The 57521-nt window shown below is 69.5% G+C and carries 51 protein-coding genes (1 of these 51 cut by a window edge); 42 read left to right on the plus strand and 9 right to left on the minus strand.

Annotation, left to right across the window (positions count from 1 at the left end; translation table 11 throughout):
• The 3 genes from ACFQ91_RS12765 to ACFQ91_RS12775 form a co-directional block, all read left to right on the plus strand.
• Positions 1-1445: the 3' portion of a penicillin-binding transpeptidase domain-containing protein gene (locus ACFQ91_RS12765; RefSeq protein ID WP_198499963.1), read on the plus strand. 454 nt of this gene lie to the left of the window's left edge; the window shows 1445 of its 1899 coding nt (coding positions 455-1899); the start codon falls outside the window, past its left edge; its stop codon occupies positions 1443-1445.
• Between the two features lie 270 nt (positions 1446-1715).
• Positions 1716-2657, plus strand: a complete 942-nt coding sequence (gene bla / locus ACFQ91_RS12770) for a class A beta-lactamase (RefSeq protein ID WP_198499962.1) — start codon at positions 1716-1718, stop codon at positions 2655-2657.
• Between the two features lie 262 nt (positions 2658-2919).
• Positions 2920-4287, plus strand: coding sequence for an MFS transporter (locus ACFQ91_RS12775; RefSeq protein WP_198499961.1), 1368 nt, complete (start codon positions 2920-2922; stop codon positions 4285-4287).
• Between the two features lie 86 nt (positions 4288-4373).
• On the opposite strand, the gene ACFQ91_RS12780 is transcribed toward ACFQ91_RS12775, so the two are convergent.
• Positions 4374-5657, minus strand: coding sequence for an aromatic acid/H+ symport family MFS transporter (locus ACFQ91_RS12780; RefSeq protein ID WP_198499960.1), 1284 nt, complete (start codon positions 5655-5657; stop codon positions 4374-4376).
• 82 nt (positions 5658-5739) lie between these two features.
• Here ACFQ91_RS12780 and ACFQ91_RS12785 point away from each other — a divergent pair, with 82 nt between their 5' ends.
• Entirely contained in the window at positions 5740-6558 is an 819-nt protein-coding gene (locus ACFQ91_RS12785; RefSeq protein WP_198499959.1) for an IclR family transcriptional regulator, read from the plus strand.
• Between the two features lie 177 nt (positions 6559-6735).
• On the opposite strand, the gene ACFQ91_RS12790 is transcribed toward ACFQ91_RS12785, so the two are convergent.
• Positions 6736-6975, minus strand: a complete 240-nt coding sequence (locus tag ACFQ91_RS12790; protein ID WP_198499958.1) for a hypothetical protein — start codon at positions 6973-6975, stop codon at positions 6736-6738.
• A gap of 467 nt (positions 6976-7442) precedes the next feature.
• On the opposite strand from ACFQ91_RS12790, the gene ACFQ91_RS12795 reads away from it, so the two are divergent.
• From ACFQ91_RS12795 to ACFQ91_RS12805, 3 genes are read left to right on the plus strand one after another with little or no spacing between them, the layout of a single operon-like run.
• Entirely contained in the window at positions 7443-8546 is a 1104-nt protein-coding gene (locus tag ACFQ91_RS12795; RefSeq protein WP_198499957.1) for a cupin domain-containing protein, read from the plus strand.
• Positions 8543-9460 carry a fumarylacetoacetate hydrolase family protein gene (locus ACFQ91_RS12800; RefSeq protein ID WP_198499956.1) on the plus strand — a complete coding sequence of 306 codons (918 nt, stop codon included), beginning with the start codon at positions 8543-8545 and terminating at the stop codon, positions 9458-9460. The genes ACFQ91_RS12795 and ACFQ91_RS12800 overlap by 4 nt, the downstream gene beginning before the upstream one ends.
• A 6-nt stretch (positions 9461-9466) precedes the next feature.
• Positions 9467-10204: a maleylpyruvate isomerase family mycothiol-dependent enzyme gene (locus ACFQ91_RS12805; protein WP_198499955.1), complete on the plus strand. Its 738-nt coding sequence runs from the start codon at positions 9467-9469 to the stop codon at positions 10202-10204.
• 144 nt (positions 10205-10348) lie between these two features.
• Here ACFQ91_RS12805 and purB read toward each other — a convergent pair whose 3' ends face one another.
• Positions 10349-11785: an adenylosuccinate lyase gene (gene purB / locus ACFQ91_RS12810; protein WP_198499954.1), complete on the minus strand. Its 1437-nt coding sequence runs from the start codon at positions 11783-11785 to the stop codon at positions 10349-10351.
• A gap of 323 nt (positions 11786-12108) precedes the next feature.
• On the opposite strand from purB, the gene ACFQ91_RS12815 reads away from it, so the two are divergent.
• The 6 genes from ACFQ91_RS12815 (at position 12109) to ACFQ91_RS12840 (ending at position 18644) form a co-directional block, all read left to right on the plus strand.
• Complete coding sequence (locus tag ACFQ91_RS12815) at positions 12109-12354, plus strand: hypothetical protein (RefSeq protein WP_137824949.1); 246 nt, start codon at positions 12109-12111, stop codon at positions 12352-12354.
• A 10-nt stretch (positions 12355-12364) separates the two neighbouring features.
• Positions 12365-13171, plus strand: a complete 807-nt coding sequence (locus tag ACFQ91_RS12820; RefSeq protein ID WP_198499953.1) for a hypothetical protein — start codon at positions 12365-12367, stop codon at positions 13169-13171.
• Complete coding sequence (locus ACFQ91_RS12825) at positions 13168-14685, plus strand: hypothetical protein (RefSeq protein ID WP_198499952.1); 1518 nt, start codon at positions 13168-13170, stop codon at positions 14683-14685. The genes ACFQ91_RS12820 and ACFQ91_RS12825 overlap by 4 nt, the downstream gene beginning before the upstream one ends.
• Positions 14686-15066: 381 nt before the next feature.
• The gene (pdhA, locus tag ACFQ91_RS12830) at positions 15067-16221 is read left to right on the plus strand and encodes a pyruvate dehydrogenase (acetyl-transferring) E1 component subunit alpha (protein WP_198499951.1); all 1155 of its coding nucleotides are present in this window, start codon (positions 15067-15069) and stop codon (positions 16219-16221) included.
• The gene (locus ACFQ91_RS12835) at positions 16221-17195 is read left to right on the plus strand and encodes an alpha-ketoacid dehydrogenase subunit beta (protein ID WP_198499950.1); all 975 of its coding nucleotides are present in this window, start codon (positions 16221-16223) and stop codon (positions 17193-17195) included. Before pdhA ends, ACFQ91_RS12835 begins: the two co-directional genes overlap by 1 nt.
• Positions 17196-17210: 15 nt before the next feature.
• Positions 17211-18644, plus strand: coding sequence for a dihydrolipoamide acetyltransferase family protein (locus ACFQ91_RS12840; protein ID WP_198499949.1), 1434 nt, complete (start codon positions 17211-17213; stop codon positions 18642-18644).
• 425 nt (positions 18645-19069) lie between these two features.
• Here the strand turns inward: ACFQ91_RS12840 and ACFQ91_RS12845 are convergent, their stop codons facing one another.
• Positions 19070-20200 carry a protein kinase gene (locus ACFQ91_RS12845; RefSeq protein WP_198499948.1) on the minus strand — a complete coding sequence of 377 codons (1131 nt, stop codon included), beginning with the start codon at positions 20198-20200 and terminating at the stop codon, positions 19070-19072.
• Positions 20201-20913: 713 nt separating this feature from the next.
• On the opposite strand from ACFQ91_RS12845, the gene rpmB reads away from it, so the two are divergent.
• The 7 genes from rpmB to ACFQ91_RS12880 all read left to right on the plus strand — a co-directional run bounded on the left by rpmB (position 20914) and on the right by ACFQ91_RS12880 (position 26957).
• The gene (rpmB, locus tag ACFQ91_RS12850; protein WP_137824956.1) at positions 20914-21150 is read left to right on the plus strand and encodes a 50S ribosomal protein L28; all 237 of its coding nucleotides are present in this window, start codon (positions 20914-20916) and stop codon (positions 21148-21150) included.
• Positions 21150-21317, plus strand: coding sequence for a 50S ribosomal protein L33 (rpmG, locus tag ACFQ91_RS12855; protein WP_035756283.1), 168 nt, complete (start codon positions 21150-21152; stop codon positions 21315-21317). Before rpmB ends, rpmG begins: the two co-directional genes overlap by 1 nt.
• Positions 21318-21323: 6 nt before the next feature.
• Positions 21324-21629, plus strand: a complete 306-nt coding sequence (gene rpsN, locus ACFQ91_RS12860; protein ID WP_009376593.1) for a 30S ribosomal protein S14 — start codon at positions 21324-21326, stop codon at positions 21627-21629.
• Positions 21630-21698: 69 nt separating this feature from the next.
• Positions 21699-21986 carry an HU family DNA-binding protein gene (locus tag ACFQ91_RS12865; protein WP_137824957.1) on the plus strand — a complete coding sequence of 96 codons (288 nt, stop codon included), beginning with the start codon at positions 21699-21701 and terminating at the stop codon, positions 21984-21986.
• Between the two features lie 280 nt (positions 21987-22266).
• Positions 22267-24282, plus strand: coding sequence for a cytochrome c oxidase assembly protein (locus ACFQ91_RS12870; protein ID WP_232623758.1), 2016 nt, complete (start codon positions 22267-22269; stop codon positions 24280-24282).
• Between the two features lie 432 nt (positions 24283-24714).
• Positions 24715-26070 (plus strand): MFS transporter, encoded by a 1356-nt coding sequence (locus ACFQ91_RS12875; protein ID WP_269780026.1) that lies wholly within the window; start codon positions 24715-24717, stop codon positions 26068-26070.
• Positions 26071-26207: 137 nt separating this feature from the next.
• The gene (locus ACFQ91_RS12880) at positions 26208-26957 is read left to right on the plus strand and encodes a 3-hydroxybutyrate dehydrogenase (RefSeq protein ID WP_198499946.1); all 750 of its coding nucleotides are present in this window, start codon (positions 26208-26210) and stop codon (positions 26955-26957) included.
• 13 nt (positions 26958-26970) lie between these two features.
• Here the strand turns inward: ACFQ91_RS12880 and ACFQ91_RS12885 are convergent, their stop codons facing one another.
• Positions 26971-27846 carry a LysR family transcriptional regulator gene (locus ACFQ91_RS12885; protein ID WP_140954877.1) on the minus strand — a complete coding sequence of 292 codons (876 nt, stop codon included), beginning with the start codon at positions 27844-27846 and terminating at the stop codon, positions 26971-26973.
• A 132-nt stretch (positions 27847-27978) separates the two neighbouring features.
• Between ACFQ91_RS12885 and mmsB the strand changes: the two genes are divergently transcribed.
• The 3 genes from mmsB (at position 27979) to ACFQ91_RS12900 (ending at position 31875) form a co-directional block, all read left to right on the plus strand.
• The gene (gene mmsB, locus ACFQ91_RS12890) at positions 27979-28890 is read left to right on the plus strand and encodes a 3-hydroxyisobutyrate dehydrogenase (RefSeq protein WP_198499945.1); all 912 of its coding nucleotides are present in this window, start codon (positions 27979-27981) and stop codon (positions 28888-28890) included.
• A 108-nt stretch (positions 28891-28998) separates the two neighbouring features.
• Positions 28999-29730, plus strand: a complete 732-nt coding sequence (locus tag ACFQ91_RS12895) for a YggS family pyridoxal phosphate-dependent enzyme (protein ID WP_198499944.1) — start codon at positions 28999-29001, stop codon at positions 29728-29730.
• 129 nt (positions 29731-29859) lie between these two features.
• Entirely contained in the window at positions 29860-31875 is a 2016-nt protein-coding gene (locus ACFQ91_RS12900; protein WP_198499943.1) for an NHL domain-containing thioredoxin family protein, read from the plus strand.
• A 106-nt stretch (positions 31876-31981) separates the two neighbouring features.
• Here ACFQ91_RS12900 and ACFQ91_RS12905 read toward each other — a convergent pair whose 3' ends face one another.
• The 3 genes from ACFQ91_RS12905 to ACFQ91_RS12915 form a co-directional block, all read right to left on the minus strand.
• Positions 31982-32941, minus strand: coding sequence for a hypothetical protein (locus ACFQ91_RS12905; protein ID WP_198499942.1), 960 nt, complete (start codon positions 32939-32941; stop codon positions 31982-31984).
• A 217-nt stretch (positions 32942-33158) separates the two neighbouring features.
• A complete protein-coding gene (locus tag ACFQ91_RS12910) occupies positions 33159-34274 on the minus strand; it encodes an ABC transporter (RefSeq protein WP_344258990.1) in 1116 nt (371 codons plus the stop codon).
• A gap of 6 nt (positions 34275-34280) precedes the next feature.
• Positions 34281-35651, minus strand: coding sequence for an LPXTG cell wall anchor domain-containing protein (locus ACFQ91_RS12915; RefSeq protein ID WP_344258989.1), 1371 nt, complete (start codon positions 35649-35651; stop codon positions 34281-34283).
• Positions 35652-36135: 484 nt separating this feature from the next.
• On the opposite strand from ACFQ91_RS12915, the gene dcd reads away from it, so the two are divergent.
• From dcd to ACFQ91_RS12970, 11 genes are all read left to right on the plus strand, one after another.
• Complete coding sequence (gene dcd / locus ACFQ91_RS12920; RefSeq protein WP_137824968.1) at positions 36136-36714, plus strand: dCTP deaminase; 579 nt, start codon at positions 36136-36138, stop codon at positions 36712-36714.
• Positions 36711-37709 (plus strand): hypothetical protein, encoded by a 999-nt coding sequence (locus tag ACFQ91_RS12925; protein WP_376870088.1) that lies wholly within the window; start codon positions 36711-36713, stop codon positions 37707-37709. Before dcd ends, ACFQ91_RS12925 begins: the two co-directional genes overlap by 4 nt.
• A gap of 125 nt (positions 37710-37834) precedes the next feature.
• Positions 37835-40885 carry a Na+/H+ antiporter subunit A gene (locus ACFQ91_RS12930; protein ID WP_344259336.1) on the plus strand — a complete coding sequence of 1017 codons (3051 nt, stop codon included), beginning with the start codon at positions 37835-37837 and terminating at the stop codon, positions 40883-40885.
• Entirely contained in the window at positions 40882-41529 is a 648-nt protein-coding gene (locus ACFQ91_RS12935) for a Na(+)/H(+) antiporter subunit C (protein ID WP_344258987.1), read from the plus strand. Before ACFQ91_RS12930 ends, ACFQ91_RS12935 begins: the two co-directional genes overlap by 4 nt.
• Entirely contained in the window at positions 41526-43106 is a 1581-nt protein-coding gene (locus tag ACFQ91_RS12940) for a Na+/H+ antiporter subunit D (protein WP_344258986.1), read from the plus strand. Before ACFQ91_RS12935 ends, ACFQ91_RS12940 begins: the two co-directional genes overlap by 4 nt.
• Positions 43106-43699: a Na+/H+ antiporter subunit E gene (locus tag ACFQ91_RS12945; RefSeq protein WP_198499938.1), complete on the plus strand. Its 594-nt coding sequence runs from the start codon at positions 43106-43108 to the stop codon at positions 43697-43699. The genes ACFQ91_RS12940 and ACFQ91_RS12945 overlap by 1 nt, the downstream gene beginning before the upstream one ends.
• Positions 43696-44388 (plus strand): monovalent cation/H+ antiporter complex subunit F, encoded by a 693-nt coding sequence (locus tag ACFQ91_RS12950; protein WP_198499937.1) that lies wholly within the window; start codon positions 43696-43698, stop codon positions 44386-44388. Before ACFQ91_RS12945 ends, ACFQ91_RS12950 begins: the two co-directional genes overlap by 4 nt.
• On the plus strand, positions 44378-44773 hold the full coding sequence (gene mnhG / locus ACFQ91_RS12955; protein ID WP_198499936.1) for a monovalent cation/H(+) antiporter subunit G: 396 nt from the start codon (positions 44378-44380) through the stop codon (positions 44771-44773). The genes ACFQ91_RS12950 and mnhG overlap by 11 nt, the downstream gene beginning before the upstream one ends.
• Positions 44763-45515 (plus strand): response regulator transcription factor, encoded by a 753-nt coding sequence (locus ACFQ91_RS12960; RefSeq protein ID WP_198499935.1) that lies wholly within the window; start codon positions 44763-44765, stop codon positions 45513-45515. The genes mnhG and ACFQ91_RS12960 overlap by 11 nt, the downstream gene beginning before the upstream one ends.
• Positions 45512-47566, plus strand: coding sequence for an ATP-binding protein (locus ACFQ91_RS12965; RefSeq protein ID WP_232623756.1), 2055 nt, complete (start codon positions 45512-45514; stop codon positions 47564-47566). The genes ACFQ91_RS12960 and ACFQ91_RS12965 overlap by 4 nt, the downstream gene beginning before the upstream one ends.
• Positions 47563-48249: a hypothetical protein gene (locus tag ACFQ91_RS12970; protein ID WP_344258983.1), complete on the plus strand. Its 687-nt coding sequence runs from the start codon at positions 47563-47565 to the stop codon at positions 48247-48249. The genes ACFQ91_RS12965 and ACFQ91_RS12970 overlap by 4 nt, the downstream gene beginning before the upstream one ends.
• An 81-nt stretch (positions 48250-48330) precedes the next feature.
• Here ACFQ91_RS12970 and ACFQ91_RS12975 read toward each other — a convergent pair whose 3' ends face one another.
• Positions 48331-49788, minus strand: a complete 1458-nt coding sequence (locus ACFQ91_RS12975) for a sugar porter family MFS transporter (protein WP_349251973.1) — start codon at positions 49786-49788, stop codon at positions 48331-48333.
• A gap of 62 nt (positions 49789-49850) precedes the next feature.
• Between ACFQ91_RS12975 and ACFQ91_RS12980 the strand changes: the two genes are divergently transcribed.
• The 8 genes from ACFQ91_RS12980 to ACFQ91_RS13015 all read left to right on the plus strand — a co-directional run bounded on the left by ACFQ91_RS12980 (position 49851) and on the right by ACFQ91_RS13015 (position 57213).
• Positions 49851-50780, plus strand: coding sequence for an SIS domain-containing protein (locus ACFQ91_RS12980; protein ID WP_198499933.1), 930 nt, complete (start codon positions 49851-49853; stop codon positions 50778-50780).
• On the plus strand, positions 50777-51724 hold the full coding sequence (locus ACFQ91_RS12985; protein ID WP_198499932.1) for an ROK family protein: 948 nt from the start codon (positions 50777-50779) through the stop codon (positions 51722-51724). Before ACFQ91_RS12980 ends, ACFQ91_RS12985 begins: the two co-directional genes overlap by 4 nt.
• Entirely contained in the window at positions 51721-52956 is a 1236-nt protein-coding gene (locus ACFQ91_RS12990; protein WP_376870085.1) for a 1-phosphofructokinase family hexose kinase, read from the plus strand. Before ACFQ91_RS12985 ends, ACFQ91_RS12990 begins: the two co-directional genes overlap by 4 nt.
• Entirely contained in the window at positions 52953-53900 is a 948-nt protein-coding gene (locus tag ACFQ91_RS12995) for a class II fructose-bisphosphate aldolase (protein WP_344258978.1), read from the plus strand. Before ACFQ91_RS12990 ends, ACFQ91_RS12995 begins: the two co-directional genes overlap by 4 nt.
• 10 nt (positions 53901-53910) lie before the next feature.
• Positions 53911-54714 carry a DeoR/GlpR family DNA-binding transcription regulator gene (locus ACFQ91_RS13000; RefSeq protein ID WP_198499930.1) on the plus strand — a complete coding sequence of 268 codons (804 nt, stop codon included), beginning with the start codon at positions 53911-53913 and terminating at the stop codon, positions 54712-54714.
• A complete protein-coding gene (locus tag ACFQ91_RS13005; protein ID WP_249120982.1) occupies positions 54711-55901 on the plus strand; it encodes an N-acetylglucosamine-6-phosphate deacetylase in 1191 nt (396 codons plus the stop codon). Before ACFQ91_RS13000 ends, ACFQ91_RS13005 begins: the two co-directional genes overlap by 4 nt.
• A gap of 46 nt (positions 55902-55947) precedes the next feature.
• The gene (locus ACFQ91_RS13010) at positions 55948-56418 is read left to right on the plus strand and encodes an isochorismatase family protein (RefSeq protein ID WP_211978609.1); all 471 of its coding nucleotides are present in this window, start codon (positions 55948-55950) and stop codon (positions 56416-56418) included.
• Between the two features lie 129 nt (positions 56419-56547).
• Positions 56548-57213 carry a hypothetical protein gene (locus ACFQ91_RS13015; protein ID WP_344258974.1) on the plus strand — a complete coding sequence of 222 codons (666 nt, stop codon included), beginning with the start codon at positions 56548-56550 and terminating at the stop codon, positions 57211-57213.
• The last annotated feature ends 308 nt before the right edge of the window (positions 57214-57521 follow it).

Here is a 57521-nt window from a genome sequence, read left to right on the forward strand (position 1 = left end):
GGGGTCGCATCCTCGGGCAGGGCGACGAGGTCCTCGTCTCCGACGGGGAGGTCGTCGATGTCGGACTCCAGCCGAGCAGACTCGACGATGAGACAGCGACGCTCGACCAGCTCAAGAGGTCCCTCGACGTCGATCCCGACGAGCTCGCCGACCGCGTGAAGGCGGCCGACCCTGACGCCTTCGTCCCCGTCATCACTCTGCGTCGGGATGACTACGAACTCGTCAAGGGCGCGATCTTCGACCTGCCGGGCACGGTGTTCCGGACCCGCATGCAGCCGCTGTCGCGGACGAAGGACTTCGCCGCAGCGACCCTCGGCAGCACCACCCTGGCCGGCCCCGATGAGGTCGCCGCCGAACCCGAAGTGCTGACGCCCGAGTCCTACGTCGGCACGAGCGGCATCCAGCTCCTCTACGACCGGACGCTGCGGCCCACCCCCGGGCTCACGGTGCTGACACGCCCCGCCCCGGGCCAGGCATCCGACGCCGGTGCGGGGACCACCTCGGCGCCGGTGCATGAGGTCGCCGGCACCGACGGTGCGGATGTCGAGACGACGATCGACGTCGCCGTGCAGACGGCCGCTGACGAGGCCGCGAAGACGGGGACGAAGCCCACCGCGATCGTCGCGATGCGCCCGAGCGACGGCTCCGTGCTCGCGGTCGCCAACGCCGATCCGAAGGGTGCGGCCTGGGATCGGGCGCTGACCGGACAGTACCCGCCGGGGTCGGTCTTCAAGGTCGTCTCCGCCTCGGCGATGGTCGGCACCGGCATCGCCCCGGACGCGACGCTCAGCTGCCCGAAGACGACGACGGTCGAGGGCAAGCGCTTCAAGAACGCCGAAGACCACGTCCTCGGCGACGTCGACTTCACCGAGAGCTTCGCCCAGTCGTGCAACACCGCCTTCGTCGACTCCGCGCCCGACGTCACCCCGGCGGCGCTGAGCGAGACAGCGCTGGCGCTGGGCATGGGCGAGGTCGACATCGGCACGGACTCGTACATGGCCTCGGTTCCCGAGGTCGACGACACCGTCGAGCACGCGGCGGCGATGATCGGGCAGGGCAAGGTGCTCGCCACCCCGCTGGCGGTGGCGACGATGGCCGCGAGCGTGGCCGCCGGCGGCACCGTCCAACCCCTCCTCGTCCTGCCCGACCGCAGGGACGGCGATGTCCCCGCCCCTGACCTGAAGGCACTCGCCGAGGTGAAGGCGATGATGCGTCAGACCGTGACCGGCGGCACCGCCTCGGCGCTCGCTGACGTCCCCGGCGGGCCCGTGTACGGCAAGACCGGCACCGCGGAGTACGGCACCGACGTGCCGCCGCGCACCCATTCGTGGTTCGCCGGATTCCAGGGCGACGTGGCGGTCGCCGTGCTCGTCGAGGACGGCGGATTCGGCGCCGAGGCGGCTGTGCCCGTCGCCGACCGCTTCTTCACGGAGCTCAACTCATGAGGACGTGACCCGGGGCAGCCCATCGCTCTGGATCGCCGCAGGCGCACCAGAACTGCCTCCAGGACACCCGACGCGCTCACGGCGCACCACAGAAGACCGCACCACAGAAGACGGCGCACCACAGAGGACGGCGCACCACAGAGGACAAGGAGAGAGATGTCTCACGCACACACGCCGCTGCCGACCGCGGCAGACGGCCGCAGGGAGCAGCGACCATGGAGCCCACGCGAACTCCGCGAGCGCCCCCGGCCTCCGGTCCGGCGTCGCTCGATGGCTGCGGTTGCCTGCGCGGCAGGACTCGCGCTGCTCACCGGGTGCACCGGATCCGGGACCACCTCGGCGTCCGACGAGGCGTCGGCCGGCTCCACGACGGCGGCAGCGGCACCGACCGCAGGGGGCGAATCGACTGCGACCACGTCTCCGGGAGACGACGCTGCGGACTCCGCCTTCACGCAGCTCGAAGACGACTTCGATGCCCGGGTCGGCGTCTACGCCGTCGATCTCGACACGGGCCGGGAGGTCGCCTGGCGCGGCGATGAGAGGTTCGCGTACGCGTCGACGATCAAGGCGATGGCCTCGGCGGCGCTGCTCGACGAGGTGGGGACGGACGGCCTGTCGAAGGACGTGGCGATCTCACGCGACGACATCGTCAGCCATTCGCCGGTGACCGAGACGAAAGTCGGGGGCACGATGACGCTCGCCGAGCTCTGCGAGGCCGCGATGACGCAGAGCGACAACGGCGCGGCGAACCTCATCTTCGCCGAGCTCGGGGGACCGGCATCCTTGGATTCCCGCCTCGACGACCTCGGCGACACCGGGACCACGGTCTCCCGCACCGAACCCGGGCTCAACGAAGCGAAGCCCGGGGATCCGCGCGACACGACGACCCCACGCGCCTCGGCGGACAATCTCCGCGAATACGTCTTCGGGGGAGTGCTCAGCGACGACGAGGCGACGACCCTGACCGACTGGATGAAGGCGACCCAGACCGGGGACACCCTCATCCGCGCCGACCTGCCCGAGGACTGGACCGTCGGAGACAAATCCGGCACCGGGTCCTACGGGTCCCGGAATGACCTCGGCATCGTCTGGCCGGGCGACGGCGGGCCGATCGTCATCTCCGTCCTGTCGTCGAAGGATGAGAAGGACGCCGAGGCGGACGACCGTCTCATCGCCCGCGCCGCAGCCGCCGCCGTCGACGCGATCCGGTGAGTCGGCGGGCACCGCGACGACCGCGCGCTCGCTCGGCAGGGGCACCGCCGGACTGTCCGGCGACTGTGCTGCAGGCGCTCTCGGACAAGGAGAACCGCCTCGGTGCTGGGCCGCTGACCATGGACGACAGTGAAAAAATGCGCGGAAGCCTCCCCTGTGTCCGGGTCAGCTGATAGTCTCAAGCGCGGATCACCTGTAAGGGAAACTTGCCGGCGAGCAACCACCCTGAGTGCACCTTTCCCATGAGCGAACGGAATCAGCGATGTCCGAGTTCGAATCTGAGTCACGCCCCGGCACCGGACAGGAGTCCGGCACTCCCGAGAAGGAGCGCGGACGCCGACGGTCGATGCTCGTCGCCGCCTTCGGCACCGTCGTCGAATGGTACGACTTCTCGATCTTCTTCTACGTCGCGACGACGCTGACGACGGAGTTCTTCGGCGGGCAGGCCGATTCGCTGCTGCTCACCCTCGGCGTCGGCGCCGCCGGCTTCCTCTTCCGACCCCTCGGCGCGATGGTCTTCGGCCACCTCGGCGACCGCGTCGGGCGGAAGCAGGCACTCGTCGTCTCCGCCGTCCTCATGGCCGTCTCGATGCTCGGCATCGCCGTCATGCCCGACTACAACACGATCGGCATCTGGGCGGGCGTGGGCCTCGTCTTCTTCCGCTGCCTCTCCGGCTTCTCCGTCGGCGCCGAGTACACCGGCATCATGGTCTTCCTCATGGAATCGGCCAAGCCCGGCAAGCGCGGCGTCGCCGCGTCCTGGGCGGCGGCGAACAGCGAGGTCGGTGCGCTGCTGGCCGTCGGATCCGGGGCGCTGCTGGCCAACACCCTGTCCACCGAGGCGATGGAGACGTGGGGCTGGCGCGTGCTCTTCGTCCTCGGCGCGGTGCTCGCCGCACTCATGGTGCCGCTGCGCCGGATGATGGTCGAGACGGACACCTTCAAGCGCCTCCAGCAGGCGGAGAAGAAGGACGTCGCCCTCCAGCGGTCACCGCTCATCACCGCGCTCGTCGAACAGCCGCGCGCGATCCTCGTCGCGTTCCTCATCTCCTCGATCGGCTCGGTGAGCTACTTCCTCAACATCACCTACGTCCCCACCTACATCGAAGAGGTGGCGCAGGTGCCGAACTCGGGATCGCTGGCGCTCGGCACCGTCGCCGCGGTCGTCGCGATCGTCGTCACCCCGTTCTTCGGCGTCGCCTCCGACAGGTTCGGACGCAAGATCGCGCTGGCCGGGCTCATGGTCGTCTTCGTCTTCACGACGATTCCCGCCTATGTGCTGCTGAGCAACGACTCGGCGGCCATCGCGATCGGCGGCGCGGCGTTCCTCGCGATTCCCGCCGCCGGCTGGAGCGCGGTGGCCGCGGCGATGATCCCCGAGCAGTTCACCGGGACCAGCCGCTTCTCCGGCATGGCGATCGGCTACAACGTCGCCACCGTGCTCTTCGGCGGGCTCTCCCCGCTCATAGCGACCGCGCTGATGAGCTCGACCGGCATCACGCTGGCCCCGGCGATCTACGCGACGGTCGTCGTCATCGTCGCCGGTGTCCCGGCGCTGCTGCTGGCCCGCAGCATGGGGAACAAGACGCTCGCCGAGGTCGACGCCGACCGCCACCTCGTCCCGGCATAGGACCGGTCGAGGTGGCGTCAGGGGCCTCGCCGCCGAGGTGAGGCGCCCCGGTAATCGGGCCTGGGCCTCGACCTGCGGCCGGCGAGTCACTGCGCGGCGGCCGTGGCCGGCGCACCCTCCTCGGGAGCGCGGTTCCGCTGCCGGCGGCTGAGCACCGTGAGCAGGCCGAGGACGAGTGCCGAGGCCAGGGCCGACCCGCCGAAGAGGAGGAAGTTCATCGACGGTGCGACCCCCTGCATCCCGAGGAGGATGCCCGAGACCTGCGGGGCGAGCACCGCTCCGATGCGACCGACGCCGAGCGCCCAGCCCAGGGCCGTGCCGCGCAGATTCTCCGGGTAGTGTGACGCGATCGCCCCGATGATGAGCGACTGCGTGCCGTGGGTGCCGATGCCGGCGAGGACGAGCGCGATGTAGATCGCCGCCGTCGCCGTCGTTCCGCTCATCAGGGAGACGAGCGCGACCCCGGCGACACCCGCGGCGACGGTCGCCGTCGGCAGGATGCCGAACCGGTCCCCGGCCCATGCGGTGAGCACGGATCCGACGACGGCACCGAGGTTGAGGGCGAGGGTGAAGGCGAGGGCCGGACCGAGGTCGGCCCCGGAATCGCGCATGATCTTCGGCAGCTGCGTGCCGAGGCCGTACCACGCGAAGAGCGTGAAGAGGGTGGTGAGGGCGAAGAGGATGGAGAAGGTCAGCCAATGCGGACCGAGCAGGGTGCTGAACCCGGCCTTCTCCCGGCCGGCAGATCCCCGGTCCGCCACCGGCGTGCGCACGGTCGAGGTCTCCGGCAGCACCTTCCATGCGACGGCGAGCAGGACGAAGGACACGATGGTGATCCAGAACATCGACCGCCATCCGAAGGCCGGGATGAGAGCGAGTCCGGTCAGTGCCGCGATCGCACCGCCGATCGGCACTCCCGACATCATGAGGGTCGCCATCGAGCCGCGCCAGCGCGGCGGGACGAGCTCAGCGGTGAGCGCATTGGCCGACGGCACGAGTCCGCCGAGCCCGAGCCCGGCGATGAGGCGCAGCGCCCCGAAGACGCCGGGGTTCGGGGCGACGGCGCACAGCACGGTCGCGACGGCGAAGACGATGACGCACACGAGGATCGTCTGTCGCCTGCCCAGGGCATCGGCGAGACGACCGGCGACGACGGCGCCGATCATCATGCCGAGGAACGCCAGCGATCCGAGGGTGCCGGCCGACCCCGGCGTCAGCCCCCAATCGGTGGTTTCGATGAGTGAGTTCTGCACGGCGCCGTAGACGATGAGGTCGTACCCGTCCATGACGATGAGAAGCCAGCAGATGATGACAGCTGCCCAGCGGTGCGCTTCACTGCGCACCGGGGCCTTGAGCGTGGTCTCGGTCATGGGTGACACCGTAAGGAGCGTGTGAATCCGATCACGAGACAATTCTGCTCTGCGGAATCTGTGAGTCGGTTACGGTTGGGCTATGCCGCAGCACTTCAGCATCGTCAAACGCCCTGACCATGCCATCGAATCCGTCGACAACGCTCTGCTGCTCATCGATCTGCTGCGCCGTCATCCGCAGGAGGGCGTGCGGGTCGCCGATGTCGCCGACTACCTCGGGGTCGCGCCCTCGAGTGCGCACCGGCTGCTCTCGACCCTGCTCTACCGCGGGTTCGTCACTCGAGGCGCCGCCCGCCAGTACCGGGCGGGACCGGCGCTCGGCGTCGCCGATTCGCAGGGCACCCAATCCGTGCCCGGTCCCGTCCTCGACGTCCTCGCGCAGCTGAGTGCTGACACCGGGGAGACCGTCTCTCTGCTGCGTCGCCGCGGGGTGAGCGTCGAGTTCCTCACGACGGTCGAATCCCGGCAGCGTCTGCGCGTGGGGGAGCGGACCGGGACCGTGCTGCCGGCACGGCTGACCTCGGGTGGCAAGGCTCTGCTCGCCGCCCTCGACGATGCATCGATCCGCTCGCTCTACGCCGGGGGACGGACCCCGGCCGAACGGCTCGCCGCCCATGATCTCGTCAAGCTGCTCGCGGAGATGACGGACGTGCGCCGCGTCGGCTATGCCCTCAACCTCCGCCAGACCGAGGCCGACATCAGCGCCCTCGGGATCGCCGTGCCCCGTGCCGGAGGTCTGCCGCCGCAGAGCGCGGTGGCGCTCAGCGCGCCCGCGGTGCGGACGAAGCAGCTGATCTCGGAGTCCTCGATCGACCTCGTGCGCCGCGCCTGCGCCGATCTTGCCCGCATCGCGGCGGAGATCGACACCCCGGAGTCGGGGGGCACAGCAGAGAACGACTGACCCGCGCGCTCGGTCTCGCCGCGGTGATCGAGGCGAGACCGGACTCCCTTCGGGGTCGCGGGCGCGTTCCGGTCGGGCCCTCTCCGGTTTCGCCGGCTTCTCTCGCGCGCGGTTGCGCGTGGCGATCATCGGTCGCGAGCGCATTCCGCGCCGGACAGAGCGAGGGTCGGCCCCAGACTAAGCGGCAGGGCGGGATGTGCCGTCGCCGCTCCGAGCGGCTCGCCGGCGACCAGCGAACTCGCGTCGCATCTGTGCGAACCCGGCTGCCATCGCGACGATTCCGAAGACGATGAAGACCGTGCGAACCCATCCGTCGGAATCGGTGAACAGCTGGTTCGGCAGCACGAACAGGAAGGTCGCGCCGACGAAATACCAGACGGCTGTCGACCTCTGATCAGTGTGACCCTTCTTGCTCATCGGGAAATCCTTCCACTCGTTCCTCGAGAGCCGCAGCTCCGCCGAGCCCGTGGCGCTCTGCCCGGCAGTTCCTTCGGCCCTGGTGTCTCTTCGAGTCTAGGAAGGACGCCGATGGGTCCACATCCCCCTCGCGGGGGAAATCGGCGTCCGTCGCGCGACCGAAATCCGCGATCGCACCTGCATCCTCGCGCTCGCGCCGTGATCGCCCTGCCGTCTCTCCGTCGCCGCATGAGTTCCAGAGTTCCAGGAAAGGCCCATCAACTCCAGGACGAAATGGTCAGATTTGAGCGCCGAAAACCGGACCAGATCGACCTGAAGTCCTGCCGCCGTGACGTCGGCACGCCCGCGTCACGTCGCCACCGCCTCGGCGCTCCCGGCAGATTCCGTCCAGCGGAATTTGCTCCCGTCCGGCCCCTGACGATCGATAGCCTCGGCGCAGAATCAGCACTGTGGCCGAGGAGGTCCCGATGACGCGCCCTGCACCGACGATGACGAACCCCGATCCCACCGCGGAGGAAGCCGCGGAACTCGACGCGATGTACCAGACGATGGCCGCGGAGAACATGATCCCGCTGTGGACGCAGCTCGACGAGCTCATGCCGCCGACCCCCGCCTCGGCGGCGGTGCCGCACCTCTGGCAGTGGAAGACGCTGCTGCCGCTGGCCGAACGCGCCGGCGACCTCGTGCCCGTCGGCCGCGGAGGGGAGCGCCGCGCGATCGCGCTGGCCAACCCCGGCCTCGGCGGGGCACCGTTCGCGACGCCGACGCTGTGGGCGGCGATCCAGTACCTCGGCGGGCATGAGGTCGCCCCTGAGCACCGGCACTCGCAGAACGCGTTCCGCTTCGTCGTCGAAGGGGAGGGCGTGTGGACGGTCGTCAACGGCGATCCCGTGCGGATGTCGCGCGGTGACTTCCTGCTCACCCCGGGCTGGAACTTCCACGGCCACCACAACGAGACCGATCAGCCGATGGCGTGGATCGACGGCCTCGACATTCCCTTCGTCCACTACGCCGACACGTCGTTCTTCGAGTTCGGCATCGACCGGGTCACCGACGAATCGACCCCGGACATCTCCCGATCCGAGCGGCTGTGGGGCCATCCGGGACTGCGGCCGCTCTCGGGACTGGCGAACACCGTGAGCTCGCCGATCGGCGCCTACCGCTGGGAGCACACGGATCGCGCGCTCACCGAACAGCTGCGACTCGAGGACGAGGGCTTCCCCGCGACCGTCGGCCAGGGCCATGCGGCGATCCGCTACGTCAACCCGACGACCGGCGGGGACGTCATGCCGACGATCCGCGCCGAATTCCACCGCCTCCGCGAAGGCACGAAGACCCCGGTGACCAGGCGCGTCGGCTCCGAAGTCGTCCAGGTCTTCGAAGGACGGGGACGCATCCTCGTCGACGATCGGACGTTCGCGGTGGAGAAGGGCGACCTCGTCGTCCTTCCCTCGTGGTCGGCCGTGAGCGTGGAGGCCGACACCGGCCTCGACCTCTTCGCGTTCAACGACCGCCCCATCATCGAAACCCTGAATTTCGCTCGCACCCACGTCGAAGGAGAACACCAGTGAGACTTGCCACCATCGCCACCGGATCCACCGCCCGCGGAACCGACCCCGCCTCTGCCGCCGCCGTGCTCAGCGGCGATGACTACCTCGTCATCGACGGCTTCACCGACGTCGGCGATCTGCTCGCCACCGAGAACTGGGAGGCCACCGTCGCCGAGGCGCTCGCGAACCCCGCCGCGACCGTGCCCGAAGCCGAGGCCGAGGTGCTCCAGCTCATCACGCGCCCGGGCAAGATCATCTGCGTGGGGCTCAACTACCGCAGCCACATCCTTGAGATGGGGCGCGACCTGCCCGCGTACCCGACGCTGTTCGCGAAGTTCGCCGAGACGCTGACCGGGCCCTACGCCGATGTGCCGTTCGCCCCGGAGGACCCCGAACTCGACTGGGAGGGCGAGCTCGTCGTCGTCATCGGCAAGCAGGTCCGCCGCGTCGACGAGACCGCGGCGGCCGCGGCGATCGCCGGCTACACGATCGCCAACGACATCTCGATGCGCGGCTGGCAGTTCCGGACGAAGGAATGGCTGCAGGGCAAGATGTGGGAGGACTCGACCCCGCTCGGTCCGGTGCTGACCACCGCTGACGACTTCGACCCCGCCGAGGCGGTGCTCACGACCACCGTCAACGGCGAGGTCATGCAGGAGCACGCGATCGGCGACCTCGTGTTCTCCCCGGCTCACCTCGTCTCCTACATCTCGACGATGATCACGCTCGAACCCGGCGACATCATCCTCACCGGCACTCCCGGCGGGGTCGGGCGGGCCCGTGACCCGCAGGTCTACCTGTCCGTCGGCGACGAGGTGGCCGTGTCGATCGACGGGATCGGCCAGATCGCCAACCGGATCGTCGACGCGGATGCCCCGGGCGTCGCCGGCGAATCCCGTCTCGCCACCGCAGGCAGCACGGCCGACGCAGGCTGAAGAGCCATGGTCGCCAGACACGATCTCACGACTGATCCCGAACTCCGGGACGAGCTGCTCACCGTCCGCCGCGGCACGGCGTTCTTCGCCCGGAAGGTCACCGAGCTCTCCGACGCCGACTTCGACGAGCCGAGCCTCCTGCCCGGCTGGTCGCGGCGCCACCTCCTCGCCCACGTCGGGTACAACGCCCGTGCCCTGACCCGCCTCGTCCAGTGGGCGAACACGGGCGTCGAGACCCCGATGTACGACTCGCCCGCCGCCCGCGATGCCGAGATCGACTTCGGCGCGACCCTGCCCGTGCGCGCACTGCGCCACCTCAACGACCACGCCGCCATCAGCCTCGACGTCGAATGGCGCGACAGCCCGGATGCGGCGTGGGAGGCGACGGTGCGCACCGCGCAGGGACGGGAGGTCCCGGCCCGGGAGACCGTGTGGATGCGCACCCGGGAGGTCTGGCTCCATGCCATCGACCTCGCCAACGGCGCCCGCTTCTCCGACGTCCCCGAACCCGTGCTCGCCCGCCTGCTGCGCGACATCACGGGCACCTGGCGGGCCCGCGGCACCGATGTGGGCCTCGTCGTCGCGGTCGACGGGTGGGACGACCGCCTCGGCGACATCGAGTCCGAGGACCCGGCGATCGTCAGCGGGGAACTGCCGGACCTCGTCCGCTGGGCATCGGGCCGCGGTGACACCGGAGTGACGGCATCGACGGGAGAGATCACGCCGGCGCCGAGGTGGCTGTAGCCGCCGTCGACGACAGTGCAGTCATCATCGCCCGCCACGACCGGTTCCGTCGTGGCGGGCGATGTGCGTTCGTGCCGGTTCCGTTATGGCCGGTGATGTGCGCTTCTGCCGGTTCCTCAGTGAGGGGCGACGTGCGCTGAACCCTCAGACGGCGGGCGACGTCGCCTTCCACGCGGCCACCTCGTCGCGGGCGAGCTGAGCAGCCTGCCCGACATAGGTCGCCGGGGTGAGCGCGGTGAGACGGGCCGTCTCCTCTGCGGGCAGACCGAGACCGGCGACGAACTCCTGGAGATCGGCCTGGTGGATGCGCTTGCCGCGGGTGAGCTCCTTGAGCTTCTCGTACGGGTTCTCCATGCCGGGCACGCCCTGGAGGCCGGCGGCGCGCATCACCGACTGGATCGCCTCGCCGAGCACCTCCCAGTTCGCATCGAGGTCTGCGGCCAGGGCGTCTTCGTTGATCGCGAGCTGACCGAGGCCCTTGACGAGGTTGTTCAGTGCGAGCACCGAATGGCCGTACGCGACGCCGATGTTGCGCTGCGAGGTCGAATCCGTGAGGTCACGCTGCATCCGCGAGGTGACGAGGGTCGCGGCGAGCGAATCGAGCAGTGCCGAGGAGAGCTCGAGATTCGCCTCGGCGTTCTCGAAGCGGATCGGGTTGACCTTGTGCGGCATCGTCGACGAGCCGGTGGCGCCGGCGACGGGGATCTGCTTGAAGTAGTTCATCGAGATGTACGTCCACATGTCGGTCGCGAGGTTGTGCGCGATCCGGTTGAACCGGGAGACGTCGGCGAAGAGCTCGGCGTCCCAGTCGTGCGACTCGATCTGCGTGGTCAGCGGGTTGAACGTGAGGTCGAGGCTGCCCTCGACGAAGGTGCGGGCGATCTGCGGCCAGTCCGCACCGGGCACCGCGGCCAGGTGGGCGGAGTACGTGCCGGTGGCGCCGTTGATCTTGCCGAGGAAGTCCGTCGCGGCGATCCGCTCGTACTGGCGGCGCAGGCGGTGGACGAAGACGGCGAGCTCCTTGCCCATCGTCGTCGGGGTGGCCGGCTGGCCGTGCGTATGGGCGAGCATCGGGACCTCGGCGAGGCTCTCGGCGGTCTCGGCGAGGGTGTCGATGAGGGCACGGGCGCGGGGGAGCCAGACCTCCTCGGTGGCGCCCTTGATGCCGAGCGCCCACGAGAGGTTGTTGATGTCCTCCGAGGTGCAGCAGAAGTGGACGAGTTCGCTCAGGTCCTCGGCGCCGATCTCCACTAGCGCGTCCTTGATTGTGTATTCGACGGCCTTGACGTCGTGCACGGTGACCGCCTCATGGGCGGCCAGTGTGGCGATCGTGTCCGCATCGAACCCCTCGGCCCACTTCCGCAGGGCCGTGACCTCCGCCTCGGTGAGGGTGCGCACGCCGGGAATCACGGAGTTCTGCGTGAGGTGGATGAACCATTCGACCTCGACCCGGATGCGGTTGCGGTTGAGGGCGGCCTCGGAGAGGTGATCGACGAGGTCAGCGGTGTCTTTGCGGTAACGGCCGTCGAGCGGTCCGAGGGCGATGGCGGGCGAGACTTCAGCGAGTGAAACGGTCGGCATGACCTCATTTTCTCACGGGCCCGGAGCCGTCCGCTCACGGGCACGGAACCGCTCACTCACGGGTCGGCGCCTGTGGACGGCGCGGGGACTCGCGTGCGTGGGGCCTGTGGACGCTCAGTCGCTGTCCACAGGGGCGGCGCGGGGTCTTCAGCACGAGCGCTCCGGTCTCCTAGGGTGCCGGCACAGGTTCGGGCGCTGGGCTCGTGCAGGTCTTCTCGTGCAGGGGACGGGCATGGTGATCGCGCCGCTGACAGGAGCGCGGCTCGCACTGGCCTCGCGCGACCAACGGGGACACGGCTCGTACAGGGGAAGGGGAAGGAGCGATGATCACCGACGAACTCGCGGCCAGCCGCGACGGGTGGCGGCAGCGGGCCAACGAGCTGCGCTCGCTCGCGACCGCGGCCCGGCAGATCGACGGGTGGGATTCGCCCGCCGGCCGGATGCTCGTCGACCGGCTCGGTTCGTGCGCCGAGGCGATCGCGGGTCTCGCCGACCGGGCCGACGATCTCGCCGAAGCCTACGACCTCCATCTGCAGGTCGTCTCCGTCGGCGGACGGATCCAATTGTGAGAGGGAGGGGATGATCGTGACGGAAGCAGGCCACGGGCACGCCGCAGACGGGGATGCCGAGGAACACCGCGCCGCCAAGCGGCTGCTCGCATCCCGGCACGTGCTCAACCACGACCGGGCGGCGGCCAAGGACAGCGTGCTCGGCACCCGGTGGATCACCGTCGATCTCGAGCGGATCCGCCGGCTGCCCCACCGCCTGCGCTGTCTGTGGCCGAAGCAGCTGCTGCCCACCGGTGACCGTGCCGGCACCACCGGATCCCGGGCGACCGCCTCGGCGGGAATGGTCGTCACCCCGACCGCGGCCGGCCTGCGCGAACATCCTACCGACGTCGTCCGACCCCGCGACCTCGACGTCCTCTCCGCCTGGCTCGCCGGCTTCGCGAGCGAACTCAACCTCACGCGGTTCCGGCTCGGCATCGTCGTCGGCGGCGCTGACGCCGCCCTCACCCTCGAGATCGCCGTCTGCGCCGACACCGCCCTGGCGATGCTCGCCCTGCGCGGCACGGACTTCTCCGACTTCGCCGGGTTCGAGTTCCTCCGCCGCCTCGACATCACCGATCTCGCCGTCGTCGGTGAGGAGCTCACCGACCTCATCACCGGTGACTGCGTCCTCACCCTCACGTATGCCGGGGTGCGGAACCGGTCCGGGATGGAGTTCCTCCACCGGCAGGGCGACTCGTGGCACCGTCCGCTCCTCGAGCGCGGCACGGCCGGGGTGACCGTGGCGGAGATGGAGGACGTCGGCGCCGAGGCGGTGCGGATGCTCATCGCGGCCACCCTCGCCGAGCTCTGCCGCACCGAGGAGGCGGCCCGATGATCGCGACGCGCACCCGCGGCGGCGGGCGGATGACGATCGATGACCGGGCCGAGCTCAGCGGCACCGACCTCGAACGGATCGTCCGGCGCATCGGCGATCTCAATGCCGCCGGTGCTGTCGCCGACTTCGACCTCGCCACCCTGCTCACCCAGGTGCCCTCGCCGCTGACCGCCCTCAACCTCGACCGCGCACGGATCGTCTACCACCAGCAGCTCACCGTCGTCCTCCTCGAACTCGAGGCCACGACGCTCGCGATCCGGACGGCCGCGCTCGCCTACCGGGAGGCGGAGAAGGGGGTGAGCGAGGTCTTCGGCGGCCTCCTCGACGGACTCGGCTACGTCACCGGCCGCGTCATCGCCATCAGCCTGCCCGTCGTCATCCCTGCGGCGCTCGTCGTCGGGATCCCCGTCTACGCCGCGGCCACGGTCCTCGACGCGGTCGGTGCCGACGACCTCGTCGAGCAGCAGTTCGGGATCGACCTCGCGCAGACGACGGATCGGCTCAAGGAGGATCTCACCCGCCTCGTGTTCGAGAACTCGGACGCCACGGGCGCCGTCATCGAACACGTCCTGCCCGGCATGGTCGTCGGCTTCCTCGGTCTGCCGCCGCAGCTGCTCGCCGTCGACAGCGACACCACCCTGTGGCCCCACGACTCCGGATCGATGACCGCTTGGGTGCTCGCCGCGGCGAACCTCGTCGGCCTCCTCACCCCCTCCGAGGTCGAGGTGTGGAAGGCGGAGGGTCTCACCCCCGCCCATGCGCAGCCGCCGGCCGATGTCGCCGAGCTCTACAGCAGGGAGGCCGCGCAGCACCGCGGCGTCGACTCGGGACAGGTGCGCATCGAGGAGGTGAGGTCACCCGACGGCACGACCCGCTACATCGTCTACGTGCCGGCCACCACCGACTGGTCGCCGGAGCCGGGGGAGAACACGACCGATCTGACGACGAACGTCGAGGGCATGGCCGGCAACGACACCGTGATGCGCGAAATGGTCCGGCAGGCGATCGCCGACGCCGGGATCGGCAGCGACGCCGAGGTCATGCTCGTCGGCTACTCCCAGGGCGGCATCACCGCCGGCTCCCTCGCCGCGGATCCGGCATTCCTCGCCGATGTCAACGTCACGGCACTCGTCACCGTCGGCGCCCCGATCTCCGACTTCGCCATCGATGAGAGCGTCGACGTGCTCGCCATCGAACACGAACAGGACCTCGTGCCCGACCTCGACGGGAACGAAGACCCCGCCCGGGACCGCTGGACGACGATCACCGTCGACTACGACCCCGACGAGCTGCGGAAGGCCCCGAACCTCGCCGACAAGTCCGACGCCGAACTCGACGAGATGTTCTCCTCGGCCGGCGCCGCGCATTCCTCCGCGGCGTACTCGGCCTCCCTGGCCCTCATGGTCGGCGCCGGACACCCGGCTCTGCGGCGCTTCACCACCCGCAACGCCGGGTTCTTCTCCGGAGACATCACGGAGACGAGGGACTACCAGGGCAAGCGGAAGCGGAGGTGAGTGGCACGGGATTGCCGACACCGTCTGACAGGCAACCCTTCGACATGCGACTCTTTCACGTGCGGTGGTCGGACTCCCAACCACCTCGGCGAGGATCGACAATTCCGCCTCCGGCCTTTGGCGACGCCCGCCAGGCCATCGGTGCCATCCGTAGGCTGACCACGACCGATGCATTTCGACGTCGATGCGGACCACCGGTTCGCAGCGGTGCCGACAGCACCCTGGCGGTGGCACGGGCACCCCGGATTCTGTATCGTAGGGGTACCTGTGAATCAGATCACGCGAGGGCGATTCCTTCCACCAGAGGCGTTGCCCGCAGCACACTGTCCGCCACCGGTCACCTCCGGTGCTGTATGGACCTTGAGAATAAGGAGAGCTGAAATGACCTCGAACATTTCAGTGGGATCCGGGACTGCCCACAGTCAGTCAGCGGAGCCTCGCATGATTCAGATGCTCACCGAGGACGGCAACCGCGTTGCCTCGGGCGAGTACGACGCCTTCGCCGCAGAGCTCACCGATGAGGATCTGCGCGGGTTCTACCGGGACATGGTCCTCGTCCGCCGCGTCGACGCGGAGGGCGCAGCCCTGCAGCGCCAGGGTCAGCTGGGACTGTGGGCCCCGATGTTCGGCCAGGAGGCCGCCCAGATCGGCATGGGCCGCGCCGCCCGCCCCCAGGACTTCGTCTTCCCCACCTACCGTGAGCACGGCCTCGCGTACACCCGCGGCGTCGAACCCGAAACGCTGCTCGGCATCTTCCGCGGCCAGAACCACGGTGGCTGGGACCCGCAGGAGCACCGCTTCCACACGTACACGATCGTCATCGGCTCGCAGACCCTCCACGCCGCCGGCTACGCCATGGGCGTGTCGATGGACGGCGACGTCGGCACCGGTGACCTCGAAGGCGACACGGTCGCCATCGCCTGCTTCGGCGACGGTGCGACCTCGCAGGGCGACGTCTCGGAGGCGCTGACCTTCGCCGGCGCCTTCCACGCCCCCGTGCTCTTCTTCTGCCAGAACAACCAGTGGGCGATCTCCGAGCCGACGAACGTTCAGACCCCGGCCCCGCTCTACAAGCGCGGCGAGGGATTCGGCGTGCCCGGCATCCGCGTCGACGGCAACGACATCATCGCGATGTACGCCGTGGCCCGCGCGAGCCTCGACTCGGTGCGCTCCGGCAACGGCCCGATGCTCATCGAGGCCTACACGTACCGTCGCGGTGCGCACACCACCGCCGACGACCCGACGAAGTACCGCGACCGCGCCGAAGAGGAGATCTGGGCCGACCGCGACCCGATCACCCGTCTGCGCGCCTACCTCGAGAAGCACTCGGACACCGATGAGTCGTTCTTCGCCGAGGTCGACGCCGAGGCGGACACGCTCGCTGCGCGCATCCGCCACAACTGCATGACCATGGAAGACCCCGACGGTGTCGAGATGTTCGCTCACGTCACCTCCGAACCTCACCCCCTCGTCGATGAGGAACGTGCGGAGTACCTCGCGTACCAGTCCTCATTCGCCGATGCAGGTGAGGCCTGATGGAGAAACTTCCGCTTTCCAAGGCGATCACAGCCGGTCTGCGCAAGGCCATGGAGGACGACCCGAAGGTCGTCCTCATTGGTGAGGACATCGGCAAGCTCGGCGGTGTCTTCCGCGTCACCGAGGGCCTGCAGAAGGACTTCGGGCCGCAGCGCGTCATCGATGCGCCGCTCGCCGAATCCGGCATCGTCGGCACCTCGATCGGCATGGCGATCCGCGGCTACCGGCCCGTCGTCGAGATCCAGTTCGACGCGTTCATCTTCCCCGCCTACGACCAGATCGTCACCCAGGTCGCCAAGCTCTACAACCGCACCCTGGGCAGCGAGCGCATCCCGATGGTCATCCGCGTGCCCTACGGCGGCGGCATCGGCTCTCCCGAGCACCACTCGGAGAGCCCCGAGACCGTCTTCGCCCACCATGCGGGACTCAAGCTCATCAGCCCGTCGAACGCCAACGACGCGTACTGGATGATCCAGGAGGCGATCCGCAGCGACGACCCGGTGATGTTCTTCGAACCCAAGCGCCGGTACTGGCAGCGCGGGGACGTCGACACCTCGGCGAAGGACCTCGGCATGCACGACGCCCGCGTCGTGTCCGAGGGCACCGACGTCACCCTCGTGGCCTACGGGCCGCTCGTGCCCACCGCGGCCGATGTCGTCGCGGCCGCCGCCGAGGAGGGCAAGAGCGTCGAGCTCATCGACCTCCGCAGCCTCAACCCGATCGACTTCACGACGATCGAGAAGTCCGTCCAGAAGACAGGCCGACTCGTCGTCGCCCACGAGGCGCCGACGTTCCTCGGCCTCGGGTCGGAGATCGCCGCCCGCATCTCCGAGCGCTGCTTCTTCAACCTCGAAGCCCCGGTCATCCGCGTCGGCGGCTACCACACGCCGTACCCCGGCTCGCGGATGGAAGAGCACTACCTGCCCGATCTCGATCGCATCTTCGACGGTGTCGACCGGGCCCTGTCCTACTGACGAAAGGAAGCAAGAATGGCGTTCGAATTCCCTCTTCCCGACGTCGGCGAAGGCCTCACCGAGGCGGACATCGTGTCCTGGAAGGTGGCACCCGGCGACGAGGTGACGGTCAACCAGATCCTCGTCGAGATCGAGACCGCGAAGTCCCTCGTCGAACTCCCGAGCCCGCAGGCCGGGACCGTCGGCGCCCTCCTCGTCGAGGAGGGGCAGACCGTCGAGGTCGGGACCCCGATCATCCGCTTCGGAGGTGCCGAAGACGCCGGCGCGGGCGCGGAGACGATGAGCGCACCGCACGCCGAGGCGACCGCCCCGGACTCTGACGGTGCTGTAACCAGCGACGACGAAGGCGGTGCCACCCTCGTCGGGTACGGCGCCAAGGCCGCCTCATCGAAGCGCCGTCCGCGCAAGGGCGGGTCGGTCGCCCCGTCGCAGTCGAGTGCCGCGGAGACCTCGGGCACGGCACAGTCTTCCGCTCCCGCCGCGCCTGCGCCCGCGCAGCCTGAAGCCGGGCCGGCCGCGTCCGATGGTGCGGCTGCGTCGGCCGAGACCGCCTCGGCGGGCAAGCCGCTGGCCAAGCCGCCGGTGCGCAAGCTCGCGAAGGACCTCGGCATCGACCTCGCATCGGTGACGCCGACCGGATCCCGCGGTGAGGTCACGCGCGCCGATGTGCAGGCTGCGGCCGACGGCACCGCGGCACCTGCTGCGACTGGGGCGACCGCGGCTGGGCCGACCGCCTCGGCGAGTGTCGACGCGGACGCCCTCGAGGAGCGGATCCCGTTCAAGGGCGTTGTGAAGATGATGGCCAAGGCGATGGTCGACTCGGCGTTCACGATGCCGCACGTCACCGAGTTCCTCGACGTCGACGTCACCGAGACGATGGCGTTCGTCCGTCGTCTCAAGGCGTCGAAGGTCCTCGGGGAGGATGTGCGGGTGTCTCCGCTGCTCATCGTCGCGAAGGCGGTGGCCTGGGCGGTTGCGCGGAACCCGCGGATCAACTCGACACTCGACGGCGATGACATCGTCGTCAAGAAGTACGTCAACCTCGGGATCGCTGCCGCCACGCCGCGCGGACTCATCGTGCCGAACATCAAGAACGCGCACACGATGGGCCTCACGCAGCTGGCGCAGGAGATGCAGGAGCTCACGGCCCTGGCTCGTTCGGGCAAGACTCCTCCCGCTGACCAGGCCGGAGGCACGATCACCATCACGAATGTCGGCGTGTTCGGCGTCGATGCCGGAACGCCGATCATCAACCCCGGTGAAGCCGCGATCCTCGCCTTCGGGCAGATCCGGAAGAAGCCGTGGGTCGTCGACGACGAGATCGTGCCGCGTGAGATCACGACTCTGTCCGTGAGCGCCGACCACCGCGTCGTCGACGGCGAGATCATCTCGAAGTTCCTCGCCGATGTCGGTCGCGGCCTTGAGGATCCGAGCGTCCTCCTGGCCTGAGGCCGACGCTGAAGCCGCCCATCACCTCGCGCGCGAGGTGATGGGCGGCTTCGCTCGTCTGGGGGAGGCAAACTCAGCCGACCACTACCCTGAGCTCCACAGACCCCTCGTGGACGCGACGGTTGTGGAGCTCAGCGTAGTGCGCGCGAAGCCACGGGTTGTGTATGCCGCTCAGCGGAGGGCGAGCCGTTGCGGGTTGCCGGCTTCGCGACAGGTGCGTCGCTGAATGCCGGGGCTGATGCTTCTGGCACCTGGGGGAGGCGGACTCAGCCGACAACTACCCTGAACTCCACAGACCCCTCGTGGACGCGACGGTTGTGGAGCTCGGCGGAGGGCATGCGAAGCCACGGGTTGTGTTTGCCGCTCAGTGGAGGGCGTAGCGCGGCGGGTCGTCTGCGCCGCTGCACACGAGCGGTGCCCTGGTGTCAGCTGTCGAGGTAGGCGCTGTTGTCCTCGGAGTACTCGCCGTCCTTGACGAGTCGCTTGGCGAGGCAGTGGTCGCGGTCGAGACCCCACGAACGGCACTTGTCGAGCGCCGGCTTCGCATCGCTGTAGCCGGTGTCGACGACCGTCACCCAGTAGTCGCCGGACTTGTAGGCACTCCAGTCGCCGCTGTAGATGAGGATCGACCCGGGATACTTCACCTGGTTCGCTTTGAACTCGTCGAGGATGTCCTGCGCCGACCACGTCTTGCCGTCGGCCTCGAGCCCGACCTTCTTCGCGCTCACCTGGGTGACCCACTGGCCTTCGAGGCCCGCGGCCGCCTCGGTGCCCGACTTCACGAAGCCGTCGAGCTCCTCCTCCGGCGTCCCGGTGGGCTGGACGAGTTCGTCCGAGGGCGTCGGCGCTGCCGAGGCCGATTCCTCTCCGCCGACGTCGACGGGCACTGTGCCGGATTCGGGGGCGAGCCAGCGCGCTCCGAAATAGCCGAGGAGCGCGAGAACCGCGAGGATCGCGGCGATGACGATGACGACCTTCGTAACCGATCCCTTGCGCGGGCCGGAGTCGGAGACGGCCTGGCCGATGCCCGAATTCGGACCCCCCGGGCCGTAACCCCCGGAACTATAACCCCCGGGACCGTAGCCTCCAGGACCATAACCACCAGGCCCGTATCCGGCCGCACCCGAACCGGACGCCCCAGAACCGGCAGCACTCGAACCGCCCGCCCCGGAAACGCCAGGCCCGAATGTCCCTGCCCCGCCCGAGTCAGAGCCGACACCGGCCCCCTGAGAGGGCGCACCCGAGTGCCGGGCATAGCCGGCGGCATGGCCGGCTGAACGAGCACGGGTACCGCTGCCGGCGGCATTGACATGGTCCTGGAACGGCGAGCTGCCCGCGGGGGCGAAGACGTTGGCCCGACGAGTTCGCGATAGGGGAAGGTCGCCGGTGTGACGTTCGATGTATTCGTAGTAGGTCGAACCGTCGAACTCGGCATCGGCTGAGTGGGCATCCGCTCCCTGCGACCCGGGCTGCGGGCTCCGGCCGGATCGATCGGACGAATCCCAGTCATCACTGGTCGCGGGACGGATGCGCGGCCTCGGTGGAACGTCGCTCATCTGTCCTCCAGAGTGCCAGATGTGGTGGCAATCATCTTCTTACCTTGGCACGAGTTCGGTGGACCTTCAACACGGTCGCGGCGCTCTGGCATGCCCTTCCTCGCCGAGGCGGTCGGACCCTGAGAACGGCGCCGAGACGCCCGTCGGCGGCCCCCTGACGACGGCGAACACCCATGCGACCACGGCAGGGAGCGCGGGATCCGCGCGAACTCGGGCGACGTGGGTGCGCAGCGGTCGCCACCATGCGGCAACGGTCGTTGATCCGATCTGCCCGCCGCCTCGGCGCGAGCCCCGCGAATCCGGGGAGCGTGTGAATTTGCTCTGAAGGCCGGATCGTCTCTAAACTAGATGTCTGTTGTGTCGTAACGGGCCCGTCCTCGACGGATCTGCTATGACCGACATGGTGCTCACCCACCGCTGCACTCCAGCTTCGGCCATCTCTCACAGGCTACGGCTTCAGCGCTGGTGAGACATCTCGCCCGAACGGGCAAGCCTGTTTCGGCGTACACAATTTCCATTGCGAACGCCGCGTGCTTGCGACTCGGACCCACCGGAACGTCCCTCGACGTCCCTGCCCGGGCCCGCGTGAGCACAGCAGCATCGCGAGAATTTGTTGATGTCTTCCGACATCGGCGCAAGCGAGTTAAGGACCGTCGACCGGTTCAGCTCGGGCTTGTTTCGAGAGTCGGTAACTTGTGAACTGGAGGAGAGTCATGGCAGCAACCTGCCAAGTCACCGGGGCCGTTCCCGGTTTCGGACACAATGTGTCCCACTCGAAGCGCCGCACCAAGCGCCGCTTCAACCCGAACATTCAGACGAAGCGCTACTACGTTCCGTCGCTGCGTCGCAACGTCACCCTCAACGTGTCCGCCAAGGGCATCAAGGTCATCGACGTGCGCGGCATCGACTCCGTGGTCGCCGAACTCATTGCCAAGGGAGTGAAGCTCTGATGGCGAAGGCACAAGACGTTCGTCCGATCATCAAGCTCAAGTCGACCGCCGGCACCGGGTACACCTACGTGACCCGCAAGAACCGCCGCAACAACCCGGACCGCATCGTGCTCAAGAAGTACGATCCCGTCGTCCGCAAGCACGTCGATTTCCGAGAGGAGCGCTGAGCGCACATGGCCAAGAAGTCCAAGATCGCCCGCGACAAGCAGCGTCGCGTCATCGTCGAACGCTACGCAGAGCGCCGCGCGGCCCTCAAGCGTCAGCTCACCCACCCCGACAGCACCGACGAGCAGCGTGAAGAAGCACGCCTCGGCCTGCAGAAGCTTCCTCGCGATGCCTCGCCAGTGCGCGTGCGCAATCGTGACCAGGTTGACGGCCGCCCCCGCGGCTACCTGCGCAAGTTCGGACTCTCCCGTGTCCGCTTCCGCGAAATGGCACACGACGGCGAGTTGCCGGGCATCACGAAGTCCAGCTGGTAATCTCGAGGAAGTTCGTTATCGGAAAAACGGACCGGTAACCGACCGACTTGTCCTAAGGAGGACACTTTTATGGCTAAGAACCGCAGTGAGCTCGTTGCAGAAGTTGCCGAGAAGTCCGGCCTGACCCAGAAGCAGGTCTCGGATGTTCTCGACGGAGTCTTCGATGTCTTCTCCGACGTCGTCGACAAGGGCGAGAAGCTCACCATCCCGGGCTGGCTCTCCGTCGAGCGCACCGAGCGTGCCGCTCGCAAGGGCCGCAACCCGCAGACCGGTGAAGAGATCCAGATCAAGGCCGGCTACTCCGTCAAGCTGTCCGCTGGTTCGAAGCTCAAGGCTGCCGCCGGCGCCCCGAAGTGACCTTCGCGCTTCACGCGCACGAAGACCCGGATCGATCATCGGTCCGGGTCTTCTGCTGTCCGGGCTGAGGCATCCCTCGCCGAGGCGGGGCACCGTGTCCGTGCACGCCGGGTGCCGCTGAGCGCGGATTCCCAGGGAGATCTGCGCCACCTCGGCGGGTGCGAATTGGCAGGGGCGAACCCCGGGACGATATCCTTGAGGCTATGGATTCAGCGGCGGGCAGGCACCAGTGACCTCCAAGATCATTGCACCGCTCGTCGGTTTCACAACGCGGGCTGCCGTGCCCATCGTCGTGGTCGTCGGCCTCATCGTCGCATTCCTCGCGATGCTCTACACCGGCGCCGCCGAGGCGACGCTGCTCAACGACCCCGGCCGTGTCGTCCGCTTCGGACTCCCCGCGGCCAAGTCCCTCTTCAACGTCGCGATGTCGGTGACCATCGGGTCCCTCCTCTTCGCCCTCCTCATCCTCCCGCGCACGCAGGGTCGCACACGGCACAAGGGCGGGAAGAAGGCCGGTGAGGCCGACCAGCCGCCGCTCGACGCGCTCTGGGAGAAGTCCCTGAAGATCGCCGAGGTCGCCTCGGTGGCGTGGACCGTCTCCGCGGTCGCCGTCCTCATCTTCACCTTCATGGACACCGTCGGCGCCCAGGCCTACATCGACTTCTCCAACCAGCTCGGCGTCTTCGTCACGCAGATCGCCTTCGGTCAGCTGTGGACGCTCATCGTCGTCCTCATCGCCATCGCCTCGACGCTGTGCTTCGGCTCCCGGTCCTACCTGGGCATCGCGTTCGCCGGGCTCATCTCCATCGGCGTGATGATCCCCATGGCGCTCATGGGCCACTCCGCGCAGGCCTCGGGCCACACCCAGGCCGTCAACAGCATCGGCCTCCACCTCCTCGGCGTCACGATCTGGCTCGGCGGCCTCCTCGTCGTCGCCCTCCTCGGCGGTCGCCTCGCGACGTCACCGCACCTGAGCACGATCATCAGCCGGTACTCGTCGTTCGCGCTCTTCGCGTTCGTCCTCGTCGCGTTCTCCGGCGTCGTCAACTCGCTCCTGCGCGTCCAGTCCGTCGGGGACCTCATGACCCCCTACGGGCAGGTCATCATCGGCAAGGTCATCGGCACGGTCCTCCTCGGCCTCATCGGCTTCTGGCACCGCCGCTACGTCATCGCCCGCCTCGGCACCGTCGCCTCGGTGACGGTGGAGTTCTGGCGCCTCATCATCGCCGAGTTCGTCATCTTCGGCGCGACCATGGGCCTGGCCGCCGCGCTGGCCCGGTCGCAGCCGCCCGTGCCCCAGGAGCCGGTCGGCAACCCCACACCCTCGGAGATCCTCTCCGGAGAGCCGCTGCCGCCGCAGCCGACGTTCTCCCGCTACTTCACCGAATGGTCGGTCGACCCGCTGTGGCTCGTCATCGCCGTGGGCCTGGGCATCGCGTACGTCGCCGGGTTCATCCATCTCAAGCGCCGAGGTGATTCCTGGTCGATCGCGCGCCTCGTCTGCTGGCTCGTCGGCATGGTGCTCCTCATCTACGTCACCTCCGGCGGCCCCGTCGTCTACGGCGAGGTCCAGTTCTCCGCGCACATGATCCAGCACATGCTGCTCGTCATGGTCGTGCCGATCCCCATGGTCCTCGGTGCGCCGATCACCATGCTCATGCGGGCGACGACCCCGCGCACCGACGGCTCCCGCGGCATCCGCGAATGGGTGCTCTGGCTCGTCCACACGCCGTTCCTGCGGTTCCTCGCGAACCCCGTCGTCGCGAGCGTCAACTTCGCCGGCTCCCTCGTCGTCTTCTACTACGCGGGTCTCATGCGCTACGCGCTCGAGTACCACCTCGGGCACGAGCTGATGATCTTCCACTTCCTCGGCGCCGGCTATCTCTTCGCGCAGTCGCTCATCGGCGTCGACCCCGGGGTCAAGCGGTTCCCGTACCCGCTGCGGCTGCTCACGCTGCTCATCACGATGGCCTTCCACGCGTTCTTCGGCATCTCCCTGCTCAGCTCCGAAGTCCTCATCGAGGGCAATTGGTTCGGCAACATGGGCACCGACTGGGGATACACCGCGATCGAGGATCAACAGCGCGGCGGTGCGATCGCGTGGGGCATCGGCGAGCTGCCGACCCTGTTCCTCGCGATCATGGTCGCCTTCCAGTGGTCGAAGTCCTCGGATCGCGAAGCCAAACGGGTCGACCGGCGCGAGGCCCGGACGAACGACGCCGAGCTGCGCGCGTACAACGACATGCTCGCGACGATCGCCGAAAGCGACTCCCGCGCCGAACAGCGCCGCAGCTGACCCCGCCGGGGCACTGGTCCTCGTGACCGGATGACCTCGCCGGCAGTGCGCCTGCGCTGACGGGCGGGACGTCAGAGCGCGTCGGCACTCCGGCGCCGCAGCCGTCCCGGCGCCACCCTGACTCCGCTGACGCACGGGACGTCCGACCGCCTCGGCGAGGGCGCGTTCATCTGCACACGACGCACACCCGCTGTGCACGAATATGCACAGGAAATTCTCGTTTTCGCGCCTCTGCGCATCCCAATCGCCTGTGAAGTGGCGCACACTGAGAGGGAACCGCCATCACCGGCTCACGGTGAGGACGGTGCGCGCAGGCCCGTGAGAGCTCTCATCGCCGAGACCCTCGCCACGGCCGCGGCACCGGACACGGTGACAGGTCAGCACGATCAGCCCGCAGAGTCGCGGCGCGGATCGGAGAAATCGAGGAGAGTCATGAGTGCACAGAGCCCCACGGAGAGGAAGTCGGTGCGCGCGCAGCTGCGCAAGGTCGTCGCCGCGTCGATGGCCGGCACGGTCGTCGAATGGTACGAGTTCTTCCTCTACGGGTCAGCGGCGACGCTGGTGTTCAACCACATCCTGTTCCCGCCGTCGGACAATCCGCTCACGCCGATCCTGCTCGGCTTCGCGACCTACGCCGTCGGCTTCATCGCCCGTCCCATCGGCGGCATCGTCTTCGGCCACTACGGTGACAAGTTCGGGCGCAAGAAGCTCCTGCAGCTCTCGATCATCCTCGTCGGCGCCGCGACGTTCCTCATGGGCTGCCTGCCGACGTTCGGGCAGATCGGCTACCTCGCGCCGATCCTCCTCGTCCTGCTGCGCATCGTCCAGGGCTTCGCGGTCGGCGGCGAATGGGGCGGTGCGGTGCTCCTCGTCGCCGAGCACTCCCCGGACAAGGAGCGCGGCTTCTGGTCGTCGTGGCCGCAGTCGGGCGTGCCGCTGGGCAACCTGCTCGCCACCGGCGTCCTCTTCGTCCTCACCGCGACGCTGAGCGAAGAGGCCTTCCTCTCGTGGGGCTGGCGCATCGCGTTCTGGCTCTCGGCGGTCATCGTCCTCATCGGCTACTACATCCGCACCCGGGTCTCCGACGCCCCGATCTTCGAGAAGATCCAGGCCGAGGAGATCGAGGAGGGCGTCGACTACGGCGTCAAGGCCGTCTTCAAGCGCTACCCGCGTGAGGTCTTCACCGCGATGGGTCTGCGGCTGGTGGAGAACATCCACTACTACCTCGTCGTCACCTTCTCGATCACCTACCTCGCGGTCGTCGCTCAGATCGAGGCGAGCGAGATCCTCGGCCTCCTCCTCGGCGCGCATGCGATCCACGCGCTGCTCGTGCCGATGATCGGGGCCCTCGGCGACCGGATCGGCCGCAAACCGCCGTACGCGATCGGCATCATCCTCACCGCGTCGTGGGGCTTCTTCGCCTTCCCGATGTACGACACCGGCAACCCCGGGCTCATCTTCCTCGCCCTGCTGCTGGGCCTCATCTTCCACGGGTTCATGTACGCCGGCCAGCCGGCGATCATGGCCGAGATGTTCCCGACCCGGATGCGCAACTCCGGCGTCTCGACCGGGTACCAGGTCACGGCGATCGTCGCGGGCTCCTTCGCGCCGATCATCGCGACCGCGCTCCTCGACGAGTTCCACTCCTCGGTCCCGATCGCGATCTACCTCGCGGTGGCGGCGCTCATCTCGCTCGTCGCGCTGATCTTCACGCGCGAGACGAAGGGCATCGACCTCCACTCGCTCGACCACGCCGACAAGGTCCGCCGCGGAGTCGTCGCCGGCTGAGCGGGCAGGACGTCGCCAGCGGCTGTGGTCGTCCTCCCCTCGCCGAGGCGGGGCGACGACCACGGCCGGGCACGGCTCCGTGCGGGGCCGGGAGGCGCAGCGGCGAGCAACCCCCGATTGAGGAAAGAGGATGAGGAATGACTGTTGATCTCACCGGCAAGCGCGCGCTCGTCACGGGCGGGGCCTCCGGTCTCGGCAAGGCGATGTGCGAGGCGTTCGCCGCCGCCGGAGCGGCGGTCACCGTCGCCGACGTCGATGCCGATGCAGCCGGCGCCGTCGCCGAGTCCATCGGCGGGCAGGCCTGGGTGGTCAACCTCGCCGACACCTCGGCGCTCGAGGGGATCGACATCGACGTCGACATCCTCGTCAACAACGCCGGCATCCAGCGCATCCACCCGATCACCGAGTTCCCGCTCGAGGAGTGGCGGCTCATCATGACCCTCATGCTCGAGGCGCCGTTCGTGCTGACGAAGGCGGCACTGCCGGCGATGTACGCACGCGGGTGGGGACGGGTCATCAACCTCTCGTCCGTCCACGGGCTGCGCGCCTCGGCGAACAAGTCCGCATACGTCGCCGCCAAGCACGGGCTCATGGGGCTGACGAAGACGACGGCGCTCGAAGCCGGTCCGCACGGCGTGACGTGCAATGCGATCAACCCCGGCTACGTCCTCACGCCGCTGGTCAAGGGGCAGATCGCCGAGCAGGCGCGGACGAACGGGATCAGCGAGGACGAGGTGCTCGAGAAGGTGTTCCTCGGCCACGCGGCGGTCCCGAGGCTCGCCGAGCCCGAGGACATCGCCGCTCTCGCCCTCTTCCTCGCCAGTGATGCGGCCGGCGTCGTCACCGGAGCCGCCCACAGCGTCGACGGCGGATGGACCGCCGCCTGAGGAGCACTGCGGTTCAGAGCACTTCGAGGACCGCGCGCACGCCAGCGCTGCGCAGCGCCTCATGGCGCACCGACGCCCAATAGGACACGCGTTTGGAGAAGAGCTCGGGGAGCACCTGGACGAGTCGGCTGTTCCCGCGCGCCGTGAAGTCCGGGAGGATCCCGATGCCGACTCCGCCGGCGGTGGCGAGCACATGCGCCTGCACCGAGGTGGAGCGGAAGAACCCCTTGCCCGCGGGCAGCTCCGCGGCCGCCTCGTCGAGGTCGTCGACCTGCAGGGAGTTCTCGATGTAGTAGACGATGCGGTGGTCGGCGAGGTCGTCGAGCGTGCGCGGCTGCGGATGCGTGCGCAGATACTCCTGCGAGGCGTAGAGCTGGAGACGGTAGTCGCGGATTCGCTTGGCGGCGCTGCGCGGGGCGTCCGGCCGGCCGACGACGACTTCGATGTCGACGCCCGACCGGTACTGCCGGGCGCGCTGTGTGGCGGTGATGAGCTCGATCTGCAGACCGGGGTGGCGCAGCTGCAGGGACGTCAGCGCCGGGACCGCGAACTCGAGGGCGAACGCCTGCGGGCAGGCGAGGCGGATGGTCCCCGACAGCGCGGCGGTCTCGTGGGCGTCGATGCGGCCGAGCGCTGCCTCGATGTCCTCGGCGATCGGCAGCAGCTGCCGGCCCGCGGTGCTCAGCTCCCAGCCGTCGGGCGAGGCGACGAGGACGCGCTGGCCGTACGCCTTCTCGAGCGCGGCGATCCGCCGGGACACGGTCGTGTGGTTGAGCCCGAGACTGTGCGCCGCCGCCGTGAACTTCCCCAACCGCGCGACGGCGAGCAGGGTGAGCAGATCCTCCGGTGAGATCTGCCTGCCGGAACCGGTGGGTGCGTGAGCGGCCATAGTCTCTTCATTCTATCTGCGTGCGCGCACATTGCGGGTGCGGAAGAGGTGCCTTCCCGGGCTGATCCCCGCACCGTCTGCTGGCGTAATGTGAAGGGGAACACATGAACAGTTGATGCGAGGAGGCATGCGATGTCGACGATTGGATGGATCGGCCTGGGGAACATGGGTCGACCGATGACGGCGAACCTGGTCAAGGCCGGACACACGGTGAATGGCTTCGATGTGGTGCCGGACGCCGTGACCGCGGCAGCGGCCGACGGGGTCACCCCGGTGGGTTCCATCGCCGAGGCGGTCGCCGGTGCCGACATCGTCTTCACGATGCTGCCGAAGGGCGAGCATGCGCGCGCCGTCTACCTCGGCGACGACGGAGTGCTCGCGAATGCGGACACGAGCACCCTCCTCGTCGACTCCTCGACGATCGACTTCGATTCCGCGCGTGAGCTGCACAAGGACGCCGCCGAGGCGGGCTTCCGCTTCATCGACGGTCCCGTCTCCGGCGGGGTCACCGGCGCCCAGGCCGGAACCCTGACGTTCATGCTCGGCGGCGACGACGCCGATGTCGAGACGGCGCGGCCCTTCATCGAGCCGATGGCCGGCAACATCTTCCACGCCGGCGGTGAAGCCGCAGGTCAGGCGGCGAAGATCGTCAACAACATGATGCTCGCCATCAGCCTCGAGGGCGTCGTCGAAGGCGCCGTCCTCGCGCAGCGCTTCGGCCTCGACCCGAAGGCGTTCTACGACATCGCGAAGGTCTCCTCGGGCGATTCGTGGCCGCTGCGCACGTGGTATCCGGTGCCGGGCGTCACGGAGACCGCGGCGTCGAACAACGACTTCAAGCCCGGCTTTGCGACCGCGCTCATGCACAAGGACGTCGGTCTCGCGCTCGCCGGCGCCGAGTCCCAGGGCGTCGACCTCCCGGCGGCCTCCCTCGTCTACGCCCAGCTGCAGAAGCTCGTCGACGAGGGCCTCGAGGGACTCGACACGACGGCGATCATCAAGAACATCGACCCCGCGGCCCCCGGCCTGCCGACGAAGCCCTGAGCGACCAGCGCGCTGCCTGAGGTGGTCCACACGCACCAGCCCACGTGTGCACTGCCGCCGACAGACTGGCCGGCCGCGGCTCGGCTGCGCTCGTGCGAGACTGGGAGCATGAGTTCGACCGACACCCTGACCGCAGACGAATCCGCCGACATCCGCGCCCGCCTCGACGAGGTGGCCGAGCGCACCGCAGCCGCCGCGCAGGCCTCGGGGCGCGACGCCGACGCCGTGCAGATCCTGCTCGCGACCAAGACCCAACCGGCGGAGAAGATCCGGGTCGCGCTCGAACACGGCTTCGGTCTCATCGGGGAGAACAAGGTTCAGGAGCTCGTCGCGAAGGCCGACGACCTCGCCGACCTGCCCCATGAGTCCCACCTCATCGGTCCGCTGCAGAAGAACAAGGTCAACCACACCCTCCGGCATGCGCAGTGCATCCAGTCGATCGACTCCCTCGATCTTGCGACGAAGATCGACAACCGCCTCGGCGTCATCGATGGGACGGTCGACGTCTTCGTCCAGGTCAACACCTCCCGTGAGGATTCGAAGTCGGGTGTCGCGCCGGAGGACGCCGAGGCGCTGGTGACTGCCGTGCGCGCGCTGCAGCGCCTCCGCCTGCGGGGTCTCATGACGATCGGACTGCCGGGTCAGACGCCGGAGGAGATCCGCCCGAGCTACTCAGACCTCCGCGAACTCAGCGCTCGCCTCATCGACTCCGGTGCCCTGCCGGAGACTGCGACCGAACTGTCGATGGGCATGAGCAACGACTTCGACCTCGCGATCGCCGAGGGCGCGACGATGGTCCGCATCGGCTCGAGCGTCTTCGGCGCCCGCCCGACCGCGTAGGCTGGCCCACCTCCTGAACTGCCCGCCCGCGCCGGCAGTCGACCACGCGCCGGCCCGTCCCGGCGGTCACTGTGTCCCACGATGACAGCCGCCCTGCCGCCTCGGCGAGGGATCTGAGACCATGGACGCATGAACTCCAGCCCGCAGAGCTCCGCGGCCACCGCCGCGGACGACGCCACCGCCGAGGCCACCGCCCCGTCCCGCCCGCGCGAACCCAAGGTGCGCGCTCCCGAACTCCTCGGCCGCCGCTGGATGAACTCCGGTGACAAGGACCTCAGCCTCGCCGACCTGCGCGGCAAGGTCGTCCTCCTCGACTTCTGGACGTTCTGCTGCATCAACTGCCTCCACGTCCTCGACGAGCTGCGCCCGCTCGAGGAGAAGTACAAGGGCGAACTCGTCATCATCGGCGTCCACTCGCCGAAGTTCGAGTTCGAGCGCACCGTCGAGGCCGTCGACCAGGCCGTCGAGCGCTACCAGGTCGAACACCTCGTCCTCGACGACCCCGACCTCATCACCTGGCAGGCCTACACGGCCCGCGCGTGGCCGACGCTCGCCGTCATCGACCCCGAGGGCTACCTCGTCGCCACCCTCTCCGGGGAAGGGCACGCCGCCGGCCTCGGCGAGATCATCGAGGGCCTCATCGCCGAACACTCCGCGAAGGGCACCCTCCACTCCGGCGACGGCCCGTACGTGCCCCCGCCGGCACCGGAGACCGAGCTCTTCTACCCGGGCAAGGTCACGGTCCTGCCGTCGGGCAACCTCCTCGTCGCCGACTCCGGCCACCACAGCCTCGTCGAATACGCCCCCGACGGCCACACGATCGTCCGCCGCATCGGCACGGGCGACCGTGGTCTCACCGACGGCGACCTCGCGACCGCCGAGTTCAGCGAGCCCGGCGGCATCACCGTCCTCCCCGACGACATCGCCGCCCAGGTCGGCTACCAGCTCGTCGTCGCCGACACCGTCAACCACGTCCTGCGCGGCATCGACCTCGAGGCCGGCACCGTGACGACGATCGCCGGCACCGGCGAGCAGCACATGGTCGGCGCGATCGACAACGTCCGCGGCACGCACGGGGCGCTCGGGCGCTACGACGGATCCGCGCTCGACGTCAAGCTGTCCTCGCCGTGGGACGTCCTCTTCGTCCCCTCCACCGCCGAGGTGGTCGTGGCGATGGCCGGCAACCACACGATCTGGGCGTTCGACCCGGTCAGCGGCCGCATCCGCCTGCTCTCGGGCACGATGAACGAGGGTCTCGTCGACGGCGACGCCGAGACCGCCTGGTTCGCGCAGTCCTCGGGCCTCGACCTCCACCCCGACGGCGACGTCATCGTCGCCGACTCGGAGACCTCGGCGATCCGCCGCCTCGACCCGGCCACCGGCGAGGCGAGCACGATCGTCGGCGTCGGTCTCTTCGACTTCGGGTTCCGCGACGGTCCCGCCCCCGAGGCGCGGCTGCAGCATCCGCTGGGCGTGCGCACCCTGCCCGACGGGTCGCTCGCGATCGCCGATACGTACAACGGCGCGATCCGCCGCTACGACTTCGCGACGAACGAGGTGACGACGCTCGCCCGCGGGCTGCGGGAGCCCTCGGACATCCTCGTCGTCCCGGCGACCGGCGGGCGTGCCGGCGATGCCGAGGCGGACTCGGCCATCACCGGCGACGCCGCTGCCGGCGACGCCGAACTCCTCGTCGTCGAATCGGCGAACCACACGCTCACCCGCGTCACCCTGCCCAAGGACGCACAGCGCGTCGATGAGGGAGCGCAGACGAGCAAGCGGCCCTCGACCGAACTCGCCTCCGGTCCTGTGGCGATCAGCGTGAGCTTCACTGTCCCTGCTGGTCAGAAGCTCGACGACCGCTGGGGCGACCCGACGTACCTCCAGGTGTCGTCGACGCCGCCCGAGCTCATCGTCTCCGGCGGCGGGGGAGCGGAGGGGCTGAGCCGCGACATCGTCATCGATCCTGAGTTCACCTCGGGCGTCCTCCACGTCACCGCGCGAGCGGCCGCGTGCGACGGCGAACCCGGCGGGGAGATCCCGCTTCACGCCGCCTGCCACCTCTACCAGCAGGACTGGGGCATCCCCATCGAGCTGAGCGAGGCGGCTCCGGCCGTCCTCGACCTCGACCTCCGCGGAGCCTGACGCGGTCACAGAGCCGAGGATTCTCGCGTCGTTCGTCGCGATTCACTCGGTTCAGTGACCACACACGCGCCTGGATGCGCCGACGAGCCGGTCAGACGCGCCAATCTCACATGATCGAGACTTCGCCGAGGCGGCGCGGTTCGACGCGGACCTGCGAGGCCCGGACGACGACGGAGCCGCCGAAGACGAAGGACAGGGTCTCGTCGAGGTCGTACTCGGATGCGGTGACGATGTCGCGGTAGCGGCCCTGGATCCGCACCTCGGCTGTCGCCGGAGTGAGTTCGAGGTCGCCGCCGGAGGCCGTCAGACTGACCTTCGGCTCGCGCACGATCGACCACGTGACGTCGCCGAGGATCTCGTTGTCCGTCTCATAGCCGAACACGCAGCCCGTGGGCATGAGCGTCGTCGCCTTCACGCAGCCGGCGAGATAGTCGCTGACCTGCTGTGCCACGGACTCCTCGAGCTTCGCGGTCGGCTGCGGGGAGAGGGAGACCTGCGCGGTGTCGCCGGGTGCGGTCACCTCGGCGCGCTCCGACTTCGACGTCAGGTACGTCGCGTCGAAGCCGACGAGGTAGGTGGCCGGGAAGAGCACGGGCACGGTGCCGGCGGAGACGCTGTAGCCGTTGACAGTCGCCGTCGATGAGCCCGAGACATCGAGGTCGAGTGTGGGCCACGCCTCCTGCTCGATCGCCCACCGATCGAAGAGGCCCGCGGCAGCCGGCAGCTTGACGAGGGTGAGGTCGACCGACCGCGTCTGCGAGGACAGCACGTAGCTGAGCTTGACCGTCGCCCGGTCGCCGTCGGTCGAGATCGTCTCCGCACTCGCCTCACGGGGCAGGTCGGGGGCCGCGGCGAGGACGTCGCCGTTGAGCGCGAGCGTCGACTCCGGAGTGGGAGAGGAGAGGTAGGAGAAGGCGCGTTCGGCGTTGCCCTGCTCGATCGCGCGCATGTACGCCTCAACGGTGCGCGCGGGCGTGTAGAACGCGAGATTGAGCAGCGGCACCGAGGCGACGGTGAGGACGATGACGACGAGCGCCGCGATGAGGAGTGTCCGCGGTGTGCGCATGGCCTCTCCTCGTCGGCTTGGGGATGGGGGCGGACCGTGACGGATCCGCAACGGCGTCGAATCCAGTTTAGTGGACAGTCGGCCTGTCGCTGTCCCCGGCCCATCCCACTCGGAGCGCCGAGGCGGCGGCCCAGTTGGGCGGCTCAGCAAGGCTCGCGATCACGGCAGGAACGACCCCGGTGCGCGGGCTTACCCCGGCCCGGTCCGGGAGCGCGCGTCACTCCACGGAATAGGCCCGCAGCGCCGAGGTGTCGACCTCGACGAAGACATGCGTGCCGACCCTGACCGCGGCGCGCAGCTGCGCGAGCGTCTCCCCGAGGCCCGGATGGAGGATCCCGAAGGCGGCACCGTAGTCAGCGTCGTCACCGGAATCGCCGGTACCGCCATCATCAGCACCAGCAGTGCCGCCAGTGCCACCGCCGAGGCGAGCGAGATCGGCGAGGTCGACGTCGAGAGCGAGCCCCATCTCCGTGTCGACGGGCGAGAGCTTCGCCTGGATCGCGGTGCCGCGGTCGCGCAGTCCGACGACGATGGCCTCGAAGACCGCCGCCGAGGTGAACGCCGGGTCGTGCTCGTCGAGCGAGACGAGGGCGCTGCGCCACGGGAGGGTGACGAAGACCTTCCCGTCGAGCTCGGTCCGGGCCCGGACCGCGGAGTGGCCGATCGACAGCCAGCCCTTGCGCGCCAGGCCGGACCAGATGTTGACCCCGGTGAGCTCGGCGGGCAGGGAGCCGCGCGGTTCGCTGACGACGGAGGCGAGCGAACCGAACGCGACGAGTTCGCCCTTCTCGATGTCGGCGACCCCCGCCTCGGCGATGATGAAGTCCGTGAGTGTGTCAGAGGAGAAGACGATGCCGCGGCCCTGGGCGGCCGCGAGGTCGGCGAGCCGTGCCCGCAGCCCGGTGCGGATATGGCCGGGCACGCCCGCGAAGGGATCGATGAAGGTCAGCCACTTCGCGCCCGTGGCCCAGGCGAGGGCGACGACGAGTTTTGCGCGCGCTCCCGCGTCGAGGTCGCTGAGACGTCCGCGCAGTGCCTTGGGCGGCAGCCCGAACTCGGTGCACGCCGCCGCCAGTGCCGCCTCCCCGGGATCGGCACCGGCGGCACGGAAGTACGTTCTCACCCATCTGCGCACACGCAGACGTCCCGACCGGAACCCGGTCGGGATCAGTGGGGGAGGCGCGACGCCTGACAGGGCCGCCGCGGACAGCACCACCTCGGTGATGCTGTCCGGGCTGCCCATGAGCCCGAGAACCGTCCCTGCTCGAAGACGACCGAGGTCGATCGGGCGTCTGCCGAGGTGCAGCCCCTCCAGGGACAGTTCTGCGCTCAACGGATCTTAGAACTCCGCAGGATCGTCGGCGGCCGCATCGGCGCGACGACGGGTGATGACGACGGCGGCCGCGCCGACGACGAGGAGTCCCGCGCCGAGCGCGAGTCCGGTCAGTTCGGCACCGGTGCGGGGCAGGTCGTTCGAGGCGCTGCTGCCGCTGCCGGAGTCACCGCTGCCGGATCCGCCGCCGGAGCCCGAGCCGTTGCCGTCCTCGGACACGTCGGTGCCGTTGGTGACGACGGTGAAGCTGCCGCCCTGGGGCTTGTCGAAGCTCTCGGCCTGGACGCGGACGTTGTACGTGCCGAGCACGGCCTTGACCTTGGCCTGGACGCCGAAGGTCGCCTTGCCTTCGTCGTCGGCGTCCTTCGACATCGTGTAGCGGTCGACCTTGCCCTGGGCGTGCTCGACGACGATCGTGATCTTCTCACCGGGCTGAGCGCCGGTGACGCCGAGGGTCACGCCCTTGTTGAGGAAGTCCTCGGAGGTGATCTCCGTGGGATCGATGATGAGGGCCTGCGGTGCTGCCGCCGGCTGCTCATCGTCGTTCGTTCCCTCGCTCGTCGAAGGCGACGGATCGCCGGTCTCCGACGGCGTGCCGGTCTCGGTGGGCGACGGCTGTCCGGTCTCGGTCGGAGCGGTTTCGGTCGGGGACGGCTCCTCGGTCTCCGCCGGGCTCTCCGAAGGAGTCTCCGTCGGAGTCTGCGTCTCGGTCGGGGACGGCTCGGCCGTCTCAGTCGGCGACTGGGTCTCCGTCGGCGTGGGCGTCGGCGTCTCGGTCGGCGACTGCGTGGGCGTCTCGGTCGGCGACGCGGTCTCGGACGGAGTCTGCGTGGGCGTCTCGGTCGGAGTCTGCGTCGGTGTCTCGGTCGGCGACTGGGTCTCCGACGGCGTCTCGGTCGGGGCCGGGGACGTCGTCGACGGGGCCGGAGCGGTCGGGCGCTCGCAGGTGCCGCCGGCTCCCGAATCGTCGATGTCGGCATCCGAGGCGACGACCTCGAAGGTCACCTTCGAGGAGTCCTTCTCGGTCTTGAGATCTGTGAGGAAGAGCGTGTACTTGCCGACCGGCACCTGGGCGCCCTCTGTCGTCGAGAAGTAGTAGGTGCCGTTGACCTTCCCGTTCTCGTCGACGGTGAGCTGCGTCTGCGGGGTGTACTCCGTGCCGTCGGTGCCGACGACCGTGACGGTCGCCTTCTCATCCGCGGTGAACCCGGTGCCGGAGAAGCCGATGCCCTTCGTCTTGTCCGCGACGTCGGCGCGGGTGATCTGGGCTGCGGACACGGTGGCCTGCGGGGTGGAGCTGTCGGGGACCGCCGAGCTGTTTTCGGGGTCGGTCGAGTTCTGCGCGCCGTCGTAGGCGCAGAGCGGGCCCTGGGGCACCGTAGGAGACTCCGTCGTCGCAAACGCCGGAGCGCCTGCGAGACCTGTCAATGCGACGGCTACTGCGGGGGCAAGCACAAGACGCGAGGTCTTCACAGTAATGCCTTTCGGTTGATCTCAACCCGCGAAAGGCGATGGAACTCCCGGCATTCCTTGGCTGAAAAGAGGAAGGCACCATCGTGCGCGGGTTCGTACAGCACACAACTCTAAGGCATTCACTCAGGCGGGTGGGGAGACACACTGAGGGAATTCAAGGAAAAATCTTGCGATCGTTATCATTTCGTGACCAAGTAACGGCGTGTCGCTCCTCGCCGAGGCGGCTGTTGAGTCCCCACTGCACCCTCGCCGAGGTGATTCCTGAGTCCCCACTGCACCCTCGCCGAGGTGATTCCCGAGTCCCCAGCGCAGCCCCGCCGAGGCGGTCGGCAGGTCCCGTCAGCCTCCGAGACTGCGCGAGACGGGCCGTCCGACTACCATCGGGGATGTGACTCTCCTTTCCGATCGCGACATCCGCGCCGAACTCGAATCCGGCCGCATCGCCCTCGATCCGTGCGATCTCTCCCTCGTCCAGCCCGCGAGCGTCGACGTGTGCCTCGACCGGTACTTCCGTCTCTTCGACAACCACAAGTACCCGGTCATCGACCCGAGCCTCGAACAGCCCGAGCTCACCCGGTTCGTCGAGGTCGCCCCCGAGGAGCCCTTCGTTCTCCACCCCGGCGAGTTCGTCCTCGCCTCGACGCACGAGCTCGTCACGCTCCCCGACGACATCGCCGCGCGGCTCGAGGGCAAGTCCTCGCTCGGCCGCCTCGGGCTCCTCACGCATTCGACGGCGGGCTTCATCGACCCCGGGTTCACCGGGCACGTCACCCTCGAGCTCTCGAATGTCGCGACGCTGCCGATCACCCTGTGGCCGGGCATGAAGATCGGCCAGCTCTGCTTCTTCCGGCTGAGCTCCTCGGCGGAGAACCCCTACGGCTCGCAGATCACCGGCAGCCGGTACCAGGGCCAGCGGGGCCCGACGGCCTCCCGGTCGCACGCGAACTTCTTCCGGAGGGCCATGTGATCTCCCGGCGCGAGCTGCGGCAGCGGGAACAGGCGGAGCAGGCCGCGCCGACGGCGGCCGCCGCCGATCTGCGCGGGTTCCACCTCCTGCTCCTCGACGCCGAGGTCGAGGTCTCCGACGTCCTCGCGCTCGTCCACAACCGCCTGCCCGATGTCCCCGCCCGGCTCGGGGACAACGGCCAGGTGCGCCTGTCCCGGCATTCGCGACTCAGCGCCGGGGTCGACCTCGACCCGGCGACCGCGGCCGCCCTCGAGGTTCCCGAGTGGGCGACCCACGCCGTCGTCCTCGACTGCCCGCGGGACCGGGAGCCCGCCCCGCCGCCGGACTGGTTCGCCGACGCCGACGGCCTCCACGAGGCGTTCCCCAAGGGACTGCCCGACCGCGAGGAGGAGCGACAGCTCAGCCTCCTCCTGTCGATCGCCTCCCGCCTGCACCTGGCCGTCCGCCTCGCCGACGAGGACGGACTGCCCACCCGCGTCCTCGTCCCCGACCCCGATGCGAAGGTCGACCTCTACATCTACTCGCAGTACTGGCTCGAACCCGAGGTCGCGCTCTCCGTCGTGCGCCGCCACGCCCCGCACGCCTTCCAGCTGGCCCTGCCGACCCCCGACGCCGCGGTACTCGCACAGGCCACGCTCGACGATCCCCTCTTCGACGCCACGGCACCGGTCGTCCTCGACGGATACTCACTCCTCATCCCGCTCGGGGAGATCGACGAAGGGGCGGGGGAGATCGAGATCCGCGTCATCGAGGCCGAATGGGTGCCGCCGATCATCGCCGCGAGCACCGCCGAGCCGCAGATCGAGTACCACGTGCACTGGATGGACACCGAGCAGCTGCGGTACCGACCCGGCCGTCCCCGCCGGTTCCGTCGGATGCGCGCCGAGGTGGCCGACCTCGTCGATCGGATCGGTGCGGAGCTGCTCTCCCGCAGTGACGGCACGGGGCTCGATGAGAACGGGTTCCTTGTCACCTCGGGGCAGCTGCGGGGCTGAATCTCCCCATCTGAGCGAACAGCCCATTGATTGGGAGATCAGGGGTGTTCCATGAGAAAATACTGTTGAGCAGATATGACCCCATAATCCCCCTTTGAAGACGGAGGTGTCCGCCGGTGATTGCCATGACGGGAGCCTTCTTCGGGGCTGCTGTCATTGCCTATCCGCTGGTGAGGATCCTCGGCCGCAACGCCTTCTTCCTCCTCGCCCTCGTCCCGCTGGCGGGATTCATCCTCACCCTCAGCGCCGCCTCGGCGCTCTTCGGCCCCGACGGCGCCCCGGTCGTGGAGAACCTCGATTGGCTTCCCGCGCTCGGCCTCTCCGGCATCTTCCGCCTCGACATCCTCTCGTGGGTGATGAGTCTCATCGTCACCGGTGTCGGCACGCTCGTCCTCGTCTACTGCGCCCGCTACTTCCCCGCCGACGAACCGGGCCTCGCCCGTTTCGCCGCGGTGTTCATGGCGTTCGCGGGCATGATGTACGGGCTCGTCCTCGCCGACGAGCTCCTCGTGCTCTTCGTGTTCTGGGAGGGCACGACGGTGTTCTCCTACCTCCTCATCGGCCACAGCCAGTCCCGGCGACGGTCCCGGCAGGCCGCCCTCCAGGCGCTCATCGTCACCACGGCCGGCGGCCTCGCGATGTTCGTCGGGATGGTCCTGCTCATCACCGCCACCGGCACCGGGTCGATGTCGGCCCTCGTCGAGCGCGCACAGCTGGGCATGGACACCGGCCCGGTCATCACCACCGCCGTCATCCTCATCCTCGTCGGCGCGGTCTCGAAGTCCGCGCTCCTGCCCTTCCACTTCTGGCTGCCCGGCGCGATGGCCGCGCCCACTCCAGTCAGCGCGTATCTCCACGCCGCGGCCATGGTCAAGGCCGGCATCTACCTCATCCTGCGGCTCGCTCCCGGCTACCACAACCTGCCGGGTTGGACGGAGATCCTCCTCACCCTCGGTCTGCTGACGATGTTCATCGGCGGGTGGCAGGCGCTGCGGCAGACCGACCTCAAGCTCCTGCTCGCCTTCGGCACCGTCTCCCAGCTCGGGTTCCTCACGGTCATGGCCGCCTTCGGGTCACCCGACCTCACCCTGGCGGCGCTCGCGCTCCTCGTCGGCCACGCCCTCTTCAAGGCCTGCCTCTTCCTCTGCGTCGGCATCATCGACCACCGTGCCGGCACGCGCGACCTCACGAAGCTCTCCGGCGGCTGGAAGGCGTTCCCCGTCGTCGCCGTGTGCGCGACGATCGCCGCTGCCTCGATGGCCGGCATCCCGCCGACGCTCGGATTCGTCGCGAAGGAAGCCGTCTACTCGACGCTGCTCGAATCGGGGACGAAGGCCGGGGTCATCGCGCTCATCGGCATCATGATCGGCTCGATCCTCACCGTCGCCTACTCGGCGCGCTTCGTGTGGGGAGCGTTCTCCTCGAAGCCCGGAGTCGACGACATCGCCCGCCGCGACGAGAACGTCACCCTCGTCATCTCCCCGATCATCCTCGCCGCCCTCACCCTCATCCTCGGGCCCGCGGCCGGCGTCCTCGACCCGTATCTCAAGGCGTGGACCTCGGTGCTGCCGACGACGAACCCGGCCGACGGCGAGTACTACCTGGCGCTCTGGCACGGCTTCGAACCCGCGCTCGGCCTCTCCGCGGTCACCGTGGCCGCCGGCCTCGTCCTCTTCTGGTTCCGCCGGACCGTCGCGAAGGTCCAGTCGACCCTGCCGGCGGGCATCGACTTCCACAACGTCTACCGCCGTCTCATCAGCGGCATGGAGGCGCTCGCGCTCTGGGTCACCGCGCGCACGCAGCGCGGTTCGCTGCCGTTCTACCAGAGCGTGATCTACCTCGTCCTCATCGGCGGCGTCGGGCTCGCGCTCATCACGAACAACACGTGGCCGATCCGCTTCCAGCTCGCCGCGAGTCCGCTCGACTTCATCGTCGCCGCCGTCCTCATCGTCGTCGCGATCGCCGCGACCCGCGCGAAGAAGCGCTTCACCGCCGTCGTCGTCACCGGAATCTCCGGCTATGCCATGGTCGCGTTCTTCGCGTTCATCGGCGCCCCGGACCTCGCACTCACGCAGGTCCTCGTCGAGACGATCACGATCGTCGTCTTCGTCCTCGTCCTCCGCCGCCTGCCCGCGCGGATCGGGCAGAGCACGGGGCGCTTCACCCCGGCGTGGCGGGCGATCATCGGCGCCGGCGTCGGCGTGACGATGATGGTCGTCGTCCTCCTCGCCGCCGGCGTGCGGATGTTCGACCCCGTCTCCGTGGACTTCGGCGAACTCGCCTACGTCATCGGCAACGGCCAGAACATCGTCAACGTCACCCTCGTCGACATCCGCGTGTGGGACACGTTCGGTGAGATCTCCGTCCTCGTCGCCGCCGGCACCGGGGTCGCCGGGCTCATCTTCGTCCGCGGCCGCGAGGGCCACCTCGGCCGCTTCTCCCCGGACCGCACCGGCTTCGGCCGGGCCGGTCAGCTGCGCTTCCAGCCCGTGCCCGACGAGATCGGCCCACGCCGGGAGGCCGACAGCGACCACGAGGGTCTCGAGGAGCGTCGGGCCTCGTGGCTCATCGCCGGGCGCACGCTCGCCCCGCGCAACCGCTCGATCATCCTCGAGGTCACCGCGCGCCTGATCTTCCACGCCGTCCTCGTCTTCTCCGTCTACCTGCTCTTCACCGGGCACAACACTCCCGGCGGCGGTTTCGCCGGCGGTCTCGTCGCCGGTCTCGCCCTCGTCGTCCGCTACCTCGCGGGAGGGAAGTTCGAACTCGCCGAGGCGGCCCGCTTCACTCCCTCGGGCCTGCTCGGCACCGGGCTCATCCTCTCCGTGCTCACCGCGGTCGGCGGCTGGTTCTGGGGCGATGCGGTCTTCAAGTCGATCTACGTCGAGGGCACGCTCCCGCTCCTCGGCGAGCTCAAGTTCGGCACCCCGACGTTCTTCGACATCGGCGTCTACCTCATCGTCGTCGGCCTCATGCTCGACATCCTCCGCTCCCTCGGCGCCGAGGTCGACCTCCACCAGGAGCGCGACGAGCTCGTCCTCACCGACCGCCTCAACACCTCGCTGGGCCTCACCGAGCGCATCGGCGACGAAGCCGAGCACCACGCGGTCTCCGAGATCCTCAACCGCGTCAACCACCTCGAAGTCGACAACGGCGCTGAAGGAGGACGGCTGTGAGTCTGCCCTTCGTCATGGTCCTCGCGATGGGAGTGCTCTTCGCGTGCGGCGTCTACCTCATGCTCGAGCGCTCCCTGACCCGGGTGCTGCTCGGCTTCATCCTGCTCGGCAACGCCGTCAACCTCCTCATCATCCTCACCGCCGGGCGCGGCAGGCCGCCGCTGACCGACGGGAAGAACCTCTCGACGGTGGGCATGTCCGACCCGCTGCCGCAGGCCCTCGTCCTCACCGCGATCGTCATCACCTTCGCGGTCACCGCGTTCCTCCTCGCGATGATCTACCGCTCATGGCGACTCGTGCGCGCCGACTCCCTCCAGGACGACGCCGCCGACCTCCAGGTCGCGATCACGAAGATGATCAACTCGGAGGCCGAAGCCGGCACCGACTACGACGACACCGAGTTCGGCGACGAGGCCGAGAGCCCGATCCGCGGGGCCGTCGACCTCGACGACGACGGCACCCCGGCAGAGCGGAAGGCCGAAGCCGCCGAGGAATCCGATGCGGACGAGGGCCCCGCCTCGGCGCCGGGAAGGACCACCGGGGGCACCGACAGCACTGACCGCACCGCCGACCCCGGCCGCACCGACACGACCGACAGCACCGACACGACCGAGAGCACACGGGAGAAGGGGGAGGACCGATGACCGAGCTCCTGCCCATCCTCGTTCCCCTGCCCGTCCTGCTGCCGCTCATGGGAGCGGGCCTCGCCCTCGTGCTGTCGAAGCACACGCGCTCGCAGAACATCGTCTCCGTGCTCACGCTCACCGCGGTCATGGTCATCGCGTTCGTCGTCCTGCTCGGGGTCGACCAGTACGGGCCGCAGGTCGTCGCGATCGGCGGCTGGGAGCCGCCGGAGGGCATCACGCTCGTCGCCGACCGGCTCTCGGCGCTCATGCTCGTCGTGTCCTCGCTCGTCACCCTCTGCGTGCTCATCTACGCGCTCAGCCAGGACGCGAACGACGATTCGAACGAGACGCCGATCTCCGTGTTCAACCCCAGCTACCTCGTGCTCTGCGCGGGCGTGGCGAACGCGTTCCTCGCCGGCGACCTCTTCAACCTCTACGTCGGCTTCGAGATGCTCCTGCTCGCGTCCTACGTCCTCCTCACCCTCGGTGCGACGGCCGAGCGGATCCGCGCGGGCGTGACCTACGTCGTCGTCTCCCTCGTCTCCTCGATCATCTTCCTCACGGCGATCGGCGTCATCTACGCGGCGACGGGCACCGTCAACATGGCCCAGCTCGCCGAGCGCCTCGACCAGCTGCCGCCGGACGTGCAGATGGTCCTCCACGTCCTCCTCCTCATCGGCTTCGGCATCAAAGCGGCGATCTTCCCGCTCTCGTTCTGGCTGCCCGACTCGTATCCGACGGCGCCGGCCCCGGTCACCGCGGTGTTCGCGGGCCTGCTGACGAAGGTCGGCATCTACGCGATCATCCGCACCGAGACCCTGCTCTTCTCCGATTCGTCGCTGCGGGTCCCGCTGCTCATCGCCGCGGGACTGACGATGCTCGTCGGCATCCTCGGGGCGATCGCGCAGTCGGAGATCAAGCGCATCGTGTCCTTCACGCTCATCTCCCACATCGGGTACATGCTCTTCGGCGTCGCGCTCGGCACGACGTTCGGGCTCGCCGCGGCGATCTACTACACGGTCCACCACATCATCGTCCAGACCGCGCTGTTCCTCGCGATCGGACTCGTCGAAATGCGCGGCGGGTCGACGTCGACCCGCTCCCTCGGCGGGCTCATGGTCCTCTCCCCGGCGCTGACGATCATCTTCTTCCTCCCCGCCCTCAACCTCTCCGGGATTCCGCCGTTCTCCGGGTTCATCGGCAAGGTCGCGCTCTTCGCCGCCGGCTTCGAGGACCAGAACTGGCTCGCCACCGCGCTCATCGTCGCCGGCACCGTGACGAGCCTGCTCACCCTCTACGTCATCGGCCGCACGTTCAATCTCACGTTCTGGCGCGACCCGGCCGACGCCGAGGAGCCGAACGAGGAGCTCGTCGAGGAGTTCGCCGAGCGCAAGCGCACGATCCTGGCCGGCGGGACCTGGCGCTCGCGGATCGGCGTGCCGGGACCGATGTTCGCGGCCACCTCGGCGATCGTCCTCGTCTCGATCCTCCTGACGATCTTCGCCGGACCCCTGTGGGACCTGTCGATGCGCGCCGCGGAGAACCTCGCCGACCCACTCAACTACGTCAACCAGGTGCTCGGAGGTGGTGGCTGATGACGCCGCGCACACCGGTGAACAAGGGCCGCCGGATCATCCAGCAGCTCGTCCTCGTCTTCTTCCTCGTCGTCCTCTGGGTGATGCTGTGGGATTCGCTCACGGTGCTCAGCGTCGTCACGGGCATCATCCTCGCGTTCCTCGTCACCCGGGTCTTCTACCTGCCGCCGGTCGTCCTCTCCGGCCGGTTCAACATCCTCCACGCCGCGGTCTTCGCCGGCTGGTTCCTCTACTCGATGGTCATCGCGTCGGTCGAGGTCGCGTGGTTCTCGTTCCGCCCGAAGGCCGTGGGTGCCGGATCGGTCATCGCCGCAGACCTGCGGACCCGCTCCGACCTTATGATGACGCTCGTCGCCGACACCGCGAGCCTCATCCCCGGCTCGATCATCGTCGACAGCGACCGCGCCCGCGGACGCCTCTACCTCCACGTCCTCGACGCCGACACCGACGAGAAGATCCTCGCCGCGAAGAAGCAGGTCTACGACATCGAGGGCCTGCTCATCAAGGCGCTCGGGTCGACCCGTGACCTCGCCGCGCTCAAGGTCGACCCCGACCCGCTCGCCGCTTCCGCCGAGAGAGGAGGGACCCGATGAACGGCCTCGTCGTCACCGTCATCATCGCCGTCGCGACGATCCTCTTCGCCGCCTCGGTGTTCGTCGCCCTCTACCGCGTCATCCGCGGCCCCTCGATCCTCGACCGCATGATCGGCACCGACGTCATCCTCGCCTCCATCATGTGCGGTCTCGGCGCGTTCATGGCCGTGACCGGCCGCACCGACCTGCTGCCCGTGCTCGTCGTCCTCGCGATGCTCGGCTTCGTCGGGTCCGTGAGCGTCTCCCGCTACGTCTCGAAGTCCGATTCGATGACCCCGGGCGCCGAGGCGGGGGCGCTGAGCGACTTCTCCGCCTCCGACTGGCACATGCCGAAGAGCGAGACCGCCGCCACCGGTGACGCCCAGTCCGCTCGGGAGGCGGCGTGGGCCGAGGACGTCGCCCGCGGCATCTCGAACGTCCCCGACGGACCCGTCGAGATCACCGTCCGCGACGAGGTCGTCGTCCCGGATCCGGGCCCCGCCGAGGCGACGACCGCCTCGGCGACACCCGATGACGAGCGCGGGGAAGGCGCCGGCAGCGGTCCCGACGCGGGCCCCGACGACGAGCTCGCCGGCGAATCGCCTGACGGGGCGGCCGGCGCTGCGAAGGGCGACGGTCTCGCCGGGCCCACCGATGCGGTCGGGCGGCATCGGCACGACGACGGGAAGGGGGGACACGATGGTCCTTGATCTCATCAGCGCGATCCTCATCCTCCTCGGCGCGCTCCTCTCGCTCGCTGCCGCCGTCGGTCTGCTCCGGTTCGGGGATCTGCTCTCGCGGATGCACGCGAGTGCCAAGCCCCAGGTGCTCGGCCTCGTCCTCATCGCGATCGCCATCGCCATCCAGTTCCCGACGTGGGCAACGGTGACGACGCTGGCGATCATCGTGTCGTTCCAGCTCGTGACGATTCCCGTCGCCACCCACATGGTCGGTCGCGCCGGCTATCGCACCAAGCACCTGCGTCGATCTATGCTGTATCGAGATGAGCTGGCCGAAGCCGTCGATCGCGCGGAGGCCAGGGAGACGGCCCGTGAGCGCCGACGAGAGTTCGGAACGGACGAACATGACGGTTGACAACCAGCGAGACCAGCAGCCGCTGGTGCTCGTGGCCGACGACGAGCCGGATGTGCTCGGCGCGGTGGTGCCCTTCCTTCAGCGCTCGGGGTTCCGGGTGCTCGCCGCCGGTGACGGACTGCTCGCCCTCGACGAGATCCGCCGCCACCAGCCCGACGTCTGCGTCCTCGACGTGCTCATGCCCGGGGCCGACGGTCGGCAGGTGCTGCGCACCCTGCGGCAGGAGGAGAACTGGGTGCCGGTCCTCCTGCTCACCCAGGTCGGGGAGGCTGTGGAGAGGGCGATGGCGCTGGAAGAGGGCGCCGACGACTACCTCAACAAGCCCTTCGATCCCCACGAGCTCGTCGCCCGGATCCGCGCGGTGCTGCGCCGGACCCGGAGTGAGGGCCCGCCGCTCGCGACCGCCCCGGTGCTCGTCTCGAGCTTCGGGCTGAGGGTCGACCGGGTCGGCCGGCGCGCGTGGCTCGGGCAGCGCGAACTCGTCATCACACCCAAGGGCTTCACCCTGCTCGAATACCTCATGGTCCATCAGGACGAACTCATCGACCGCGCCCGGCTCCTCGAAGTCCTCTGGGGATTCGAGGAGGCCGTGGGCACCCGCGCCGTCGACTCCCGGGTCGCGGAGCTGCGGCGGGTGCTCGGCGAGGATGCCGCCGAACCGCGGTGGATCGCGACCGTCCAGGGTCGGGGCTACCGTTTCGTCGGCGACGTCCACGGTGAGGAAGGACTCCGACGGATATGACGAACTTCCTGGTCATCGAGGTCCAGATCTGGCTGTTCCTCCTCATCCTCCTCCTCGTCCTCGCGGGGCTCGCGGCGGCCGTGTTCTTCGGCTGGCGCCGTCTCAAGCGCCGGGAGGCCGCGCTGCGCGAGTCCATCGAGACCGCGGCTGCCGAGGACTCGCTCGCCAAGCGCAACCGGATGCTCATCCGACTCGACCACGAGCTGAAGAATCCGCTCACCGCCCTGCGGACGTCGGCGGCGACGATCCGTGAGGTGTCCCGACAGGGCGGCACGCTCGCCGAGGTGGAGCCCTCGGCCAAGCAGGTCGACATCTCCTCCCGCCGGGTCGCGCGTCTGCTCGCCGACCTGCGCAAACTCGCCGATGTCGAGACCCGCATCATCGAGTACTCCCGCGTCGACCTCGACCGTCTCATCCATCAGGCCGTCGAGGACGCCTCGACCGCACCGGGCGCCGAGGATCGGATGATCGTGGCGACGGTCGCGCGTGCTCCCTGGCGCCTGCCCGACGTCGCCGGTGAGGAGGATCTCCTCCTCACCGCGATCCTCAATCTGCTCGGCAATGCGCTCAAGTACTCCTCGCAGGCCGAGGTCGTCGAACTCCGCGCGAACGAGCAGATCATCGACAACCATCGGTGGGTCGTCGTCGAGGTCGCCGACACCGGCAGCGGCATCCCGTTGGGGGAGCAGGACCAGGTGTGGGACGAACTCTCCCGCGGCTCGCGGGTGCGCGCCGTCGCCGGTTCGGGCATGGGCCTCTCCCTCGTCCGCTCGATCGTCGCCCGCCACGGCGGGTCGGTGCAGCTCTTCAGCCAGGAGGGGGTCGGCACCTCGGTGCGCATGGTCCTTCCCGTCCTCGCCGACGCCGATCCGGTCGGCGCGCCGCCGATGGCCGAGGGCGGTGCGCACGCAGCTGCCGGCTCGCATCCCGTGCAGCCGGTGCAGAACCCCGATATGCGCCACGCCCCCGGGTTCCTCCCGCCGCGTCAGCCGAGCGAGGCCGAACTCAACGGGCGGATCCTCGGCACGCCGAGGCGGACGTCGAAGCGCCGCCTCGAACGCGTCGACGGCACGCTCATCGATCGCTCGACTGGAGAGTCCGTCGGCAGCGGCAGCGGGTTCCCCGTCGACTCCGGTCAGCATTCGCAGTTCAAGCCCGGGACGCGGTCGCCGCAGAGCGGCCAACCCCACAGTGGTGGTGTGCCTGTCGAGGGCCAGGCCCAGAGCGGTGGCGTGCCGGTGGGCAGTCAGCCGCAGGGCCGCGGTGTGCCGGCGGGCGCGCCGCAGCCCAACAGCGGACCCCAGCGGGTGCCTCACGGCGGTGGGCAGTCCGACAGCGGTCCGCAGCAGCGCCCGCAACAGCAGGGAATCCCGCGGCAGCAGGGCGTCCCGCAGCAGGGAATCCCGCAGCAGGGGGCGCAGTCTCCGCAGGGCCGGCCCGGGGTGATGCAGCAGGGGCCGGGAGCGCAGCGGCCCGGCGGTCAGCCCGGCCCGCAACCCCACGGCGGTCAGCAGCCCGTGGGCAGCCAGCCCGGCGGCTACCCGGCACAGGGTGCCGGACAGCACTCGGCTCCTGGTTTCGGTCAGGGTCCCCACCAGGGCGTCCCCGGCGCTCAGGGCGCAGGACACCAGCGGCCGGGCCAGGAGCCCCCCGCCGGAGTCCCGGGGCAGCAGGGCGGCCAGCAGTTCGGTGTCCCGGAGCACCGGCGCTTCGCCGATCCCACGCGCCGCCCGACACCGCCGCCCGGTGGCCAGCCTGGCGCTCAGCCCGGATCTCAGCCTCACGATGGCCGTCAGGCGGTCGGTGGTCAGCCGCAGCCGAACGCGCAGGCGGGCTACGGCAATCGACAGCCTCAGGACAGCCGACCGCACAGTGGCCAGCCTGGCCCCGCGCCGTCAGAGAGCGTCCACCCTCAGGACGGCCGGCCGGGCAACGCGCAGCCCCAGGGCAGCCAGCCCGGTCCGGCACAGCCTGATCCGGCACAGCCCGGTGCGGCCGACCAGCCGTTCCCGAGCCGGCGCGATCTGCGCAGGAGGAACGACTCGCGATGACGAGACCGGTGGTCCGCACAGTCACCGCGGTCAGCGCCGCCGCCTCCCTCCTGCTCAGCGGGTGCGCCGTCCTGCAGATCCGCACCGCCGAACGCGACTCGGGACCGCTCGCCGTCGGCGTCCAGGAAGAGCCGGGCGAGCCGACGGAGGAGCCGACCGGCCCCACGGTGCCCGAGGGCATGGAGATGAAGTCGCACAACCTCGGCGCGGAATGCCCGGTCAATGTCAGCTTCGCGATCGGCCCCGACTGGTTCGACGGCAGCAGCAGCCCGGCGTTCATCGTCTACAGCCGGGGGACGTCGCTGACCGACAGCGACACGATCATCATCTCGTGCAATGAGGCCTTCGACGACTCACCCAAGGCGGTCGTCGACGGGAAGAAGCAGTACCAGTTCTCCGAACAGGGATCGACGGTCAACGCCGAGCGCACCGGCTCGATCGCATCGGGCTACTTCTGGACGTACCAGGCAGTGCTCGGAGAGGACGAGATCTTCGCGATCAACCAGGAGCCGACCGTCATGTACGGCGCGACCCTGGGATATCAGACGAACGGCCGCCTCGTGAACATCAGCGTCGAGATGCGCGCGCTGCAGACCGACGAGGCCGCCGCCGAGGACTTCAAGAAGATGCTGCCGACGCTCACCGTCGACGGCGAACCGGTTCCCTCGCCGACCTTCAAATGAGCTGACGGCGGCTGCGCCGGCCCCTGGCGACCGGCCCGGGCAGCGGTGACCGCCCGGGCCGGCCCCTGGCGACCGACCGGCCTACCGGCGCGAGCTCTCGAGGCCCGTCGGCCACTTCGCGCCGTTGGCCCAGTAGGCGGAGATCTCCGAGAGGTCGCGGCCCTTCGTCTCCGGGGCGAAGCGGAAGACGAAGAGGAACGCGAGCACGGAGAGCGCACCGAAGACGAGGAAGACGCCCGCGCCGCCGATGAGCTCGAGCAGCCCGGGGAAGAACTGGGCGACGATCGCATTGGCGACGAGGTCCGCGGTGAGCATGAGCGAGGCGCCGAGCGCCCGGTACTTCGCGGGAAAGGTCTCACCTGCGTATACCCAGACGAGGGAGCCGAAGCCGAAGGTGTAGCCCATCGTGAACGCGATGATGCCGATGACCCCGAAGACCGTGCCGCCGGTCGTGCTGCCCGCTTCGCCGCCGAGGCTGAAGGTGAGGACGAGGACGACGGTCGAGACGATCATCACCCCGATGCCGGTGAGCAGCACCGGCCGCCGCCCGAAGCGGTCGACGATGAACATCGAGACGATGACCGCGGCCAGCGCGAAGGTCTGGACGATCGCCGGCAGACCGAGGAGGGCGCCGTAGCCGCTGAAGCCCATCGATTCGAAGATCGAGGGCGCGTAGTAGATCGTCGCGTTGATGCCGGTGATCTGGATGAAGAAGCCGAGCCCGATGACGAAGAGCGTGGCCTTGAGCAGATGACCGCGGAACATGTCGACGAGGCGGCCGCTCTCCTGATTGAGCTCGGTGCGGATCTGCCCGAGGTCCCGGTCGACGTCGCGGTCCGGATCGAGGGCACGGAGGGCATCGGCCGCCTCGGCGTCGCGTCCCTTGAGCATGAGCCAGTGCGGGGTCTCCCTGACCTTGAGCAGCAGGAGGAAGACGATCGCCGCGGGCACCGCGGCGAGTCCGAGCATGAGGCGCCACGATTCGATGAGCGCGAGTCCCCAGCACACGAGGTAGCCGGCGATGATGCCGATGACGGTCGTCACCTGGTAGGCCACGAGGAGGCCGCCGCGGACGTTCGTCGGCGAGGACTCGGCGATGAAGACGGGGACGACGGCCAGGGCGATGCCGATCGCGACGCCGAGGAGGAGGCGGGCGATGAGCAGGGAGAGGTAGCCGGGGGCGAAGCCGGAGATGACGGAGAAGACGATGTAGCCGGCGGCGATGAGGAACATCGACTTCTTGCGGCCGATCGCGTTCGACAGCGGACCGCCGATGATCGCCCCGACGATCTGGCCGATGACGACGGCGGTCGCGAGACCGCCGAGCTCGGCGCTGCTCAGTCCCAGATCCCCTTCGAGGAAGAGGAGGGCGCCGGCGATGTTGGAGATGTCGTACCCGTAGGTGATGCCGAGTGCGACGGCCGCGAACGCGACGATCGTGACGAGCCGCGGTGCCCGCCCCAGGTCGGTGAGGAATGCCACGTGACTGCTCCTTTGCGAGATGTGAACCACAGGTAACCGTACACGAATACTATCCACTTGTGGAGAAATATGCCATGATAATGATTGATTGAATCGAAAAACGATCAGGAGAATGAGCAATGGCCAGTGGCGGCACGTTCATGGCGGAGGAGCTCCGCAGTCAGCCGGACATGTGGGAGACCACACTGTCCTTCCCCGTCGCCGAGGCGGCCGTCCCGGGCGACGGCGAGCGGATCGCGGTCATCGGATGCGGATCCTCCTGGTTCGGCGCGCAGGTCTACGCGAACCTCCGCGAGGCCGCCGGACAGGGGGAGACCGACGCGTTCACGGCGAGCGAGTACCCCTTCGACCGCGCGTACGACCGCGTCGTCGCGATCTCCCGCTCCGGCACGACGACCGAGGTCATCGACACATTGGCCCGTCTCGACGGTGCGGTGCCGGTGACGGCGATCGTCGGCGGCGCCGACACCCCGATCGCGCGAGCGGCGACCGCTGCCATCGCCCTCGACTACGCCGATGAGCGCTCCGTCGTCCAGACGCGCTTCGGCACCTCGACGATGGCCCTGCTGCGGGCGTGGGCCGGCCAGACCGCGGCCGTCGAGCAGGCGATCGGCCAGGCGCGGACCGTGCTCGACGGGATCTCCGCCGACTTCTCCGAGATCGATCCCGACATCCTCGACGACGGTCTCATCGATGCCGAGCAGTACAGCTTCCTCGGCATGGGATGGACCTGGGGCGTGGCCGACGAGGCGGCGCTCAAGCTGCGCGAGTCCGCGCAGGCATGGACGGAGTCGTACTCGTCGATGGAGTACCGGCACGGTCCCATCGCGATCGCTGCGCCCGGCCGGGTGACCTGGCAGTTCGGTGAGGCCCCCGAGGGACTCGCCGCGCAGGTCGAGGCGACGGGCGCCCGCTTCGTCCAGGCCGACCGGGATCCGCTGGCCGACCTCGTCCGCCTCCACGCGCTCGCGCTCATCAAGGCCCGCCGCCTCGGCGTCGACCCCGATCATCCGCGCTCGCTGACCCGCTCCGTCATCCTCGACCGATGACGACGCGGGAGGAGATCCACCGCGTCGCCGCCGGCCGGAGCCTCGGTCCCGGACCGGTCGCGCTCGCCGTCGATGTCGGCGGGACGGGGATGAAGGCCGTCCTCTTCGATTCCGCGGGCCGGTTCGTCGACGCGATCACCGCCCCGACCCCCGAGTGCACCGACACCGCCGCCGGTGAGGTCGTCGACGTCGTCGCGGACTTCCGTGCCCGCTTCGCGACCGCTCACCCCGCCCATCCCATCGCCGAGGCGGCCGTCGTCCTCCCCGGGATCGTCGACGAGGCGACGGGGACCGGGGTGTTCTCGGCCAACCTCGGCTGGCGCGACGTCCCGTTCGCGGCGATCCTCAGCGAGCGCCTCGGCGTGCCCGTGACGGTCTCCCACGATGTCCGCTCGGCCGGGCGTGCGGAGTTCGCCTTCGCCGAGGCGATGCCGGACAACGCGGCGATGGTGACGATCGGCACGGGGATCGCGGCGGCGATCATGGTCGAGGGCACGCTCGTGTCCGCCGGCGGGTTCGCCGGGGAGGTCGGGTTCACCGAGGTCACCGTCGATGTCGCCGACGGCGTGTTCCGCGGGCCGATCGAGCACATCGCCTCGGCGGCTTCGATCGCCAAACGCTACACCGCGCGCAGCCGCCGGGACGTCTCCGGGTCGCTCGGGGTGCTCGAGGCGATGCACGACGGGGACCCGATCGCCGCCGCGGTCTTCGCCGAGGCGGTCGATGCCCTCGGTGCGATGTGCGCCCAGCTCGTCGCCGTCGTCGCGCCCGAGGTCATCGTCTTCGGCGGGGGACTCTCGAGCGCCGATGAGCTCCTCGACGGCGTCGACGCCGCACTGCGCTCCCGCCTCGACTTCCACCGTGCCCCGCACATCCGGCGGGCCGGTCTGGGCCCGGTCGCCGGCCTCATCGGAGCGGGCCTGCTCACCCGAGGGCACGCATGACCGCGGACAGTTCGTTGCCGGACGGAGCGGCGCCGGCGGTCGCCGTGCTCACGCTCAGTCCCGCGCTCGACTGCACGCTCACCGTCCCCCGGCTCGACCGGGGGCGCACGCATCGTGCGGCACCGGCCGCCGAGGTGCTCGGCGGCAAGGGCGTCAACGTCGCCCGGGTGCTCGCCGCCCTCGGAGTGCCCTCCGTCGCCGTCGGTCCCGTCGGCGCCAAGCACTGGCCGGCCGCGGACGACGAGGAGTCGGTGCGGTGGGAGCTCACCGACACCCCGGCTCCGCTGCGCCGCAGCATCGCCGTCATCGAGGACTCGGGGCGCGCGACGCTCATCAACGAGACCGCCCACCCGCATCCGGCGCACGTGTGGGCAGAGCTGCGTGCCGGTCTGACCGCCCGACTGCGCGCACCGGGTCTGCGGGTCCTCGTCATCTCCGGGTCGACCCCGGACGACTGTCCCGCCGATCTCGTGCCCGGGCTCATCGCCGCCGCCCACGCGGTCGGGGTCACGGTCATCGTCGACACGTCCGGGGCCGGTCTCCTCACCGCCGCCGAGGCGGGCGCCGACTGGGTCAAACCCAACGACGAGGAGCTGCGCGCGCTCTTCGCAGGCGAGGCCGGCACCGAACGCGCGAAGTGCGCGGCGGCGATCGAGCGGGCGTCCTCATCTGGCACGGCGCTGGCCGGTGCGCGCCTCAGCGACACGGCCGTCGCGGTCTCCGCGTGCGGCGATCCCGTGCTCCGCGGCGCCGGACGCCTCATCGACGCGGGCGCTCGACATGTCCTCGTCTCCCGCGGAGCGGACGGCATGGACCTCGTCGATGCGACCGGTCCGCGCCGCCGGGCACGGCTCGCCCGGACCCTGCACGGCAATCCGACCGGGGCCGGGGATGCGGCCGTCGCCGCACTGGCGTGGACGCTCGCCTCCCGCGAGGCCGGGGTCGGCGGGGACGCCGGTGGGGGAGCGGACGCTGAGACCGGCGGGGACGCCGGCGGGGGAGCCGACGCCGGGGACGACTCAGCGCGGGAGTTCGCGGGCGACCACCTCGGCGCTGCGGAGATCGGCGTGCTGCTCACGCGCGCGGTCGCAGTATCGGCCGCCGCCGTGCTCATGCCGCAGGCCGGGCAGATCCACGCGCGCTGGCGCGACTTCGGCCATCAGGTCATCACCGAGGACATTCCGGCCCCGGCCACCACCCCGACCCCTCACACAGACGGAGCGAGACCATGACGAAGGCAGCGACGACGGATCTCCTCGCCGCACTCGGGCGCCGTACCTCGGACGCGACGGCCCCCGCCTCGGCGACCCCCGGCCAGGCCAGCACGGCAGGCACCCCCGCCACCCCCGCCTCGGCGATCGGCGCGTTCAACGTCATCACCCTCGAATCGGCCGAGGCGATCGCCGCCGGCGCCGAGACCGCCGGGCGCCCGGTCATCATGCAGATCTCCGAGAACTGCGTGAGATACCACGGGACCCTCGCGCCGATCGCCCGGGCGACGCTCACGATCGCCGCCGCCGCGAGCGTGCCCATCGCCGTCCATCTCGACCATGCGACGGACCTCGCCCTCGTCGACGAGGCGCTCGAGCTCGGCTTCGACTCCGTGATGTACGACGGCGCCCACCTGCCCTACGCGGAGAACTGCGCGACGACCGCCGAGGTGGTCCGCCGTGCCCACCGCCAGGGCATCGGCGTCGAGGCCGAGCTCGGGGAGATCGGCGGCAAGGACGGCGCCCACGCCCCGGGTGTGCGCACCGATCCCGCCGAGGCGGTCGACTTCGCGGCGGCGACCGGTGTCGATGCGCTCGCCGTCGCCGTCGGCAGCTCCCACGCCATGCTCGAGCGCACGAGCCGCCTCGACCTCGACCTCATCATCCGGCTCGCCGCGGCGGTGCCCGTGCCCCTCGTCCTCCACGGCTCCTCGGGGGTTCCCGACGGTGAGCTCGAGCGGGCGATCTGGGCGGGCATGGCGAAGATCAACGTCTCCACTCACCTGGGTTCCGTCTTCACCGGGGCGGTGCGGGAGACCCTCGCGGCGGACCCGCGCCTCGTCGACCCGCGCCGGTACCTCGCGCCCGGGCGCGAGGCCTTCGCCGCCGAGGTCGCCCGCCTGCTCGAGCTGTTCGCCGAGGCGCCGGCACCGGATCCGCTTGCCAAACCCGCACACGAGGCTTGAGAGTGGCACTATGAGCACGCGCGAAGACCGCCTCGACCGCATCCTCGGTCGCCTCGACCGGGAGGGCACGGTCGGCGTCGACGCGCTCAGCGAGGAGCTCGGAGTCTCGCTCGCCACGATCCGCCGGGACCTCGATCTGCTCGAGGAACGGCGCCTGCTCGAGCGCACCCACGGCGGGGCGACCCGCAAGAATGTCAACTACGACCTGTCCCTGCGCTACAAGGAGGCCGCCGCCACCGAGGCGAAGGCCGCGATCGCGCGCGCCGCGGTCGCCCAGATCAGCCCCGGCACCGCCGTCGGGCTCTCCGGGGGGACGACGACGTTTCAGGTCGCCGATGCCATCAGCGAACGCGACGACCTCGTCAGCGACCTCACGGTCGTGACGAACGCCGTCAACGTCGCCCACAAGCTCGCGGTGCACCCGGGCATCAAGGTCGTCGTCTGCGGCGGCATCATCAACCCCTCGAGCTTCGAGCTCGTCGGCTCCTTCGTCGACGCGGTGCTCGCGAGCATCTGGCTCGACCTCGCGTTCATCGGGGTGCATGCCTTCTCCGCCGGTGCCGGCGTGATGACCGTCAACGAGGCCGAAGCGCACGTCAACCGGCTCATGGCGCAGCGCGCACAGCGGGCGGTCGTCGTCGCCGACTCCTCGAAGTACGGCAGGCGCTCGTTCGCCTCGGTGGGCGGGGCGGACGTGTTCTCATCGATCATCACCGACGACGGTCTCGGCGCCGAGGCGGTCACCGAGCTCACCGCCGCCGGCTTCGACGTCGACCTCGCGACGACCGACGGCCCGACAGGAGGCACGCGGTGACGGCTCCCATCCCCGACGTCGTCGTCCACAACGCGGTCATCCTCGACAGCGATCCCGCGACGTTCTCAATCGACTTCGCCGACACGTGGATCGCCGTCGCCGACGGCATCGTCGTCGACCGCGGTCGGGGCGTGATGTGGCACCAGTGCGCGAGTCCGGCGACGCGGATCATCGACGCCGAGGGCGCCTACCTCGCCCCCGCGTTCGTCGACATCCACACCCACGGCGGCGGCGGGCACAACGTCGAGGACGGCCCCGACCACCTCGGCGCGATCCTCGACGTCCACCGCGCCCACGGCACCCGTGCCCTCATCCTCTCCTATGTCTCCGACACGATCGCCGGGCTCGCGTCCTCGCTGCGGGTCGGGGCGGGACTCGCGCGGGAGAATCCCGCGGTCCTCGGACTCCACGCCGAAGGCCCGTTCCTCTCCCCGGATTTCAAGGGCGCGCACTCCCCGGAGGTGCTCACCGCCCCGACCCCCGAGGCGGTCGAGACCATCCTCGAGGCCGCGGGCGGGCAGCTCGCCCAGGTCACCCTCGCACCCGAACTGCCCGGCGCACCCGAGGCGATCGCCCGCTTCGCGGACGCCGGGGTGAGCGTGGCCGTCGGCCACACCGCCGCCGACTACGCGCAGACGATGCGGGCCTTCGAGGCGGGCGCGAGCATCCTCACGCACGCGTTCAACGGGATGCCCGGCATCCACCACCGCAGCCCGGGTCCGATCCTCGCCGCCCTCGACGCCCCGCACGTCACGCTCGAACTCATCAACGACGGCATCCACGTCCAGGCCCCGGCCGCGCGGCTGGTCACGGGGCTCGCGCCGGGTCGCGTCGCCCTCATCACCGATGCCATGGCGGCCACCGGGATGGGCGACGGGGACTATGTGCTCGGCAGTCTGCCGGTGCGGGTCGAGGACTCGGTCGCCCGGGTCAGGTCCGCCGACGGATCGGTCGGGTCGATCGCCGGATCGACGCTGACCATGGACGATGCCGTGCAGCGGGCCGTCGCCGAGGTGGGGATGAGTCCGATCGCCGCCGCCCAGGCCGCGGGGCTGACTCCCCTGCGGGCACTCGGCCGTCTCGCCCCCGACGTCCACAGCCTCCTGCGGGTGGGTCAACCCGCCGACTGCGTCCTCTTCGACGCCGAGATGCGGGTGACGACCGTGTGGATCGGGGACCCGAGCTGAGGGTCTGGTTGCCCGGGAGAGCCGATGTCATGGGAAGATGGTCGGCATGGATGCCCTGCTCCTCATCGACACCGACGACACAGCGCTGACCTCCGAGAAGGCCGTCGAGACCCTCGGCGGGATCGTCGGCCGCACCCGTGCGGTGGGCGGAGTGCTCATCTTCGCCACGACGAACGAGGAGGTCTCCGGTCGCGACGACGAGGAGATCAGCGTCTTCGGCCCCGACGAGGAGGACCTCGTCCTCCGCTCGGACAACCCCGACATCTTCGAAGGCGTCGACGACCTCGCCGCCGGTCTCCACGACATGGCCGTCGACCGGATCGTCATCGCCGGAGTCGATGAGAACCCCGGGGCCGTGTGGGCCTCGGCGATGGCGGCCCTCGTCTGCAACTTCGACGTCATCGTTCTCTCCGACTCCGTCGTCAGCGCCGCCGGCGATCCCGTCACCTGGGCCGATGCGGCCGAAGAGGCGGGTGCCATGGTCAAGCGCACCGAGGACACCTGGCTGCGCATGTGACTGCCGACCGCCTAGGCAGTGTGACATTGCTCTGAGCCGTCGGCGCTGACTGGCACGGCCACCGGGCGCGGTTCTACACTGTGTAGTGGGTAAATGGAGCCTGCATGGACCCTGAGGTGAGGAGGTGGCATGACCGGCTGGCACAAGTCGATCCGTGCTCTCTTCGCGGCCGTGATGACGACGATGCTCGCGGTCCTCATGCACGTCGGCGCCGGCGGTGACTTCTCCGCCCTCGGCACCGGCTTCGTCTTCGTCCTCGTCCTCTGGGCGGCGATGATCCTCGCGGGACGTCGCCTCGGATACCTCGCCCTCGCCGCGATCCTCGGCCTCGGTCAGCTCCTCATGCACGCCTCGATGGGCTGGTTCGGCCCGATGTCGTCGATGATGCGAGGGACCGCCGGTGGAACCGCCTCGGCGTCGCCGGATCCGACGATGTCGGCAGCCGAACACGAGCTCATGACCCCGGCCACCGGGTCTCTCGACCTCGGTCAGGCCGCGCCGATGGGCCATTCGATGGGCCACGCCAACGGCGCCGGCCCGGGCATGATCATCGCCCACATCGTCGCCGTCATCGTCACCGCGATCATCCTCAAGCGCGGTGAGGATCTCCTCTTCAGCATCCTCCAACTGGCACTGGGGCCGGTTGTCATCGCCCTGCGCGCACTCGCGTCCGCGCAGCACAGTCTTGCGGGGGCGCGCCTGCGCGTCGTCCGCCATGTGCGCGAACTCCCGCACATGGTGCCCGCGGCCGTCATCGGCCCGAACTACCGTCGCGGTCCTCCCGCGCCCGTCTGACGCCTCACCACCGGCAGCGCGCGATCTGACGACGCGCTGCACTCCACATCACCCTCGGCATTCGTCGAACAGTCATGCGATCATGCAGCCCCGGCGGCGCGATAGCCCAGCGCCACCCGGCGCCGGCCACGTGCCCGGGCAGTCATGCCTGCGGCATCGGTCACGGCCACGCGTCGACACACGGCGCGATAGAGAGCGGACATCCCGGTGAGCCTCCCGCCCTGCGGGACCTCCTGACAGGGATCGCCTCATGGCCGCATCGGACCCGCCTCGGCGACGGCATGATCCGCACCCGACCGCCGACGAAC

The sequence above is a fragment of the Brevibacterium sp. NPDC056726 genome, from assembly GCF_042790515.1.
GTDB lineage: Bacteria > Actinomycetota > Actinomycetes > Actinomycetales > Brevibacteriaceae > Brevibacterium > Brevibacterium sanguinis.

Coding starts and splice junctions, on each gene's coding strand:
- bla (WP_198499962.1), top strand. CDS start 1,716: ATGGCTGCGGTTGCCTGCGCGGCAGGACTCGCGCTGCTCACCGGGTGC.
- ACFQ91_RS12775 (WP_198499961.1), top strand. CDS start 2,920: ATGTCCGAGTTCGAATCTGAGTCACGCCCCGGCACCGGACAGGAGTCC.
- ACFQ91_RS12780 (WP_198499960.1), bottom strand. CDS start 5,657: ATGACCGAGACCACGCTCAAGGCCCCGGTGCGCAGTGAAGCGCACCGC.
- ACFQ91_RS12785 (WP_198499959.1), top strand. CDS start 5,740: ATGCCGCAGCACTTCAGCATCGTCAAACGCCCTGACCATGCCATCGAA.
- ACFQ91_RS12790 (WP_198499958.1), bottom strand. CDS start 6,975: ATGAGCAAGAAGGGTCACACTGATCAGAGGTCGACAGCCGTCTGGTAT.
- ACFQ91_RS12795 (WP_198499957.1), top strand. CDS start 7,443: ATGACGCGCCCTGCACCGACGATGACGAACCCCGATCCCACCGCGGAG.
- ACFQ91_RS12805 (WP_198499955.1), top strand. CDS start 9,467: ATGGTCGCCAGACACGATCTCACGACTGATCCCGAACTCCGGGACGAG.
- purB (WP_198499954.1), bottom strand. CDS start 11,785: ATGCCGACCGTTTCACTCGCTGAAGTCTCGCCCGCCATCGCCCTCGGA.
- ACFQ91_RS12815 (WP_137824949.1), top strand. CDS start 12,109: ATGATCACCGACGAACTCGCGGCCAGCCGCGACGGGTGGCGGCAGCGG.
- ACFQ91_RS12820 (WP_198499953.1), top strand. CDS start 12,365: ATGATCGTGACGGAAGCAGGCCACGGGCACGCCGCAGACGGGGATGCC.
- ACFQ91_RS12825 (WP_198499952.1), top strand. CDS start 13,168: ATGATCGCGACGCGCACCCGCGGCGGCGGGCGGATGACGATCGATGAC.
- pdhA (WP_198499951.1), top strand. CDS start 15,067: ATGACCTCGAACATTTCAGTGGGATCCGGGACTGCCCACAGTCAGTCA.
- ACFQ91_RS12835 (WP_198499950.1), top strand. CDS start 16,221: ATGGAGAAACTTCCGCTTTCCAAGGCGATCACAGCCGGTCTGCGCAAG.
- ACFQ91_RS12840 (WP_198499949.1), top strand. CDS start 17,211: ATGGCGTTCGAATTCCCTCTTCCCGACGTCGGCGAAGGCCTCACCGAG.
- ACFQ91_RS12845 (WP_198499948.1), bottom strand. CDS start 20,200: ATGAGCGACGTTCCACCGAGGCCGCGCATCCGTCCCGCGACCAGTGAT.
- rpmB (WP_137824956.1), top strand. CDS start 20,914: ATGGCAGCAACCTGCCAAGTCACCGGGGCCGTTCCCGGTTTCGGACAC.
- rpmG (WP_035756283.1), top strand. CDS start 21,150: ATGGCGAAGGCACAAGACGTTCGTCCGATCATCAAGCTCAAGTCGACC.
- rpsN (WP_009376593.1), top strand. CDS start 21,324: ATGGCCAAGAAGTCCAAGATCGCCCGCGACAAGCAGCGTCGCGTCATC.
- ACFQ91_RS12865 (WP_137824957.1), top strand. CDS start 21,699: ATGGCTAAGAACCGCAGTGAGCTCGTTGCAGAAGTTGCCGAGAAGTCC.
- ACFQ91_RS12875 (WP_269780026.1), top strand. CDS start 24,715: ATGAGTGCACAGAGCCCCACGGAGAGGAAGTCGGTGCGCGCGCAGCTG.
- ACFQ91_RS12880 (WP_198499946.1), top strand. CDS start 26,208: ATGACTGTTGATCTCACCGGCAAGCGCGCGCTCGTCACGGGCGGGGCC.
- ACFQ91_RS12885 (WP_140954877.1), bottom strand. CDS start 27,846: ATGGCCGCTCACGCACCCACCGGTTCCGGCAGGCAGATCTCACCGGAG.
- mmsB (WP_198499945.1), top strand. CDS start 27,979: ATGTCGACGATTGGATGGATCGGCCTGGGGAACATGGGTCGACCGATG.
- ACFQ91_RS12895 (WP_198499944.1), top strand. CDS start 28,999: ATGAGTTCGACCGACACCCTGACCGCAGACGAATCCGCCGACATCCGC.
- ACFQ91_RS12900 (WP_198499943.1), top strand. CDS start 29,860: ATGAACTCCAGCCCGCAGAGCTCCGCGGCCACCGCCGCGGACGACGCC.
- ACFQ91_RS12905 (WP_198499942.1), bottom strand. CDS start 32,941: ATGCGCACACCGCGGACACTCCTCATCGCGGCGCTCGTCGTCATCGTC.
- ACFQ91_RS12930 (WP_344259336.1), top strand. CDS start 37,835: ATGACGGGAGCCTTCTTCGGGGCTGCTGTCATTGCCTATCCGCTGGTG.
- ACFQ91_RS12940 (WP_344258986.1), top strand. CDS start 41,526: ATGACCGAGCTCCTGCCCATCCTCGTTCCCCTGCCCGTCCTGCTGCCG.
- ACFQ91_RS12945 (WP_198499938.1), top strand. CDS start 43,106: ATGACGCCGCGCACACCGGTGAACAAGGGCCGCCGGATCATCCAGCAG.
- ACFQ91_RS12950 (WP_198499937.1), top strand. CDS start 43,696: ATGAACGGCCTCGTCGTCACCGTCATCATCGCCGTCGCGACGATCCTC.
- mnhG (WP_198499936.1), top strand. CDS start 44,378: ATGGTCCTTGATCTCATCAGCGCGATCCTCATCCTCCTCGGCGCGCTC.
- ACFQ91_RS12960 (WP_198499935.1), top strand. CDS start 44,763: ATGACGGTTGACAACCAGCGAGACCAGCAGCCGCTGGTGCTCGTGGCC.
- ACFQ91_RS12965 (WP_232623756.1), top strand. CDS start 45,512: ATGACGAACTTCCTGGTCATCGAGGTCCAGATCTGGCTGTTCCTCCTC.
- ACFQ91_RS12970 (WP_344258983.1), top strand. CDS start 47,563: ATGACGAGACCGGTGGTCCGCACAGTCACCGCGGTCAGCGCCGCCGCC.
- ACFQ91_RS12980 (WP_198499933.1), top strand. CDS start 49,851: ATGGCCAGTGGCGGCACGTTCATGGCGGAGGAGCTCCGCAGTCAGCCG.
- ACFQ91_RS12985 (WP_198499932.1), top strand. CDS start 50,777: ATGACGACGCGGGAGGAGATCCACCGCGTCGCCGCCGGCCGGAGCCTC.
- ACFQ91_RS12990 (WP_376870085.1), top strand. CDS start 51,721: ATGACCGCGGACAGTTCGTTGCCGGACGGAGCGGCGCCGGCGGTCGCC.
- ACFQ91_RS12995 (WP_344258978.1), top strand. CDS start 52,953: ATGACGAAGGCAGCGACGACGGATCTCCTCGCCGCACTCGGGCGCCGT.
- ACFQ91_RS13000 (WP_198499930.1), top strand. CDS start 53,911: ATGAGCACGCGCGAAGACCGCCTCGACCGCATCCTCGGTCGCCTCGAC.
- ACFQ91_RS13010 (WP_211978609.1), top strand. CDS start 55,948: ATGGATGCCCTGCTCCTCATCGACACCGACGACACAGCGCTGACCTCC.
- ACFQ91_RS13015 (WP_344258974.1), top strand. CDS start 56,548: ATGACCGGCTGGCACAAGTCGATCCGTGCTCTCTTCGCGGCCGTGATG.